The organism is Phaeobacter sp. B1627, from assembly GCF_006265095.1.
Classification (GTDB): domain Bacteria; phylum Pseudomonadota; class Alphaproteobacteria; order Rhodobacterales; family Rhodobacteraceae; genus Epibacterium.
This window is the reverse complement of record NZ_VCNK01000001.1, coordinates 171,747-228,515: the sequence shown is the minus strand read 5'-3', so window position 1 is coordinate 228,515 and position 56,769 is coordinate 171,747. Positions and strand designations below refer to the sequence as shown.

The 56,769-nt window shown below is 62.5% G+C and carries 51 protein-coding genes (2 of these 51 running past the window's edge); 21 read left to right on the top strand and 30 right to left on the bottom strand.

The window, feature by feature from the left end; translation table 11 throughout:
* The 3 genes from FGE21_RS00995 to FGE21_RS00985 form a co-directional block, all read right to left on the bottom strand.
* Positions 1–425 carry the 5' portion of a TolC family outer membrane protein gene (locus FGE21_RS00995; RefSeq protein ID WP_139660896.1) on the bottom strand. Its footprint begins 997 nt before the window's first position, so the window shows 425 of its 1,422 coding nt (coding positions 1–425); it begins with the start codon at positions 423–425; its stop codon lies off the left edge, out of view.
* 144 nt (positions 426–569) lie between these two features.
* Positions 570–1,223 carry a protein-L-isoaspartate O-methyltransferase gene (locus tag FGE21_RS00990; RefSeq protein WP_139660894.1) on the bottom strand — a complete coding sequence of 218 codons (654 nt, stop codon included), beginning with the start codon at positions 1,221–1,223 and terminating at the stop codon, positions 570–572.
* Between the two features lie 325 nt (positions 1,224–1,548).
* Positions 1,549–1,809: a conjugal transfer protein TraR gene (locus FGE21_RS00985; RefSeq protein ID WP_139660892.1), complete on the bottom strand. Its 261-nt coding sequence runs from the start codon at positions 1,807–1,809 to the stop codon at positions 1,549–1,551.
* 416 nt (positions 1,810–2,225) lie between these two features.
* Between FGE21_RS00985 and FGE21_RS00980 the strand changes: the two genes are divergently transcribed.
* Positions 2,226–2,363: an entericidin A/B family lipoprotein gene (locus FGE21_RS00980; protein ID WP_139660891.1), complete on the top strand. Its 138-nt coding sequence runs from the start codon at positions 2,226–2,228 to the stop codon at positions 2,361–2,363.
* A 632-nt stretch (positions 2,364–2,995) separates the two neighbouring features.
* On the opposite strand, the gene lepA is transcribed toward FGE21_RS00980, so the two are convergent.
* The gene (gene lepA / locus FGE21_RS00975; protein ID WP_139660889.1) at positions 2,996–4,795 is read right to left on the bottom strand and encodes a translation elongation factor 4; all 1,800 of its coding nucleotides are present in this window, start codon (positions 4,793–4,795) and stop codon (positions 2,996–2,998) included.
* A gap of 202 nt (positions 4,796–4,997) precedes the next feature.
* On the opposite strand from lepA, the gene FGE21_RS00970 reads away from it, so the two are divergent.
* Together FGE21_RS00970 and FGE21_RS00965 are read left to right on the top strand one after the other, a co-directional pair.
* Positions 4,998–5,312, top strand: a complete 315-nt coding sequence (locus FGE21_RS00970) for a hypothetical protein (protein ID WP_255731199.1) — start codon at positions 4,998–5,000, stop codon at positions 5,310–5,312.
* 267 nt (positions 5,313–5,579) lie between these two features.
* Positions 5,580–6,545, top strand: coding sequence for a LysR family transcriptional regulator (locus tag FGE21_RS00965; protein WP_139660887.1), 966 nt, complete (start codon positions 5,580–5,582; stop codon positions 6,543–6,545).
* A 279-nt stretch (positions 6,546–6,824) separates the two neighbouring features.
* On the opposite strand, the gene FGE21_RS00960 is transcribed toward FGE21_RS00965, so the two are convergent.
* From FGE21_RS00960 to meaB, 4 genes are all read right to left on the bottom strand, one after another.
* Entirely contained in the window at positions 6,825–7,340 is a 516-nt protein-coding gene (locus tag FGE21_RS00960; RefSeq protein ID WP_139660886.1) for a copper chaperone PCu(A)C, read from the bottom strand.
* Between the two features lie 72 nt (positions 7,341–7,412).
* Positions 7,413–7,757: a hypothetical protein gene (locus FGE21_RS00955; RefSeq protein ID WP_139660884.1), complete on the bottom strand. Its 345-nt coding sequence runs from the start codon at positions 7,755–7,757 to the stop codon at positions 7,413–7,415.
* Between the two features lie 272 nt (positions 7,758–8,029).
* Positions 8,030–8,320 (bottom strand): 50S ribosomal protein L28, encoded by a 291-nt coding sequence (gene rpmB / locus FGE21_RS00950; RefSeq protein ID WP_139660882.1) that lies wholly within the window; start codon positions 8,318–8,320, stop codon positions 8,030–8,032.
* A 315-nt stretch (positions 8,321–8,635) separates the two neighbouring features.
* Positions 8,636–9,610, bottom strand: coding sequence for a methylmalonyl Co-A mutase-associated GTPase MeaB (gene meaB / locus FGE21_RS00945; protein WP_139660881.1), 975 nt, complete (start codon positions 9,608–9,610; stop codon positions 8,636–8,638).
* A 210-nt stretch (positions 9,611–9,820) separates the two neighbouring features.
* Here meaB and hrpB point away from each other — a divergent pair, with 210 nt between their 5' ends.
* The 3 genes from hrpB to FGE21_RS00930 all read left to right on the top strand — a co-directional run bounded on the left by hrpB (position 9,821) and on the right by FGE21_RS00930 (position 14,625).
* Positions 9,821–12,310: an ATP-dependent helicase HrpB gene (gene hrpB, locus FGE21_RS00940; RefSeq protein ID WP_139660880.1), complete on the top strand. Its 2,490-nt coding sequence runs from the start codon at positions 9,821–9,823 to the stop codon at positions 12,308–12,310.
* Between the two features lie 189 nt (positions 12,311–12,499).
* A complete protein-coding gene (locus tag FGE21_RS00935; RefSeq protein ID WP_139660878.1) occupies positions 12,500–13,045 on the top strand; it encodes an NUDIX hydrolase in 546 nt (181 codons plus the stop codon).
* Between the two features lie 101 nt (positions 13,046–13,146).
* A complete protein-coding gene (locus FGE21_RS00930) occupies positions 13,147–14,625 on the top strand; it encodes an inorganic phosphate transporter (protein ID WP_139660876.1) in 1,479 nt (492 codons plus the stop codon).
* Here FGE21_RS00930 and FGE21_RS00925 read toward each other — a convergent pair.
* The 3 genes from FGE21_RS00925 to FGE21_RS00915 form a co-directional block, all read right to left on the bottom strand.
* A complete protein-coding gene (locus FGE21_RS00925; RefSeq protein WP_139660875.1) occupies positions 14,605–15,624 on the bottom strand; it encodes a hypothetical protein in 1,020 nt (339 codons plus the stop codon). The two genes, FGE21_RS00930 and FGE21_RS00925, sit on opposite strands and share 21 nt — an antisense overlap.
* Before the next feature lie 255 nt (positions 15,625–15,879).
* Positions 15,880–16,806, bottom strand: a complete 927-nt coding sequence (argF, locus tag FGE21_RS00920) for an ornithine carbamoyltransferase (protein ID WP_139660873.1) — start codon at positions 16,804–16,806, stop codon at positions 15,880–15,882.
* Between the two features lie 78 nt (positions 16,807–16,884).
* The gene (locus FGE21_RS00915; RefSeq protein ID WP_139660871.1) at positions 16,885–18,072 is read right to left on the bottom strand and encodes an aspartate aminotransferase family protein; all 1,188 of its coding nucleotides are present in this window, start codon (positions 18,070–18,072) and stop codon (positions 16,885–16,887) included.
* A 415-nt stretch (positions 18,073–18,487) separates the two neighbouring features.
* Between FGE21_RS00915 and FGE21_RS00910 the strand changes: the two genes are divergently transcribed.
* Positions 18,488–19,402, top strand: coding sequence for a DMT family transporter (locus FGE21_RS00910; RefSeq protein WP_139660870.1), 915 nt, complete (start codon positions 18,488–18,490; stop codon positions 19,400–19,402).
* 4 nt (positions 19,403–19,406) lie between these two features.
* On the opposite strand, the gene FGE21_RS00905 is transcribed toward FGE21_RS00910, so the two are convergent.
* Entirely contained in the window at positions 19,407–20,231 is an 825-nt protein-coding gene (locus FGE21_RS00905) for an ABC transporter permease (RefSeq protein WP_139660868.1), read from the bottom strand.
* A 190-nt stretch (positions 20,232–20,421) separates the two neighbouring features.
* On the opposite strand from FGE21_RS00905, the gene FGE21_RS00900 reads away from it, so the two are divergent.
* On the top strand, positions 20,422–21,018 hold the full coding sequence (locus FGE21_RS00900; RefSeq protein ID WP_139660866.1) for a GcrA family cell cycle regulator: 597 nt from the start codon (positions 20,422–20,424) through the stop codon (positions 21,016–21,018).
* Positions 21,019–21,148: 130 nt separating this feature from the next.
* Here FGE21_RS00900 and FGE21_RS00895 read toward each other — a convergent pair whose 3' ends face one another.
* The 3 genes from FGE21_RS00895 to FGE21_RS00885 form a co-directional block, all read right to left on the bottom strand.
* Positions 21,149–21,667: a YHS domain-containing (seleno)protein gene (locus FGE21_RS00895; protein ID WP_139661046.1), complete on the bottom strand. Its 519-nt coding sequence runs from the start codon at positions 21,665–21,667 to the stop codon at positions 21,149–21,151.
* Between the two features lie 208 nt (positions 21,668–21,875).
* Positions 21,876–22,262, bottom strand: a complete 387-nt coding sequence (locus FGE21_RS00890) for a DUF4260 domain-containing protein (RefSeq protein ID WP_139660864.1) — start codon at positions 22,260–22,262, stop codon at positions 21,876–21,878.
* On the bottom strand, positions 22,262–23,023 hold the full coding sequence (locus FGE21_RS00885) for an NYN domain-containing protein (protein ID WP_139660863.1): 762 nt from the start codon (positions 23,021–23,023) through the stop codon (positions 22,262–22,264). Before FGE21_RS00885 ends, FGE21_RS00890 begins: the two co-directional genes overlap by 1 nt.
* A gap of 282 nt (positions 23,024–23,305) precedes the next feature.
* On the opposite strand from FGE21_RS00885, the gene yghU reads away from it, so the two are divergent.
* Positions 23,306–24,184 (top strand): glutathione-dependent disulfide-bond oxidoreductase, encoded by an 879-nt coding sequence (gene yghU / locus FGE21_RS00880; RefSeq protein WP_139660861.1) that lies wholly within the window; start codon positions 23,306–23,308, stop codon positions 24,182–24,184.
* 328 nt (positions 24,185–24,512) lie between these two features.
* On the opposite strand, the gene FGE21_RS00875 is transcribed toward yghU, so the two are convergent.
* Both FGE21_RS00875 and FGE21_RS00870 read right to left on the bottom strand, forming a co-directional pair.
* Positions 24,513–25,304, bottom strand: coding sequence for an SseB family protein (locus FGE21_RS00875; protein ID WP_139660859.1), 792 nt, complete (start codon positions 25,302–25,304; stop codon positions 24,513–24,515).
* Entirely contained in the window at positions 25,301–25,894 is a 594-nt protein-coding gene (locus FGE21_RS00870) for a uracil-DNA glycosylase family protein (protein WP_139660857.1), read from the bottom strand. Before FGE21_RS00870 ends, FGE21_RS00875 begins: the two co-directional genes overlap by 4 nt.
* Before the next feature lie 381 nt (positions 25,895–26,275).
* Between FGE21_RS00870 and FGE21_RS00865 the strand changes: the two genes are divergently transcribed.
* From FGE21_RS00865 to FGE21_RS00850, 4 genes are read left to right on the top strand one after another with little or no spacing between them, the layout of a single operon-like run.
* A complete protein-coding gene (locus tag FGE21_RS00865) occupies positions 26,276–26,935 on the top strand; it encodes an ABC transporter ATP-binding protein (protein WP_139660856.1) in 660 nt (219 codons plus the stop codon).
* Positions 26,913–28,670, top strand: a complete 1,758-nt coding sequence (locus tag FGE21_RS00860) for a capsule biosynthesis protein (protein WP_139660854.1) — start codon at positions 26,913–26,915, stop codon at positions 28,668–28,670. Before FGE21_RS00865 ends, FGE21_RS00860 begins: the two co-directional genes overlap by 23 nt.
* A 4-nt stretch (positions 28,671–28,674) precedes the next feature.
* Positions 28,675–29,508, top strand: coding sequence for a 3-deoxy-8-phosphooctulonate synthase (gene kdsA, locus FGE21_RS00855; protein WP_139660852.1), 834 nt, complete (start codon positions 28,675–28,677; stop codon positions 29,506–29,508).
* A 23-nt stretch (positions 29,509–29,531) separates the two neighbouring features.
* Positions 29,532–31,028, top strand: coding sequence for a phosphomannomutase/phosphoglucomutase (locus tag FGE21_RS00850; RefSeq protein ID WP_139660851.1), 1,497 nt, complete (start codon positions 29,532–29,534; stop codon positions 31,026–31,028).
* Positions 31,029–31,309: 281 nt separating this feature from the next.
* Here the strand turns inward: FGE21_RS00850 and FGE21_RS00845 are convergent, their stop codons facing one another.
* The gene (locus FGE21_RS00845; protein WP_139660849.1) at positions 31,310–33,265 is read right to left on the bottom strand and encodes an AsmA family protein; all 1,956 of its coding nucleotides are present in this window, start codon (positions 33,263–33,265) and stop codon (positions 31,310–31,312) included.
* Between the two features lie 370 nt (positions 33,266–33,635).
* On the opposite strand from FGE21_RS00845, the gene rimO reads away from it, so the two are divergent.
* Complete coding sequence (rimO, locus tag FGE21_RS00840) at positions 33,636–35,048, top strand: 30S ribosomal protein S12 methylthiotransferase RimO (protein WP_139660847.1); 1,413 nt, start codon at positions 33,636–33,638, stop codon at positions 35,046–35,048.
* A gap of 195 nt (positions 35,049–35,243) precedes the next feature.
* Here rimO and FGE21_RS00835 read toward each other — a convergent pair whose 3' ends face one another.
* From FGE21_RS00835 to FGE21_RS00825, 3 genes are all read right to left on the bottom strand, one after another.
* Positions 35,244–35,519: a DUF6455 family protein gene (locus tag FGE21_RS00835; RefSeq protein ID WP_139660846.1), complete on the bottom strand. Its 276-nt coding sequence runs from the start codon at positions 35,517–35,519 to the stop codon at positions 35,244–35,246.
* 81 nt (positions 35,520–35,600) lie between these two features.
* Positions 35,601–35,948: a YigZ family protein gene (locus FGE21_RS00830; protein WP_139661044.1), complete on the bottom strand. Its 348-nt coding sequence runs from the start codon at positions 35,946–35,948 to the stop codon at positions 35,601–35,603.
* Between the two features lie 105 nt (positions 35,949–36,053).
* Entirely contained in the window at positions 36,054–36,713 is a 660-nt protein-coding gene (locus FGE21_RS00825; RefSeq protein ID WP_139660844.1) for a M48 family metalloprotease, read from the bottom strand.
* A 143-nt stretch (positions 36,714–36,856) separates the two neighbouring features.
* On the opposite strand from FGE21_RS00825, the gene FGE21_RS00820 reads away from it, so the two are divergent.
* Entirely contained in the window at positions 36,857–37,099 is a 243-nt protein-coding gene (locus FGE21_RS00820) for a hypothetical protein (RefSeq protein ID WP_139660843.1), read from the top strand.
* A gap of 90 nt (positions 37,100–37,189) precedes the next feature.
* On the opposite strand, the gene FGE21_RS00815 is transcribed toward FGE21_RS00820, so the two are convergent.
* Entirely contained in the window at positions 37,190–37,462 is a 273-nt protein-coding gene (locus tag FGE21_RS00815; protein WP_139660841.1) for a DUF167 domain-containing protein, read from the bottom strand.
* Positions 37,463–37,749: 287 nt separating this feature from the next.
* Here FGE21_RS00815 and FGE21_RS00810 point away from each other — a divergent pair, with 287 nt between their 5' ends.
* Both FGE21_RS00810 and FGE21_RS00805 read left to right on the top strand, forming a co-directional pair.
* Complete coding sequence (locus FGE21_RS00810) at positions 37,750–38,328, top strand: nitroreductase family protein (RefSeq protein WP_139660840.1); 579 nt, start codon at positions 37,750–37,752, stop codon at positions 38,326–38,328.
* Positions 38,325–39,017, top strand: a complete 693-nt coding sequence (locus FGE21_RS00805; protein ID WP_139660838.1) for an EI24 domain-containing protein — start codon at positions 38,325–38,327, stop codon at positions 39,015–39,017. The genes FGE21_RS00810 and FGE21_RS00805 overlap by 4 nt, the downstream gene beginning before the upstream one ends.
* 271 nt (positions 39,018–39,288) lie before the next feature.
* On the opposite strand, the gene FGE21_RS00800 is transcribed toward FGE21_RS00805, so the two are convergent.
* The gene (locus FGE21_RS00800) at positions 39,289–39,564 is read right to left on the bottom strand and encodes a DUF1467 family protein (protein ID WP_139660837.1); all 276 of its coding nucleotides are present in this window, start codon (positions 39,562–39,564) and stop codon (positions 39,289–39,291) included.
* 67 nt (positions 39,565–39,631) lie between these two features.
* Positions 39,632–40,036 (bottom strand): methylmalonyl-CoA epimerase, encoded by a 405-nt coding sequence (gene mce / locus FGE21_RS00795; RefSeq protein WP_139660835.1) that lies wholly within the window; start codon positions 40,034–40,036, stop codon positions 39,632–39,634.
* Between the two features lie 186 nt (positions 40,037–40,222).
* Here mce and FGE21_RS00790 point away from each other — a divergent pair, with 186 nt between their 5' ends.
* Entirely contained in the window at positions 40,223–40,942 is a 720-nt protein-coding gene (locus FGE21_RS00790; RefSeq protein ID WP_139660833.1) for a response regulator, read from the top strand.
* Between the two features lie 748 nt (positions 40,943–41,690).
* On the opposite strand, the gene aspS is transcribed toward FGE21_RS00790, so the two are convergent.
* Positions 41,691–43,475, bottom strand: coding sequence for an aspartate--tRNA ligase (gene aspS, locus FGE21_RS00785; protein ID WP_139660831.1), 1,785 nt, complete (start codon positions 43,473–43,475; stop codon positions 41,691–41,693).
* A 355-nt stretch (positions 43,476–43,830) separates the two neighbouring features.
* On the opposite strand from aspS, the gene carB reads away from it, so the two are divergent.
* The gene (gene carB, locus FGE21_RS00780) at positions 43,831–47,208 is read left to right on the top strand and encodes a carbamoyl-phosphate synthase large subunit (RefSeq protein WP_139660829.1); all 3,378 of its coding nucleotides are present in this window, start codon (positions 43,831–43,833) and stop codon (positions 47,206–47,208) included.
* An 846-nt stretch (positions 47,209–48,054) separates the two neighbouring features.
* Here carB and FGE21_RS00775 read toward each other — a convergent pair.
* From FGE21_RS00775 to FGE21_RS00765, 3 genes are read right to left on the bottom strand one after another with little or no spacing between them, the layout of a single operon-like run.
* A complete protein-coding gene (locus FGE21_RS00775; RefSeq protein ID WP_139660828.1) occupies positions 48,055–51,105 on the bottom strand; it encodes an efflux RND transporter permease subunit in 3,051 nt (1,016 codons plus the stop codon).
* An 11-nt stretch (positions 51,106–51,116) separates the two neighbouring features.
* On the bottom strand, positions 51,117–52,172 hold the full coding sequence (locus tag FGE21_RS00770; RefSeq protein ID WP_139660826.1) for an efflux RND transporter periplasmic adaptor subunit: 1,056 nt from the start codon (positions 52,170–52,172) through the stop codon (positions 51,117–51,119).
* Positions 52,169–52,651 (bottom strand): MarR family winged helix-turn-helix transcriptional regulator, encoded by a 483-nt coding sequence (locus FGE21_RS00765; RefSeq protein ID WP_139660824.1) that lies wholly within the window; start codon positions 52,649–52,651, stop codon positions 52,169–52,171. Before FGE21_RS00765 ends, FGE21_RS00770 begins: the two co-directional genes overlap by 4 nt.
* Positions 52,652–52,806: 155 nt before the next feature.
* Here FGE21_RS00765 and FGE21_RS00760 point away from each other — a divergent pair, with 155 nt between their 5' ends.
* The gene (locus tag FGE21_RS00760) at positions 52,807–53,931 is read left to right on the top strand and encodes a beta-ketoacyl-ACP synthase III (protein WP_139660822.1); all 1,125 of its coding nucleotides are present in this window, start codon (positions 52,807–52,809) and stop codon (positions 53,929–53,931) included.
* A gap of 204 nt (positions 53,932–54,135) precedes the next feature.
* Here FGE21_RS00760 and FGE21_RS00755 read toward each other — a convergent pair whose 3' ends face one another.
* Entirely contained in the window at positions 54,136–54,594 is a 459-nt protein-coding gene (locus FGE21_RS00755; RefSeq protein ID WP_139660821.1) for a hypothetical protein, read from the bottom strand.
* A 524-nt stretch (positions 54,595–55,118) separates the two neighbouring features.
* Between FGE21_RS00755 and FGE21_RS00750 the strand changes: the two genes are divergently transcribed.
* On the top strand, positions 55,119–55,715 hold the full coding sequence (locus FGE21_RS00750; RefSeq protein WP_139660819.1) for a thymidine kinase: 597 nt from the start codon (positions 55,119–55,121) through the stop codon (positions 55,713–55,715).
* A gap of 410 nt (positions 55,716–56,125) precedes the next feature.
* On the opposite strand, the gene FGE21_RS00745 is transcribed toward FGE21_RS00750, so the two are convergent.
* Positions 56,126–56,769: the 3' portion of a D-glycerate dehydrogenase gene (locus FGE21_RS00745; protein ID WP_139660817.1), read on the bottom strand. Its footprint extends 325 nt past the window's final position; 644 of the gene's 969 nt are visible here — the last part of the coding sequence; the start codon falls outside the window, past its right edge — the gene reads right to left on this strand; the stop codon is at positions 56,126–56,128.

Genomic DNA, 56,769 nt, shown 5'->3' with positions numbered 1-56,769 from the left:
ACCTGCTGCTCCACATCGAGCAGGGTCTGGCGGGTGGCCAGAACGGTCTCCTGTGCCGCCTTGGTATCCAGTTGAGTTGCCCCGTTGTCAAACAGGAGCCAGTTGAGGCTGAGGCTGACAGAAGCACCGGTACTATGGCTGGATCGTGCACCGGCGGCATCTAGGCCAGTCCGGTTGTAGTCCCGCGCAATCGACAGGGCGGTCGAGACAACAGGCCGCAACCCCGCCACGGAAACCGCGACTCCCTCGTCCGCCACCCGCAGCAGCGCCCGGTTCTGTTCCAGCAGCCCGCTTGAATTATACGCCCCGATCATCGCGTCGGTCACATTATCGGCCCGAACCAAGGACGCGTTAACCGCAGCAGCGGTCAGAACGCCAAGCGCCGCAAAAGCCTTGATCCGTTTCGAAATTAGTTGTCCTCGCATACTGTCGCCTCAGTCTGTTTGGGGTCTTCGGACCCATTTTACGGTGTCATTGCGACTGACATATGTGAATGTCACATGAAGTTGAAAAGGGGCAGCCTTGAATTACCACTCAAAAACACGGGCACACGACACTTTCGGAGGCAGCTAGAGCGCGAATTCAGCCGCTTTGGCAAAACCAGGCAACACCGGCGCGCCTGCATTGAATTCAAAACGCCAGGAGATTCGATCACCGCTCTTGTAGCCGATCCTGACCTCTCCCAATGCGCCGGACATGAACAACGCCGCGATCCGGCCGCCGTCCTTGAGCTGCGCCAGAAGGCCCTCAGGCACAACTTCAACTGCCCCTTCGATGATGATCACATCATATGGGCCGTGCTCGGCCGCCCCGTCCACCAGCGGCCCCTGATGCACGATGGCATTGTCGGCATTGCTGTCGGACAGCGACTGCTGTGCATCTGATGCGAATGTCTCGTCCTCTTCGACGCCGATCACCATCTGCGCCAGTCGCGCAATGACCGAGGTCGAGTAGCCCAGACCGCAGGCCACGTCCAGCACCAGCTCGTCCGCGCGGACATCCAGCGCATCCAGCATCTTGGCCAGCGTGCGCGGCTCGGGCACAACCCGATCCTGCCCCAACGAGACGCATTGATCGGCATATGCCACTTCGGCCTGAGAGTCGGGCACGAAATTCTCGCGCGGGACAGCCAGAAGCGCTTCGATAATCGGGTATTTGGTCACATCAGCCGGTCGGATCTGGGTGTCTACCATCATTCGGCGGCGCTCGGAGAAATCAGTCATCTGCTAAACTCTATATGTTCAGGCATTTGCACGCGGTTCTGCCACATTGTGCCCGGCACGGCAACGCCCCCTTTGATGCAATGCCACGCAATGTGCCCCTGGCGCACCTGTGAAATGCCGCTCTCCCTGCAGCCACCGTCGATTTATCGCTGGGATATCGCCACCTCTGCTGCGCCGGGCGGCACATGGTCACGCTGCCTCACCCGGAGACGCGCTGAGCCGCCCGATCGCTTGGACTCCCTGGTCTCGCCCACCCTGAACTTGGGCTCCCTGGACCCGGGCTATCTGAACTTGCCCCCGACCTCACGCTGTCAGGCAGAGCCTGTCATCCAAAGCAGGATTCGCAGAACGGGGTCTCCGGATGGGCAATCAGATGATCGGCGGAAATATCCGCTCCACAGATCCGGCAATAGCTATATTCGCCTGTCTCCAGCCGGTCGAGCGCCGTCAGGATCGCGCCGAGACGTGTCCCCCGGTTGGTCGCAGACCCCTCCGTCAATGCTGCAATCCCCTGCCCGGCAAGGACCCCTGCGGACAGCGCGCTGAGACGTGTCTCAAGACGTTCCCTTTGAAGGACATAATCCATGTGCAACCTCCCGTAGCACTCCAGTAGCATTCCAATCGTCGTGTGGGTGTTTTCCCGGGCATTCTGCCCTGCGACGCGGGTCTGTTTCCAGGGCCCCGACCCGGGCCCTATATGGCCCGGCTTTTCGGCCAGCATGTCGCCCGGCTTTTCGGCCTCTGGCGTGCTGGTACAACGCCCTGACCTTTCACTCCTGTCTTTCGCGACCAACCGGTCCCGCGCCACCAACCCACATAAATGCTACCTCACTCATACAACCTTTGGGCGATAAAGCATCGCCAAAACGTCGCTGCGACCGCGAAATCACACCAGGGGATCTGTACTGATCCCGCTTGCCATTTTCCGGCCAATCAGAGATTTATGCGAACACGGAGCAGCTTCGGGTGCCCGACCGATCCCATAACGGAGAAACACCGCCCATGATCCGCCCGCTTCTTTTTGGATTAATGATCCTGAGTCTCGCAGCCTGTGAAACCACCAAGGGGGCGGGTCGCGACCTGCAACAGGCCGGACAAGCAATCTCCAACACGGCGCAGAACGTTCAGAACTCTCTCTGATCAAGGCTCCGCAGCAAGCGCCTCCCCCCCATTTCCCGCGAGAGATGACGCACAGGTGGGGTTTTCCGAATATTGGCAGCGCGGCGCGGGATGGCGGATTTTGTCCCCCGCCGAACCGCCCGGGCTATTCAAAGTCGCAAGGAGGACGGGGCCGGTCCTGTGAGCCTCTTTGCCAAAACGACAGCGGCCGCCTTACATTTCAAAACGCCAGATGTGGAGCGCGGCCCCCGCTCCGCCAGCGCGCGCGATTGTTCACCCCGCATTTTTTCTCAAATCCGCAGACCACCGGTGAGACCAGTTAAAAGATAGAAAAGCCGCCCGGCCACTCCGAATGCCTCACCGGACCCACCCAGGATCGTATTACCGCGTAGAATCCCCCCGCAGGACCGAATTGATGCGGACGCCCGCTCATTTCCGGTCAATTCGCGTCAAATCCCACTCATGCTCAATCTCATTCAGGGCCGATCTGATTCAGGGCCGATCTGATTCAGGCATGATCCCGCGAGCGGAGGAGAATTTCACTCCTGCTGCTCTCGACACGCCGCATCCCGACAATTCGACTCCCGAGGAAACGAAATAATCGTTTTTTTGATCAGATGATAAAACGAAGCCCGCTGATGCGGGCCTCCTACTTAATCATCCATTTTCAACGCCGAGATAAAGGCTTCTTGCGGGATCTCGACCCGGCCGAATTGGCGCATCTTCTTTTTACCCGCTTTCTGCTTGTCCAGCAGCTTGCGCTTTCGGGTTGCATCGCCACCGTAGCATTTGGCGGTCACATCCTTGCGCAATGCCGACAGCGTTTCCCGTGCGATCACCTTGCCACCAATGGCGGCCTGGATCGGGATCTTGAACATATGGCGCGGGATCAGATCCTTGAGCTTTTCGCACATCGCCCGGCCGCGCTGCTCTGCCCGGTCCCGGTGTACCATGGTCGAAAGCGCATCCACCGGTTCATCGTTCACCAGAACCGACATCTTGACCAGATTGTCCTCGCGGTAGCCAATCATCTGATAGTCAAAAGACGCATAGCCCTTGGTGACCGACTTCAACCGGTCATAAAAGTCAAAAACCACCTCGTTCAGCGGCAGATCGTACACAACCATGGCGCGAGACCCGGCATAGGACAGGTCCATCTGAATACCGCGGCGGTCCTGGCACAGCTTCAGCACATCGCCCAGATAGTCGTCCGGAACCAGGATGGTCGCCTTGATCCGAGGCTCTTCGAGGTGATCCACCTTTGACAGATCCGGCATGTCGGCCGGGTTGTGCAATTCCAGCATCTCCCCGTCTTTCATGAAGAGGTGATACACCACCGACGGGGCCGTCGTAATCAGGTCGATATTATATTCGCGCTCGATCCGGTCGCGGATCACTTCGAGATGCAAGAGCCCGAGGAAGCCGCAGCGGAAACCGAACCCCAGCGCCGCCGACGTCTCCATCTCGTAGGAGAAAGACGCATCGTTCAGGGCCAGTTTCTCGATCGCATCCCGCAGGTCCTCGAACTCGGAACTGTCGACCGGGAAGAGGCCACAGAAGACCACCGGCACAGAGGGCTTGAAGCCCGGCAGGGCTGTTTCGGCGCCTTTGCGTTCGTGGGTGATCGTGTCCCCCACCTTGGTGTCGCGCACCTGCTTGATCGACGCGGTGATGAAGCCGATTTCGCCCGGCCCCAATTCGTCGACCACCTGCATCGCGGGGCGAAACACGCCGATACGGTCGACACCGTAGCGCGCACCGGTCTGCATCATCTTGATTTGATCGTTCTTTTTCAGAACGCCGTCCATAATCCGCACCAGCACGATCACACCGAGATAGGCGTCATACCAGCTATCGACCAGCATCGCCCGAAGCGGGGCATCGCGTTCGCCGGTCGGCGCAGGCAGGCGTGTGACAATCGCTTCGAGCGTTTCCTTGATGCCGATGCCGGTCTTTGCCGAGACCCGGATCGCATCCGACGCATCGATGCCAATGACATCTTCGATCTGCTCGGCCACCCGGTCGCATTCCGATGCTGGCAGGTCGATCTTGTTCAGGACAGGAACGATTTCATGATCGGCGTCGATGGCCTGATACACGTTGGCCAGGGTCTGCGCCTCCACACCCTGCGTCGAGTCGACCACCAGCAGGGAGCCCTCAACCGCACGCATGGACCGCGACACCTCATAGGCAAAGTCGACGTGACCGGGCGTATCGATGAGGTTCAGCACATAGTGCTCACCATCGTCGGCTTCGTAGTCGATACGGACGGTGTTCGCCTTGATGGTGATGCCCCGCTCCCTCTCGATATCCATCGCGTCGAGCAATTGCTCTTTCATGTCGCGATCCTGCACCGTCCCTGTCGACTGGATCAGGCGGTCAGCAAGCGTGGATTTACCGTGGTCGATGTGAGCGACGATGGAGAAATTGCGGATCTTTGAGAGCTCTGTCATGCAAGCGCATATGATTGGGATTTTGCCTTTGGTCAAGGTGGATCATGCGCTTCGTGCTCTACAAAAGGCATCCCGGTGGTGACCCTGCGGCACAGCAGGGCCGACACCGGCCCCGAGCATTGAATTCACCCTTCGAAATATGGAATATGGGCGCCAAATCCGGCGCGGTTGCGCGTCTTGCAATATGGAGAGTGTTGGTCCCGTGTTTCGTTCATCTCGTGTTCTGTGCATCTGCGCCTGCCTCACCGCCGCGCTGACCTCCTCCATCGCCGAAGCCGGCACGATCGAGCGCGCCTGTCTCAGCTCCTCGCGCGGCGCGGCTCAGACGCGCCTCTGCCACTGTATCGGACAGGTTGCCGAGCAACGGCTGACCCGCTCGGAACAGCGCACAGTAGCCTCCTGGTTTGAAGATCCCCACCGCGCCCAGGAGGCCCGCCAGTCTGTCAGAAACCGGGACGAAGCGCTGTGGCGAAAATATCAGGTATTCGGCACCGATGCGGAGCGTATTTGCGGCTGAAATTGCGGCTGAAATTGCGGTGGGACCCGACCGAATCTAAATAGTTAATTTTTCGGGCATTCGCATAATTCCATTTTGGAAAGCCAAATTTGGCAGCCAAATTTTCCAGAATACGAATTTTCTCTTTTCAAACCAATAAAATAAAAATAAAGATCAAGTATTATTGTATGTTTGTGGGGAAACCCACATGGTTCCGAGTGCAACAACTCACCCCGGCATAAGTTTCATGTGACGGAGTTTGCAATTATAATTTTTTGGAGCCTATACATGCTTATGAAAGGCGTCACACTTCGGGGGCTCGAAGTATTTGAAGCATTGGCGAAATCCGGATCTGTCGCGCAGGCGGCATATATCACTGGCCTCAGCCAGCCTGCTGTAAGTCAACAACTTCGAAATCTTGAAAAAGCGCTCGGGTCTGATCTAGTCGATCACGGTCGCAGACCGATGGTTCTGACGGCTGCAGGGCGCAATTTTCTGACACGGACACAAGCGGTGCTGAGCGAACTGCGCTTGGCCCAGAGCGAATTGACGGTCATGGACCTGTCGCACCTCCCGGCCCTGTCTCTGGGGCTGATCGATGATTTCGACAACGATCTGACCCCCCGGCTGGCCACCATTCTTGCCGATAGCCTCACCAAATGCCGCTTCAAAATGGTCACCGCCTCCAGCCACGACATTTACCGGGGGATGGAAAATAAAGAGCTGCATATCGGAATTGCCGCCTCGACTGGCGAGTTGCGCAACACGGTGACCGAATATCCGCTGGTCGAGGATCCCTTCATACTTGTCGCGCCGCGCGGCTGCATTACCGATCCGGACGATATGGGCAACCAGCTGAACCACCTGCCGCTGCTGCGCTACGCCCGGGATCAACTGATCTCGCAACAGATCGAATCTCACCTCAACCGCAACAAGGTCGATTTTGACGACCGGTTTGAAATCGGGTCACATCTTGCCCTGATGGCAATGGTCGCGCGCCGGATCGGTTGGGCCATCACCACACCGCTCGGCTATATGCGGGCGCTGCGTTTCCATGATGATATCGACGTCTTTGCGCTGCCGTTCACCGGTTTCTCGCGGCGGATATCGCTTTTTTCCCAATCCGACTGGCCCGATACAGTCCCCGTAGAAGTCGCCGGAACCATGCGGCGTCTGGTGCAAAGTCAGATGATCACACCGGCCATCAACCGGCTGCCCTGGCTTGCCGGAGAATTGTGCGTGATCGACAGCTGACAGCCGGAATCTCGCGCCCCGAATCTCGCGCCAATTCATCTCGCAGCCAGTTTACGGTGCAGCCCCCCCCCGCGGCAGCCTCCAGCCCGTCGAGACAGCCATCAAAGTCCCATGTCTTGCAAGTCCTCCGTGCCCGGCCTTTGCGCATAGGAGGGGCCTCCGATATGATATTCCGACCTCCCGGCGCTGTCGGTCCTGAGGTCGGTCGACACAGAGGCCGCCAAAGCAAACAGCCCCACGATCCCGCAGGGCTGTGCAGTATTGAATTCCGTGGTCCCGTCAGTTGGAATGGCTGCTGTGATCCTCATGACCGTCGTGGGCGTCATGAGAGCCGTGGCCACCATGCGCCGCATCCGGTTGACGCTCCATATCGACGGGGATCTGAACGGCAACCTCTCCCGCTTTGTCAAAGACCAGCGTCACATTGACCATGTCGCCGTCCTTCAGTTCGCGGGTGAGGCCCATGAACATCACGTGATCGCCGCCCCGCTGCAGGAGGTGCGTTTCACCGGCCGCAATGGCAAAGCCCGCCTCCACATGCATCATCTTCATCACCCCATTGGCGTCTTCCTTGTGGGTGTGGAGCTGAACACGCTTGGCCACGTCGGACCGGACGTCGATCAGGCGGTCATCGACGCCTGTGTGGTTGATAATTTCCATGAAAGCCGCGCCCGCCATCTTGTTTGATGCGCGCGCATAGGCGTCCGCGACCATCATATGTGCCATTTCGGCCGAGGCGGACGTGGCAAGAGCAAGAGTGGTCACAGCGGACAGAACGAAGGATTTGAAAGACATCGGATGTCTCCTTGAGAAATGGGGAGTGTTGACCCGGCACAGAGGTGCCGTTCAGATCGAAAACCTGTGGGATCAAACCTGCGGCGGCGCGCGCGCGCGGGCCGAGCGCTCAGACGCGACGCACCACTGCGCGCGCGGAGCCGGGTATATCGCCTGCCGCAGGGCGCCACAGGGGGCTGGCGCTGCGGTTCGATCCTGAACCAGGTCAAGGAGATGGGTGATACAGTCCGGGCAGAAATGCGGTGGCCCCGTGGGGTTGCCGTCTTCGTCGACACGGACGCTGACCGGGCCACTGCCCGTGCACAGGACAACCTGCCCGGTTGCGTCCCGCGCAAACCGGCCGGCCAGGGCGCTGTGACCGGTGACCAGAATCGCTGCCGCAAGAATGAGGCCGATATAGCGTCGAAACAGGATCATCGCCGCCAGATATCACAGGAAGCGGCTCAGGCCTCAAGTCCCAAGCGATGGGGCCGGGGCAAAGTGTCGCTCTGTTTTCGTGAGGCCGGTTTCCTGAGGCCAGTTTCGCGCGGCTGGTTTCTTGAGGCTGGGCTTTGAACACGGACGGGTTTTATCTGGGGCCGAACCTAGGGCGTGGCCGACCTAGACAAAAGCTCAGCACGCAGACGCAAAGACCGCCAGGCGTTACACGCACGGCGGTCCAAAAGATCTTCAGGCAGGGCCGAAAGAGATCAGGCCTGTACGGCCTGCGCCTTGGCGATCTCTTTTTTGATTTTCAGAGCGCTGTCAGACAGTTCGTCGTCTTTGGCTTTCGCCAGGAAAGCATCCAGACCGCCACGGTGATCCACCGAACGCAGAGCCGCTGCGGAAATGCGCAGCTTCACGCCACGACCGAGTGTCTCGGACTGCAGGGTGACATCGTTCAGGTTCGGCAAAAACCGCCGTCTGGTTCTGTTTTTAGCGTGGCTGACATTGTTGCCAGTCATCGGGCCTTTTCCGGTCAGTTCGCAACGGCGCGACATGGTGTTATCCTTCGTATCTGCGGCGTCCCGATCCTCGCGGGGCCTGCCTGGCCCACTCGAATCAGTCGCCAAATTACAAGGGCGCTGCCATTGGCTGCGCCCGAAAACTGGTTGGATGCGTTTAGGAGGAATCATCGGGATGGTCAAGCCATATGCGACGCTTTTGTGGCGCGCTCGCCCATATTCCCATGACATCCCAGACCCATCTTCCACCGGCTGGCCCTGTCATACAGGATTTCCGTGCCGCAACCACAGGTTTTCCAAGCCCCCCATGGTCGCCAGTCACCGCCGAAGGGTCGGAACCTCAGCCGGCTTTCAGACCCCCAAACCGGCCAACAGGTCCCGGGCGGCGGCCTGCGGCGTCTGGCGCCCATCGGCCACAGCCGACGACAGTTCGGCCATCCGGGACCTGGCCCACGGGGTTTCCAACCGCGCCAGCAAGGCCTGACGCACCTCCTCGGCAAACCAATATTGCGCCTGCGCTGCCCGGTTGCGGTCCCAATGGCCACTCTCGCGCCGCCAGTTGGCGAGCGCCTGGATCTCCTCCCAACTCTGCTCCAGCCCGGCCTCCTCCAGCGCCGAAACAGTCAGCGCCTTGGGAAAGCCCTCGGGATCCTGCGGGCGCTTGCGCAACAGCCGCAGCGCCCCTGCGTAATCGGCGCAGGTCCGGGTCGCTGTCGCCTTCAGATCGCCATCGGCCTTGTTCACAAGAATCAGGTCCGCGATCTCCATGATGCCGCGCTTCACCCCCTGCAATTCATCCCCACCGGCAGGCGCCAGAAGCAACAGGAACAGGTCCGACAGCTCCGAGACCACGGTTTCCGACTGCCCCACCCCCACCGTCTCGATCAGAACCACGTCAAACCCCGCCGCCTCACAGAGCGCCACGGCATCCCGGGTTCGTCGTGCGACCCCCCCGAGATGGCTCTGGCTCGGGCTGGGCCGGATGAAGGCGCTGCGCTCCCGGCTCAGCCGCTCCATTCGTGTCTTGTCACCCAGAATGGAGCCGCCGGAGCGTGCGGAGCTTGGATCCACGGCCAGCACCGCCACCCGCAACCCTTTGGCAATCAGCATCATTCCGAAGGCCTCGATGAATGTGGACTTGCCGACGCCCGGTGTCCCGGACAGACCGATCCGCAGCGACTGACGGCCGCTGGCGGCAAGCCGGGACAACAGATCATCCGCCGCCACACGGTGATCGGCGCGCGCACTTTCCACGAGGGTGATCGCCCGCGCCAGCGCCCGACGGTCCGCGTTCAAGATCCGGTCACTCAGATGTGCAATGTCCATAGCGCGCCTTTTGTCCTGCTTGCGTCTTGATGGCGCAGGCAAGGCGCTTTTGTCCAGAGGCGCGGGTCGGAAACTCCGGCGCCATGGGTTCTGACCCCCCGCGTGACCAGTCCGATCTGCCCAGTCCGCTACGCCGAGGCCGGTATTGCCCGCGCGCGGCAGCCGCAGTTGCTCTGGACGCCGACGCCCCGATTGGCGATAAGCTCCGCCATGACACGGCTCCCCATTGATGACGCGCTTCCTGACCTGATCAACGCCCTCAGAGGCCATGGCCGCGCCGTGCTGCAGGCCCCGCCGGGCGCGGGCAAAACCACACGTGTGCCGCTGGCCATGCTGGACGCCGGCCTGACCACGGGCCGGATCCTGATGCTGGAGCCGCGCCGCCTCGCGGCCCGGACTGCCGCCGAGCGAATGGCCTCGACGCTGAACGAAAACGTCGGTCAGACCGTCGGCTACCGGGTGCGGGGCGAGGCCAAGACCTCTGAGGCGACCCGCATCGAAGTGGTCACCGAGGGCATCCTGACCCGGATGCTGCAGTCCGCGCCTGACCTGCCCAGCATTGGCGCTGTCATCTTCGATGAATTTCACGAACGCTCGCTGAATGGCGACCTCGGCCTTGCCTTTTGCCTCGAGGTCGTGGGCGCCCTGCGCGAGGATCTGATCCTGCTGGCCATGTCCGCCACGCTTGATGCCGGACCGGTCGCCGAATTGATGCAGGCGCCGATCATCACCTCCGAGGGCCGGAGCTTTGAGGTCGAGACCCGCTGGCTCGATAGGCCTCTGGGCCCCGGGGCACGGCGTCTGGATGCGCTGGTGGATCTGGTCACTCAGGCCGAGGCGGAAACCCGCGAGGACGGCGGCGGGCTGTTGGTGTTCCTGCCCGGCGAAGGCGAAATCCGGCGCGCGGCCGCCGCGCTGGAACGGAGACTGCCCGCCCATTGCCACATCCGGCCGTTGTTCGGAGCCCTGCCCTTTTCCGAACAACGCGCCGCCATCCGCCCGGAGCCCGATGGCCGCAAGGTCGTATTGGCCACAGCCATCGCCGAGACCTCTCTGACCATCGAGGACATTCGCGTCGTCGTCGACATGGGACAGGCCCGGCGCGCGCGCTTTGATCCCGGATCGGGAATGTCGCGGCTGGTCACCGAACGCGTCACCCGCGCCGAAGCGACCCAACGCCGGGGTCGGGCGGGACGCGTGTCCACCGGCACATGCTACCGGCTCTGGTCGCGTGGGGAAGAAGGTGCCCTGGCCGCCTTTCCCCCCGCCGAAATCGAGGCCGCCGACCTCACCGGGCTGGCGCTTGAGCTTGCGCTCTGGGGGGCAGAGCCTGCGGATCTGCCGCTGCTGACACCGCCACCGTCCGGTAGTTTCGCCGAGGCCCGCGCATTGCTGCAGATGCTGGGGGCGCTGGATCCGGGCGGGCGGATCACCGATCACGGCCGCACCCTGGCGCGCCTGCCCTTGCACCCGCGATTGGCGCATATGCTGGCCATTGCCGGCCCCCGCAGTGCGACGCTGGCGGCGCTGATGGCGGACCGCGATCCCTTGCGCGGCGCCCCCGTCGATCTTGGCCTGCGCCTCGAAGCCCTGCGCGATCTGTCTGCCTTTCGCGCCCGCCGGCCCTATCAGGTCGCACAGCCCGCCATTCACACCATCACGGCAGAAGCCAAACGCCTCCGTGCGCAGCGCGGCGGGCCCACAACAGATGCCCGGAGCGCCAACGCCCGCCCCGCCGCCACCGCCGCCGACCTCTCGCCCGCCGCCATGGCCGCTCTGGCCTACCCGGACCGGGTCGCTCAACGGCGCAAGGGCGATGATGCCCGCTACGTCCTGGCCGGCGGCAAAGGGGCGGTGCTCGACAACGGAGACCCGCTTGCAGGCGCGCCCTACCTTGTGGTCACCGACAGCGACGGCAACCCCCGCGAGGCCAGAATTCGTCTGGCGGCGCAGATCACCCTGGCGGAAATCCGCAGCCTCTTTTCCGATCAGATCAGCTGGCGCAGCCTGTGCGAATGGTCCAAACGGGATCGTCGGGTGCTGGCCCGGCAACAGGAATGTTTCGGCGCGCTCGTGCTCGACGACCGGATCTGGCGCGACGTCCCGGCAGAGGATGTGGCCGTCGCCATGCTGGACGGGGTTCGCGATCTCGGACTGCGCCTCACTGGCGCTGCGGCGCGGCTGGCGGCCCGGGTCGAGCTGCTGCGCGCCGATGGCCATGACCTGCCCGATTTCTCACCAGAAGGTCTGCTGGCCCATCTCGACGAGTGGCTGCTGCCGATGATCTCCGGGGTGCGCAGCGCCGAGGCCTGGAAATCCTTTGATCTGCTGCCCGCGCTGCGGGCCGCCCTGAGCTGGCACCAGACGGAGCTTTTGGATCGCGAAGTCCCCGCCCATTTCATCACCCCGCTCGGGCGCCGGATCGCGATCGACTACGATGGCGAGATCCCGGGGATCGAAGTCCGCCTGCAGGAGCTGTTCGGCGTCACCCGCCATCCGACCGTCGCGGGGGTGGCGCTCAAGGTGACCTTGCTGTCTCCCGCCCGCCGCCCGATCCAGATCACCCGCGATCTGCCGGGGTTCTGGGCCGGATCCTATGCGGATGTGCGCAAGGACATGCGCGCGCAATATCCCAAACATCCCTGGCCCGAAGACCCCACCCAGGCCGAAGCAACCCTGCGCGCACGCCCAAGACGCTGACGCCCTGCAGTCCAACGGGCTGATAACGCACATTTTCACACACAGGCGTCCGAATATCGGGCAGTTTCCGTCGCCCAGCATACAAAAACGTTGCAAATGTGGGGGTTTTTCCATATTTCCCGTGCTTCAATCGAGCACACTCTCCCAAAGAAGGAAAATCGGCCCCGCAAGGGCCGAACGCCACCCGCCATGCAACAGGTCCTGCACAAGATTTGGTCCCATACGATCCAGCCCATGCTGTCGCGCCCGCGCCGGCTGCAAGTTGCCGCGCTGTGTTATCGCCAGACACAGGATGGCCAAACACAGCACAGCCAAACACCGCACAGTCAGAAACAGGACGGCCAGTCACAGGACGGCCAGTCACAAGACCGACCGGCAGGCGAGCGCGAAGTGCTGCTGATCACCAGCCGCGACACCGGTCGCTGGGTGCTGCCCAAGGGCTGGCCAATGGCCGGAAAGACCAGCGCCGAAAGCGCCGCGCAGGAAGCCTGGGAAGAAGCAGGCGTGCGCCGAGGCCGGTTCGAGGATATGCCCCTTGGCCGCTACCAATATGACAAACGGCTGGACAACGGCACTCTGGAACCTCTTGAAACCCTGGTCTACGGGCTCGAGGTCATTGAAATTCTCGATGAGTTTCCGGAAATGCACCAACGCACCCGCCGCTGGATGCCGGCGAAAGAGGCCGCAGGCCTGGTGGACGAGCCGCAGCTTCGCGACCTGCTGAGCCGGTTCTGACGCCTTTGGTCTGCGTGTCACATCCTTGGGCGATACTGTTCGGACACCGGGGGCCTGCACCCTTTGGTCCCTCAGGTCTCTGAACGCCGGGAGTCTCTCACATGTCCGACAGAGCAAACTGGCGGTCCCTTGACAAGGATCTCGCCCGCCTCAGCCAGACAGAGCGGGTCGCGGGCTATGTGGTGCGCCCGCTCTGCGGCATTGGGGTCGCACTGGCGTTCATGTTCCTTGCGGGGCTTGCTGCCGCATGGGCCCTCGGTGCCGCGCCCACCACGGTCATGGCGACTGCAGCTGCGGTCTTTGGCGCCTATCTCGCCCTGAACATCGGTGCCAATGATGTGGCCAACAATATGGGCCCGGCCGTCGGCGCCAAAGCGCTGCCGATGGGGGCTGCGCTGATTGCCGCCGCTCTTGCCGAGACCGCCGGCGCGATGCTCGGTGGCAGCGAGGTGGTCGCGACCGTATCGCGCCGCCTGATCGACCCCGCCAGCGTCAGCGCGCCTGATGTGATCATTCAGGCCATGATGGCGGCGATGGCGGCCTCTGCGCTCTGGGTCAACCTTGCCACCTGGATGGGTGCTCCGGTCTCGACCACGCAGAGCATTATCGGTGCGATCATTGGCGCAACGACCGCCGCCGCAGGCTTTGCCGCCGTGGACTGGCTGACCTTCGGGGGAATTGCCCTCAGCTGGACGATAACGCCGCTGATCGGCGCGGCCTTGGCAATGGGGTTGCTCGCCCTGATCCAGCGTTTGATCAGCGATCAGCCGGACAAGCTGACGGCCGCTCGTCATTGGGTTCCGGTGTTTCTGGGGGTGATGGGCGGCGCATTCGGCATGTTCTTCACCCTGAAGCTGCCGGACACGCTCTACTCGGCAACGCCGCGCGTGGCCCTCGCCATCGGTGTGATTTCTGGCGCGCTGTCGTTTGCCGTCGCCCGCCCCGTGATCCACCGCAGAGCCGCAGAGCTTGCGCAGCAGAAGGGCGCGATCAAGGCGCTGTTCCGCCTGCCGCTGGTGATCGCGGCCATTCTGATGTCCTTTGCCCATGGGGCCAACGATGTGGCCAATGCCATCGGCCCGCTGGCCACCATCGTGCAGGTCCTCGGCCAGAGCCACTCGGATGTGATGCCCTTTGTGGCGGTCGCGGTGCCGTTCTGGGTGTTGCTGATCGGCGCGCTTGGCATGGCGATGGGGGTGCTTCTGTTCGGTCCGCGGCTGATCAAGCTGGTAGGCAGCCAAATTACCAAACTCAACCCTGTGCGGGCCTATTGCGTGTCCACTGCGGCGGCGATGACGGTCATTGTCGCCAGCTGGCTCGGCCTGCCGGTCTCCTCGACCCATGTGGCGGTCGGAGCGGTCTTTGGCGTCGGCTTCTTCCGCGAGCATCTGGCCGCCCAGGCCCAGCGGAGCGGTCAAAAGCCCATCCGTCCCGGCCAGCCAAAAGAGGACCGCCGCCGCCGCCGTCTGGTGCGCCGGAGCCATGTTTTGACCATTCTCGCAGCCTGGCTGATCACCGTGCCCCTCTCCGCTGCGGTATCGGCGGGACTTTACGTCCTGCTACGGGCGATCACCGGGTAAAGCGGCAGGATTGTCGCCCTCCAGTTGAACAGCGGGCAGCGATGCCGCCTGTGCGGCCATGGCCTTATGGATAGGCATCGAAACGCCAAGGCGCCGCCCGAGGTCCAGAAGAGGGCGCAGCAACTCGTCCCAGCCAGACGCCATCGCCGTCTGCGCGATGGCAGGGCCTGCGGTCCGGTCTGTCCAAACTCCCAGACGCCAAACCAGATCGTCGGGCACAAATCGCATCCGCAGGATCCGCAGGCGCATCCATAGCGGCAGACCAGAGGGTGGCACCGGCCGGATGCCTGCCTGATGCAGCACCATCAGAGCCTCCTGCAGCTGGTCCGCCACAAGCCCCCGCCACTGTGGGTCCCGCTGCCCGCCGGTCGGGGCGGGACTTGTCTCGGGTGGCGGCAGCTGCGCCAGATCCGTCAGGATGCGCCCCCAGATCCGGCCGGAGACATCCGCCTGCTCCGTCACCTCGAGGCAGGGCACATCCAGCCCCTGCGACAGCGCAGAGTGACCTCCGGCGGCAACCACAACCGGCCCGGAGCCGTGGCGCCTGAACCGCAGGGCCCTGTCTGCGCGGACATATCCGGCGTCGGCATGCACCTCCCAGGGGATCAGGCCCGGGCGTAGCGACCATCCCCCCAGGCCGCCCGCCAACGGGTCGTCCACACAAGGACGCGACCGCAGGCTGAGAACCGGGACCTGCGGCCGGCAGTGACGTGACAGCAGCGCTGCCATGTCCGGGCAATCGGCGGGAGGACAGTCACAGAGGATGACCATGTCAGCCTGTCCGAGGGTTGTGGGCTCTGCCGGACAGCACAACACATCCGGTCCGACCCGTGCATCCAGCCCATTGGCATCAATCAGCTCCAGACCGTGATGCAGGAATTGGTGGCGCAGGGGCGCGGGCGCATGCCAGCTCACGTGATGCCCGGCCACCGCCCACAGGCCCGCACAGAAGCCCGCAGTGGCGGGGTCTCCCAGAACACTGATCCGCCCATCCCCCATGACACCCCCATCCTCTGACGTTTCTTTGCGCGCAAGGTGCCAGAGCAGGCAGCGGCTGACCAGCCCCCCCGCTCCTACTCCCCTGCCCCGGCTGGTGCCAGGCGGATAGCCCTTGGCCGGGTCAAGGCTCAGGTGGTCAAATGCTCACCCGGCCCCCTCCCCGCCGGTTCAGATCTCTCTGGCGGCGCAGAAAAGCGGCATCGTGATAGAGGCGCCGGGAAACACCGGCCAGCGCGTCACTCCGCAGGCGGCAGGCTAGACGCCAAGACACCAGCGCATCACCGCCTTTTGCGCATGCAGCCGGTTTTCCGCCTCATCAAAGATCACGGATTGCGGACCGTCCATCACCGCCGAGGTGACCTCTTCCTCGCGGTGGGCCGGCAGGCAATGCATGAACAGGGCGTCTGGTTTGGCATGGGCCATCAAGGCGTCATTGACCTGATAGGGCCGCAGCATGTTATGGCGACGCTCCTTCGAGGACTGGCTGTCATGCATCGACACCCAGGTATCCGCGACGACGAGATCCGCATCCGCGACGGCTTTTGCAGCATCCCGCTCAATGGTGATGGTTGAGCCGGCCTTGCGCGCCAAACCGACGAATTCCTCCTCCGGATCAAGCTGGGCCGGGCCTGTGAAGGTGAGGTCAAAGCCGAATTGCCCGGCCGCGTGCAGAAAGGATGAGCAGACATTGTTGCCATCGCCGGTCCAGACCACCTTTTTGCCCTTTATGGGGCCGCGGTGTTCCTCGTAGGTCAGGATGTCGGCCATGATCTGGCAGGGATGGGTGCGGTCCGTCAGCCCATTGATCACCGGCACATCGGAATATTCCGACATTTCCGTCAGCACCGTCTCGTCAAAGGTCCGGATCATGATCAGATCGACATAGCGCGACATGACCCGGGCGGTGTCCGCGATGGTTTCACCATGGCCGAGTTGCATGTCCTTGCCGGAGAGCACCAGGGTCTCTCCCCCCATCTGACGCACGCCCACATCGAAGGACACCCGGGTCCGGGTCGATGGTTTTTCAAAGATCAGGGCCACCATGCGCCCCGCCAGCGGCTGCGTGTCATCGGGGGCGCCCTTTGGCCTTCCTGTCCGGGCGGCTTTCATTTGCGCGGCCTGATCTATGATCTGGCGCAGGTCGGAGGGATCGGTTTTGTGGATGTCGAGAAAATGGGTCATGATGTCAGTTGCTTTCTGGGAGTCTGCGTCGCGGGGGCCAGCCCCCGCACCCCCGAGGTATTGAAGAAAAGATGAAGTTCAGGCGGGTGCGGATGCCGTTTCCACCGAAGTGGCGGCAGCGTCGATCCGGCTGCAGGCTTCCTCGATCTCGGCCTCTGAAATGGTCAGTGCGGGCAGGAGACGGATCACATTGTCGGCGGCCGGGACCATCGCGATTTCGGCGTCATAGCCGGCCTTGACCACATCCGTATTCAGCGCCTTGCATTTCAGGCCCAGCATCAGCCCCGCGCCGCGGACCTCTTCGAATACCTCCGGATGCGAGGCGACCACGCCTTCGAGCTTTTGCCGCAGGAGACCGGCTTTGCGGTTCACGTCGTCGAGGAAATCCGGTCCGGTCACGATCTCCATCACCGCATTGCCAACGGCGCAGCCCAGCGGGTTGCCACCATAGGTCGACCCATGGGTGCCCGCCGTCATCCCCGAGGCGGCCCGTTCCGTTGCAAGCACCGCCCCCAGCGGAAACCCGCCGCCGATGCCCTTGGCCACCATCATGATATCCGGCGTGATGCCCGCCCATTCATGGGCAAAAAGGCGCCCCGTCCGGCCCACACCACATTGAACCTCGTCCAGGATCAACAGGATCCCATGGGCATCACACAGCGCCCGCAGCTCCTTGAGGTTCTGGTCCGGCATTGGCCGGATACCACCTTCGCCCTGCACCGGTTCGACCAGAATCGCGGCGGTTTTCTCGTCGATGGCGGCTTCGACCGCATCGAGATCATTCCACGGCAGATGCACAAACCCCGGCAACAAGGGGCCAAATCCCTTGGTCATTTTCTCCGATCCTGCCGCTGCTATCCCTGCCGACGAGCGACCGTGAAAGGAGCCCTCGAAGGTGAGGATTTCGATCCGGTCGGGATGGCCTGCCTCATAGTGGTATTTGCGCGCCATCTTGACGGCCAGTTCACAGGCCTCGGTTCCGGAGTTGGTGAAAAAGACCGTGTCAGCGAAGGTTTCCGCCACCAGCTTGTCCGCGAGCGCCTGTTGCTGCGGGATTTCATAGAGGTTTGACACATGCCAGAGGTTTTGGGCCTGAGAGGTCAGTGCCTCGATCAGGGCGGGATGGGCATGACCGAGAGAATTCACCGCGATACCGGAGCCCAGGTCCAGGAACCGTCGGCCATCCGCCTCGATCAGCCAGGACCCCTCGCCTTTGACGAAATTCAGGGGCGCACGCGTGTAAGTCGGCAGAATGGAAGAGATCATCGGGATCATCCTTTGCAGGGTCTTTGCGGAAGGTCAGAACCAAATCTGTGCCCCACTGCGGGGCTTTGGTCAACAATCGCACAACAGAGACGGGAAGTGAGGTTGGAAGGATACGCCGCGCCTGTCTGGGATCAAGGGATGTCAGGAGCGGGCGGGCAGGATCAAAAGCACTGCGTCAATGGCACTGCGTTCAGCAGTGGTTCAGGCACATTGGCGTCGGCGTCGCGCAGACATGAGAGATGCGTGTTTGATCATAGTGAGCGTCCATAACGGAGGAATCGGGCGGTGAAAACCCCCTTTGGCACATCCGACCACTCAAAAAGGCGCATCTGCATCTGATACTGCCTGAAAACTCCGGCACGCGGCGCGGTGTTTGGCCTTGCCTTTGCGGCCCTGCTGTCGCACCGCTGCTGTCATGACGCATGAGACCCAACAGAATCCTCCCTTGGCCGCAGCGCTGATCCTGCTGGCTACGGTATTCATTGCCGCCACCACATTGCTGGCAAAATCGCTCGGGACCGATACTCTGGGGCCGCCCTTGCATGCGCTGCAGATCAGCCAGGGCCGGTTTGTGTTTGCCTTCATCGGGATTTCCATGGCCGTTGCGGCCCGGCGGCAGCAGATCCGCGCGCCCAACCTGCCGCTCCATATCGGCAGATCCACCTTCGGCTGGGGTGGCGTGACGCTGATGTTTGCCTCTGTTGCCTTCATTCCACTGGCGGATGCGACGGCGATTTCCTTTCTCAACCCGGTGATCGGTATGATGCTGGCGATCCCGCTCCTGGGGGAAAAGGTCGGCCCCTGGCGCTGGCTGGCGGCGGTCATTGCGCTGGGCGGAGCGATGGTCCTGCTGCGCCCCACCCCGGAGAGCTTTCAACCCGCGGCGCTGCTGGCCCTAGGGGCTGCGCTGGCGATGGGGGCGGAGCTGATTTTCATCAAGAAACTTGCCGGGCGCGAGCCGCCGCTGCAGGTGCTCTGGGTGAACAACCTGATCGGCATGATCATCGCCAGCCTGGCCGCCCTCGCAGTCTGGCAGATGCCGACTTTGCCACAATGGGGTGCCCTGGCGGCGCTCGGGGCGTTCATGGCCTGCGCGCAGGCCTGCTTCATCAATGGAATGGCGCGGGCCGATGCGTCCTATGTCGCGCCTTTTTCCTATGCCACACTGGTGTTTGCAGCCCTGTACGATGCGGCGATCTTTGCGGTGATCCCGGATGTGATCACCCTGTTGGGCGCGGGTATCATTCTGTCCGGAGCCGGGCTTTTGGCCTGGCGCGAGACGGTGAATGGCAAACGACCAACCGTCACCCAACGCCGCCCGGCGCCCTGAGCGGTCAGTCCTTCAACCGATATCCAGTACGCAGCATCTGCCAGGCGACGGCTGCAACCGAAACCGTGGCCGCCACGCAAATCAGCGCGCCCACGGCCGGGTTGCTGTCAGACACGCCGATCATGCCATAGCGCACCCCGTCGATCAGATAGAACACCGGGTTCACGTGCGAAATCGCATGCAGGACCGGTGGCAACGCCTCGACCGAATAGAACGTGCCTGACAAGAACGCGAGCGGTGTCACGATGAAGTTGGTGATTGCCGCCATCTGGTCGAATTTTTCCGCAAAAACCCCCGCCACAATGCCCACCCCGCCGAGGAAGGCCGCGCCCAGAACGATGAAACCCAGCGCGATCAGCGGATGGGCAGGCACCAGACCGAGAAACAGGACCAGACCCAGCCCGATTCCCAAGGCAACCAGCGTGCCCCGCACCACGGCACCCGCCAGATACCCAAGGAGAATTTCCAGCCCGGACAAGGGCGGCATGAGCGTATCGACAATATTGCCCTGCACCTTTGAAATCACGATCGAGGACGAACTGTTGGCGAATGCATTCTGGATCACCGTCATCATCATGATCCCCGGCGCCAGAAAGGACATGAAGCTTACGCCCATCACATCGCCCCGCTGCGGGCCGATCGCGATGTTGAAGATGAGCAGAAACAACGCGGCCGTGACCATCGGCGCCAGCAAGGTCTGCGTATAGACCACCAGGAAGCGCGTCACCTCGCGCCCCGCCAGCGTCCTGAGACCCAGCCAGTTCACGCGACCGAACCGACGCTCCCCAACTGCAATGTGAAAGCTCGCCTCTGTGCTGTTGTCGGACATGCCACCCTCTTTTTTAATATATTGCATGCATATAGGCTGAACAGTCGGATGCAAGCTGCTGATCTTCCCCAACAGCACCCGCGTTCATGACTTGTATCTCGCCCGCCAGTAATTAATATAGGGCGAGAACTTGGAATTCGATGGCGGCCACAGGTTTCTTGAGGCCGCTATTAGCTTTGAAAGGCACCTAATGTCCTGGACAGACGAGCGCGTCGAACTGCTCAAGAAAATGTGGGGCGAAGGCCAGTCGGCCAGTCAGATCGCAAAAGAACTCGGTGGCGTGACCCGCAATGCGGTCATCGGCAAGGTCCATCGTCTCGGTCTGTCCAACCGCACCACCGGCAGCGCAAAAGCGGCAGCCGAGCCGAAGGAAAAGCCCGCGCCGAAGCCCGCGCCAAAACCAAAGGCGCAGCCGAAGACGGAACCGGCACGCCCCCCGACCCCGGAGCCTGCGGCGACCGCTCCCTCCGCAACAGCCGCCGAAGCCAAACCTTCGGTGCCTGCGCGCAAGCAGATCATTCCGGCAGGCCAACCGCTCCCGCCGCAGCCCTCGGCCAATGAAATCAGCCCCGAGGCACTTGCCAAGGTCAATGAGATCGAGAAGAAGGCCAAACGCCTGACCTTGATGGAATTGACAGAGCGCACGTGCAAATGGCCGGTCGGCGATCCCGCGACAGAGGATTTCTGGTTCTGTGGTCTGCCGGTGCAGCAGGGCAAACCCTATTGCGATGCCCATGTCGGCGTGGCGTTCCAGCCAATGAGCTCGCGGCGCGAACGCAAACGCTGAGCCGTGTTGGCCGGGCAGCCCGCCCCGCTCGTCTCTTGACCAAAAGACCCCGGACCAGCGATTGGCCCGGGGCTTTTTATTTTTGAACCTGCAAGCCCCGTCCCTGTCATGAAGAGACACAGGCCTCTGCTCAGCCTTTTTCAGGGGCCGGGGATGAAAAATCCGGAATGGTCCTTGTCGACGCGGGTTGCGGATCGAGGCTCGGCCAGTTGCCCTGAGACAGGTTCAGGTTGCCGGGAATATCCTCCTCCCAGAACCCCACCACGTTCTTGGTGATATTCAGATAGAGCTTGTCATCGACAATGCGCCACAGGTTCGGATTGCCCGGCACCTTGCCGCCCTTGGCCACACCATAGGCGCAATGCCCATCGTATTGCGGCAGATAATAGTCCGGATCTTCCAGGAAGGCGGCGCGGTTTTCCTCGCTTGCGAAGGCAAAGGTCGCTCCGTTGTGGGTCGCGGTGATATCCGCCTGCCCCGGAACGGCCGCCGGCTGCGCATGACCGACCGGCGCCTGCGGCAGCGCGCGATAGGCCACCACGTCGTAACCCGATACGGCAAAACCGGTTTCATCGACATACTGCTCGCCCGCAAGGGCCGCCCCGCCGAAGGACAAAGCCATCACCGCAGCCAAAGCAAAGTGTTTCATCGGAAAATCCTCTCGTTGCGTGCCCATGGGACCCCCTTGGTGCGCCGCACGTCATCTACTGAAGGGCCCTGCGCCAACCGCAGGAGCCGGGGATGAAGATACCGGCCCCGGGCGATTTGCGAACCGGCTCTCACGGCTCTGTGTTGCGGGCGGAGCCTGCGTGACCGCAGTGTGAGGTGGCGGATTGTGGGGGCCCGGCGCGCGGGCATCAGGCGTCCCGGTTGCGCCCAACCCGGCCAAGATGCGTAAATTCAAAGCCTTGCGGTGACTTGAGCCCATATCCCAGCATGCGGTCGACACCCGAATGCGCCAGCCAGAGGGCCCCGAGTTCCCACAGCAGCGGCACATCCTGCAGATGCCCGATCGCCAGCGCCAACGCGCCAAACGCATAGAGATGGACCAGATTGTAACAAAAGGCGCCGACTCGGCGGCCCGCCACATAGGCGAGAAAGCTCAGATCGGGCGCGAGGAACACCAATATCGCCGCCCAGAGCGGCAGGACGGCCTCCGCCCCGGAAAAAAGCCAGATCCCGACCGCACACAACACAGCCCCTTCGGCCTTTTGCCACAGCACCAATGCCCTCGCACGCTCCATCAGTCGAGCCTTCGCACAACGATCTGATTGCCTTCGCCGCGTTTGGTTTCGAGGATTTTCATGGTCGCGATCAGGTCAGACAGTTTTTGCTTGCCGTAACTGCGGGTGTCGAAATCCGGAGAGGCTGCGGTGATATACTGCCCGATTTGCCCGAGCGAGAACCATTCGTCTTCCTGACTGATCGTGTCCATCGCCCGCAGCACCAGTTTCTGCGGATCTTCCAGTTCAGCCGGAGCCTGATCGTCCTGCGGAGCAGCGGTCTGCTCTGTCACCTTGGGTTTCGCAGCGCCGCGCGGTTTGGCAGGGGCGGCCTCTTTGAGCAGGTTTTCCACATAGATGAACCGCTTGCAGGCCCGCACAAAGGCCGCCGGAGTCTTGCGCATCCCCATGCCGTATACATCCAGCCCCTGTTCCCGGATGCGGCTCGCCAGTCGGGTAAAATCGCTGTCCGACGAAATCAGGACGAAGCCGTCGAACCGGCCGGAATGCAGAATGTCCATCGCGTCGATGACCAGCGCAATATCCGACGCGTTCTTGCCGGTGGTATTTGCGAATTGCTGATGCGGAACGATCGCCAGGGCTGCCAGGCGATCCTTGCTCCAGCCCTGCGGTCCGCCGCCGGAGAAATCACCGTAGATGCGCCGGATGCTGGCCTCACCGAGCGAGGCGATCTCCTCGAACATGGCCTCGCCGTATTTGGCCGAGATATTGTCCGCGTCGATCAGAACCGCCAGAAGGGGGGGCTTGTCGCTGTTGGGCATGTGGGATCCAGTCAGGTTTGAGGGGTCTCCCCCATACATAACGGCCCCTGCGGAAATGAAAACCACACAAGCCAGCGTGTCGCCAAAGCCGGGGCGGTCAGGGCGTGTTTTCGCGTGTTTTCTGCCAGTGCGGCGCCCTGCGCGCGCCGCGAGCAGGAAAATTTACCCGACAGACCTTCCAGTCATTGGAATTTTGGCTATCGTCCCTACCTGAAAAGGACGCGCCGTTTCCAAAATGGCAGCATCACAGAATTCTGACACGGAAAGAAGAAGAGGCCCCCCATGAGCGATACGACCTATACACCTCCGAAGGTCTGGACCTGGGAGCAGGACAGCGGCGGCCGGTTCGCCGCCATCAACCGCCCCATTGCCGGCGCCACCCAGGACAAGGAGCTGCCCGTCGGAGAGCATCCGCTCCAACTCTACTCCCTGGCGACCCCCAACGGCGTCAAGGTCACCGTGATGCTGGAGGAGCTTCTGGCCCTCGGCGTCAAGGAAGCCGAGTATGATGCCTGGCTCATCAATATTGGAGAGGGCGATCAGTTCGGCTCTGGTTTTGTCGGAATCAACCCGAATTCAAAGATCCCCGCGCTGCAGGACCGCTCCGGCGACGCCCCGGTGCGGGTGTTTGAGAGCGCCTCCATTCTGATGCATCTTGCAGAGAAATTTGGCCACTTTCTGCCCAAGGACGGTCCTGCCCGCACTGAGGTGCTGAACTGGGTGTTCTGGCAAATGGGCTCTGCGCCCTACCTCGGCGGCGGCTTTGGCCATTTCTATGCCTATGCGCCGGAGAAGTTCGAATATGCGATCAACCGGTTCTCGATGGAGGCCAAGCGTCAGCTGGATGTTCTGAACCGGGAGCTGGCGGAAAAAACCTATATCGCGGGCGAAGACTACTCCATCGCCGATATGGCGATCTGGCCCTGGTATGGCCAGTTGGTTCTTGGTCGTCTTTACGACGCCGCAGAGTTCCTGGATGTCGAAAGCTACGAGCATGTGATGCGTTGGGCCAAAGCCATCGATGCGCGCCCGGCTGTACAGCGCGGTCGCATGGTGAACCGCTCCTTCGGCGAACTGTCCGCACAGCTGCGCGAGCGCCACGCGGCCTCTGACTTTGACACCCGCACCCAGGACAAACTGGAACCAGTGGAAGCAGAATAGCTCCCTCCGGGAATGCGCCCCAGGTTTGCGCCGTGACTATCCGGCGCGATTCTCGGCGGATAAGGCCCACGGATCAGACTCAGACAACGGGAGAGCTCCCGCGCCCGCAGGTGCATCGCCTTGCGGCGATCCCCCTTGGCGGCCTTGGGCCGGGCATCCTGCCCCCTCGCGGGGGCAGGATGCGGCGCCGGGCCTTTCCAAGGCCCGGCGCCATGCCCAACCGGCCCCTGAGCGCTTCGCAGAAGCGGTCAGAGGGACGGGCGGGAGCGCTTCGGCCAGCGAAACGGGAGAGACTTTAACGGCAGAAACCGCAACAGAAGAGGTCGATCTATTTCAGGCGTGGCGGCTTGTCGGGATCGGATCCCGGCGCCTGCGGTGCGTAGACCTGCCCGGCCTGCCTCTGCGGCAGATCAAAGCGTAGTCCCACCCGTGCGAGCCGTGCAGCCATCCTGTCGGATGTGGCGAAAAAACCGACATCCAGGGCACCAGCCTCGATGCCGGAAAAGGTCAGCGCCTCCCCCACCGCTTTTGCCAAAGCGGCCCGCGCCCCATCTTCCGCGCCGATGAAGGCCAAAAGATGCCCCTGGCCGCCGCTCTCATAGATCACCGCCACCAGATAGGCGCTCTGAGCGAGCCCTGCCGCAGTCGCCAGCTTGGCGTCCAGAGCCGTGAGAAGCGCTTCCGGCAACCCGTTTGGCGGTCGCAATTCGGCAATTCCGGTCTCAACCTCATCCGGAGCATGCGCCAGCGTTTCCGCGAGCCACCCCAACGCCGTATCCGGGATCAGGATCGACGAGGGGGCGACCTCCAGGTTCACCCCGAGGCCGATGCCCTGCCCCGCCAGCATCTGCGCAACCCCCCGCCCGGAGAGCGCCGCATAGGGCACGATACGACCGGCGAACTCCGCCAGCCGTTCCTCCCGGTCAAAGACCAGCACATATTGCCCGTCACCGGTGTCAAAAACCTCCGGGCTGATCCGGTCCCCCTCAGGCTCCTTGTCCAGAAGAAGGAACAGCTCACTGTCCGCCAGCCGCTCGAAGAAGCGCAGGCGCAGCGCATCGTCGGCAGGGGCAGCCTCCATGGCCGCATGGGCCTGATCCAGGACAGTCAGTTCGGTCATTTCATCACCTCTTTCACCCGGGCGCGCAGTTCCGGCAACAGGTCCGCCTCGAACCAGGGGTTGCGTTTCAACCAAGCCGTATTGCGCCAGGACGGATGAGGCAAGGCAAAGACCTCCGGCGCCCGCACCCGCCATCCGGCGACGGTCTCGGTCACCCCGCTGCGGGTACCAAGATGATAGCGATGCGCATGGCCCCCCACCACGATCCGCAGGCGCACAGCTTTGAGCATCGTCATGACCCGGTCATGCCACAGACGCCCGCAATCGCGCGGCGGCGGCAAATCCGCGCCCTTGGCGTCGTAGCCGGGAAAACAAAACGCCATCGGCACGATCGCCACACGCCCGGTATCATAGAAGTCCGCCTCGCTCATCCCCAGCCAGGCACGCAGCCGGGCGCCGGAGGGATCGGTGAACGGTTTACCACTTTTATACACCCTTTGCCCCGGCGCCTGCCCGGCAATCAACACCCGCGCCCCAGCTTCGAACCAGACAACCGGACGCGGCTCATGCGCGGTTTGCGTCGAGCCAAACCGCTCCGCGCAGTGGCGGCAAGCAACAATCTGTTGTTTTAATTCCGAGATCTCGCCCATTGTCGTTTCCGCTCAAACCGCCTATTCTTGTCCCGTGATCCCGTTGGAGGATATCTGCCCTCCTCCACGCTTGCCCGGATCCGCACAGATTTGCTCAAATTCGACATATTTGCGCCCAAATCAACGCGTAAGTCGTTAACGATCCCGTGTTAGCCCTCGCAATGCGGGCACCACGCGACGACGGCCCCGTCTGACCAGACCCGCGGCGCAAAAGACAGGTGTGATACAAATACCTCTGATCGGGCAGATATAGTTTTTCAGTCCTGAGTGGGGCAAAGCAGAGAATGCGGGCGAACATGCCGGGGAATGGGCTCGCTGTATTCTCCCCCGGGACGATAAGACACGGCAAGAGACAGCAAGAGACAGTAAACCGATAAGGCGATGTTGGAATTCGTAAACGTCAGCAAATCATTTTGGACCGGGACCCAGCGCAAGGTGATCCTGGATCAGGTCTCCTTCAGGGTGGACCTGGGGACGTCGCTTGGCATCCTTGCGCCCAATGGCACCGGCAAGACAACGCTGATCAATATGATGGCCGGCCTTGAACAACCGGATGAGGGAACAATTCACCGGGAGTGCAAGATCTCCTTTCCGCTGGGGTTCATGGGCGGGGTCGTCGGACGACTGTCGGCGATGGAGAACAGCCGTTATATTGCCCGCCTCTACGGTCTCGATCCGGATTATGTCGAATCCTATTGCCGGTGGCTTTGTGGATTGGGCGAGTATTTTGACCAACCGCTCGGCACCTATTCCTCGGGCATGAAGTCGCGGTTTTCCTTTGCGCTGATGCTGGCGCTCGATTTTGACATTTATCTGATTGACGAGGGCATGCCGAGTTCCACCGATGTGGAGTTCAACCGAAAAGCAGGCACCATCCTGCAGGAGCGCCTGGCCACCACCACGATCGTCATCGTCTCGCACCAGCCGCGCACGCTGGAAAAATTTGCCAATGCCGCTGCTGTCCTGATGGGCGGTCAGCTCCATATGTTTGAAACCTTGGAAGAAGCGAAGCAGCTCTATGACTACGAAACCCAAGGCTAAGAAATTCCGCATACGCCGCAGCCCGACCGCCGCGGGCGAGCCTGCCGCGGCACGCCCGGTGCCCCCCCCTGAGACGTCTCAGGACTCATCCCAGGGATCATCGGCGGCAGGCACCATGCAGCCACCCGCGCAAGCGGCCCCGCAAGCCCCGTCAGCCGCCGCCAGACGGGCCGAGATGACGCAGGCTCCGCGACCTTCCGGCGGCAAGGCAGCGACTGCGCGCGCTGGTCAGGTCACCCCTGCCTCCGAACTTACGGCGGCCGAGGAAATAGAGGCCATCAAACGCGAGGGGCTGACGGGGCGCCAACTGCGTCTGGCCCGCCGGGTTGCCCAGACCAATGACTTGCCCGCCACCTCGGATTTTGACGCCGTGCGCCTGCTGCGCCACCGCGGCATTGACCCGTTCAAACGGGCCAACATGCTCGAGCTGGTCGTTCCGCAGGGACAAAAGGCGACCGTCGCCTCCACCCCCGTGAAGGATCGCGCACAGGTTCCCGCCGCGCAGTCGGCCCCGCAAACCCTGCCGCAGACTGTTCCCTCCGGCAAACAGAGCCTGACCGTTGCAGATCCCCTCAGCCCGGCCGAGCGCCGCAACCGCGAAATCCGGTCGATCCAGCTCGATATTGCCCGCCGTCGCCGTCGCAAGATGGCCCTGTTGGGCGCGCGTTTGGGCGCGTTCGTGCTGATCCCCTCGATCATTGCCGGCTATTACTACTATTCCGTCGCGACGCCGATGTATTCATCGCAGTCCGAATTTCTGGTTCTCAAAGCCGACAGCTCCGGCGCCTCCGGGTTTGGCGGCCTGCTGAGCGGAACCCAGTTTGCCACCAGTCAGGATTCGATCGCGGTTCAGGCCTATCTCCAATCCAAAGAAGCCATGATCCGCCTCGACGACGAGGCAGGGTTTCGCGCGCATTTCACGCAGGACTGGATCGATCCGATCCAACGTCTGGACCCCAGCGCCACCAATGATGACGCCTACTCGATCTACAAACGCAACGTGAAAATCGGCTACGATCCGACCGAAGGCGTCGTCCGCATGGAGGTCTCGGCCGCCGAACCCGACATGGCCGCCGAATTCTCGCGCCGCCTGATTTCCTATGCCCAGGAAAAGGTGAACCACCTCTCGGAGCAGAAACGGGCCGATCAGGTGGGCGATGCAGAAAGCGCGTTGCAACTGGCCGAACAGCAGCGCCGCGATGCCCAGGCGCAGCTCGTCGATCTGCAGCAGCAGGGCACGGTTCTGGACCCCGAGGGCGTCATCGTGTCCCTGCGCTCCCAGATCAACACGTTTGAGCTGCAACTGCAGCAGAAGCGACTGGAGCTGGCGGCCCTGCAGGACAACACCCGTCCCAATCAGGCCAAAGTCGAGGGCACGGCCGCCGATATCAAACGTCTGGAGGCGCTGATCGCTCAGCTGAACGAGCGGATGACCGATGCCTCGCAGGGCGAAAACTCGCTGGCCGCGCTCAGCGTGCAGATCCAGATGGCGCAGGCCGACCTCGCCACCCGCGACATGATGCTGCAATCGGCGCTGCAGCAGGTGGAACAGACCCGGATGGAGGCAAACCGACAGGTGCGCTACCTCACCACCGCGGTGGAGCCGGTTCCCGCCGACACGCCCTCCTACCCGCGCAAATTCGAAAATACGATTTTGGCATTCCTTGTCTTTTCCGGTATCTACCTGTTGTGTGCCCTCACGGCATCCATTCTCCGGGAACAGGTCTCTTCGTAGGTTCATGAAAAAAATCGATATCAACGGTCTCACCATCGGCAATGAGTGTCCCCTGACCCTCATCGCCGGCCCCTGCCAGCTGGAAAGCGCCGATCACGCGCAGATGATCGCAGGCAAACTGAAAGAAGCCTGCGATGCAGCGGGCGCCCAGTTCGTCTTCAAGGCCTCATATGACAAGGCCAATCGCACGTCGCTTTCGGGCAAACGGGGGCTTGGCATTGACCAGGGGCTCGCTGTTCTGGCCGGGGTGCGCGATCTCTTTGGCGTGCCGGTCCTGACTGATGTCCACACCGAGGCCCAGTGCGCCATCGCGGGCGATGTGGTCGACATCCTGCAGATCCCGGCCTTCCTGTGCCGCCAGACCGACATGCTGCTGGCTGCGGGCAACACCGGCAAGGCCGTGAACATCAAGAAGGGTCAGTTCCTCGCCCCGTGGGACATGGACAATGTGGTCGCCAAGGTCGCAAGCACCGGCAACGAGAAGATCCTGCTGACCGAGCGGGGCACGTCCTTCGGGTATAATGCGCTGGTGGCCGATATGCGTGCCCTGCCCCGCATGGCGCAGACCGGCTATCCCGTGGTGATGGATGCGACCCATTCGGTGCAGCAGCCGGGCGGTCAGGGCGGCTCCACCGGCGGGCAGCGCGAATTTGCGCCGGTGATGGCACGGGCAGCCGTGTCCCTCGGGATTGCCGCAGTTTTCATCGAAACCCATCAGGATCCCGACTCCGCGCCCTCTGACGGGCCGAATATGGTTTACCTCGATCAGATGCCGCAATTGATTGATACATTGATGGGGTTTGATGCGCTTGCAAAAGCCAACCCCATCCGGATTTAATTTTCGAAGGACGCGTATTTCTCATGACCAAACCCCTCCCCGAGGTGACCCCCAACACCTGGAGCTTCCTGCGCGATGCGATGATCAAGCCGACAGGCTTTCGCGAATATGATGCACGCTGGAAATATCCCGAGGAAATCAACCTGCCCGGCATGACCGCCCTTGGCCTGGGCCTCGGCACCCAGATGATCAAACGCGGCATTGCGCCGGTGATCGCGGTCGGCAATGACTATCGTGACTATTCGCTCTCCATCAAGAACGCACTGATGCTCGGCCTGATGCAGGCCGGGATCAAGGTGATGGACATCGGCCCGGCGCTGTCTCCCATGGCCTACTTCTCCCAGTTTCACCTCGATGTGCCCGCCGTCGCCATGGTCACCGCCTCGCATAACCCGAACGGCTGGACCGGCGTCAAGATGGGCTTTGACCGGCCGCTGACCCATGGCCCCGACGAAATGAGCGAGCTGCGCGACATCGTGCTGAACGGCGAAGGCGTCAAACGCGACGGCGGATCCTATGAATTCGTCGACGGCGTCAAGGAGGCCTATATCGACGATCTGGTGGGCGATTTCAAAATGTCCCGCCCGCTCAAGGTGGTCTGCGCCACCGGCAATGGCACGGCGGCCGCTTTCGCGCCGGAAATCTTTGAACGAATCGGCGTCGAAGTGGTGCCCAGCCACACGGAACTCGACTACACCTTCCCCCATTACAACCCCAACCCCGAAGCCATGGAAATGCTGCATGACATGGCCGCCAGCGTAAAGGCCTCCGGCGCCGATCTGGCCCTTGGGTTTGACGGCGACGGGGACCGCTGCGGCGTGGTCGATGACGAGGGCGAGGAAATCTTTGCCGACAAGGTTGGCGTCATCATGGCCCGCGACCTGTCCAAGATCTACCCGAACGCCACCTTCGTGGCAGATGTCAAATCCACCGGTCTCTATGCCTCGGATCCCGAGCTGAAGAAAAACGGCGTCAAGGCCGATTACTGGAAGACCGGTCACAGCCACATGAAACGCCGGGTCAAGGAACTCGGCGCATTGGCGGGGTTTGAGAAATCCGGCCACTACTTCCTGGCCGAACCGATCGGCCGCGGCTACGACTGCGGCATGCGCGTCGCGGTCGAGGTCTGCAAGATGCTGGACCGCAACCCCGACATGAAAATGTCCGATCTGCGCAAGGCCCTGCCCAAGACCTGGTCAACGCCCACCATGTCGCCCTACGCGGCCGACACCGAGAAATACGATATTCTCGCCCGGCTCGTCGACAAGCTGGTGCAGAAACACGACGCAGGCGAAACCATCGCCGGTCGCGCCATCAAGGAGGTCGTGACCGTCAACGGCGCCCGCGTCATTCTCGACAATGGCTCATGGGGGCTGGTCCGCGCCTCCTCCAATACGCCGAATTTGGTCGTGGTCTGTGAAAGCTCCGAGAGCGAAGCCGAAATGCGCGCCATTTTCGCCGACATTGATGCCGTGATCCGCACCGAAGCCGGGGTGGGCGACTACGACCAGACCATCTGATCCCATTCTGGCTGACGACGCGCTGGCTGATACCGCTCTGGCGCCAAACCAAAACAGCCGCACCTTTGCTCACAGGTGCGGCTGTTGTCGTTTTCCGGCCCCCTAGGTACCGCTGGGCACCGCGCGCCTATAGGCCTGTCGGCCAGCCTGCTCCACATACCCGTGCCTGCACCAGACACCTGTATTCATCTTTTCAAAAATACCTCGGGGTCCGGGGCAGCGCCCCGGTCCTGCCAGTCCCGCCAGCGCTGCCAGTCCTGCCAGTCCTGCCGCGTCAGATTTCAGTTGCCGCCAAGAAACTTCAGCAACTGCTTGCGCGCCTCTTCCTCAACCCGGCGCTTCAGCGCCTCATTCAGGTCCTCTTCGGTCTCCACCGGCACGCCCAGTTCCTCGCTCAGCTTGTCCCGCACCGCCTGCCTCGCTTTTTCTTCCGCCGCCTCCAGCTCGGGCTCTATCAACTTGCTGAGATCCGGCCGGATCTTGGGATCAAACCAGGATCCGGAGATCCGCACCGGCACCGAAATCCCCGCCGCCTCCGCCGTCGCAAAGGCGGTCGGGGTGAAGGTATAATCCAGATCCTGCGCCCCAAGGCCCACCCGGCCGCTGCCTTCTGCCCGCAGCGAGGGCAAGGTGGCGAGAAAATCCTCGTTCGTCAGGCTGCCCGCAGCCATTGAATAGCTGGCGCTCAGCCCGTCAAAGATCGTAGTGCCCCCGTTGCCACCGTCGGGGTTCATGATCGCCTGCAGATCGAAGCCGGTAAAAAACCCTTTGCCGATCTTCACCGTCCCCTTGCCGCTGAGCGAGCGCATGATCTGGTCGAGCGACGCCCCCGCCCCGAGAAACTCCAGCGTCCCGAGCGCCTCGCCATTGAGCTTGCCATAGCCCGCAAGCTGGCTCAGCGCCTCCTGCATCTGGACCTCCGCAAAGGACAGCTTGCCCGCGACAGACAGCCCATTGCGGTTGTTGGCAACCAGTTCCCCATTCACCACGCCGCCAAAGGCCTCCACGGGCAGAAACGACAACACCGCACGGGCGCGCTCGACGGCCAGCGACAGCTTGCTGGGCCCGATCGACAGGGACGAGGTCTTCACCCCCTGCACATCCAGACCGATCTGCCCGTCAAACAGCCCCAGCGCCGAGGCATCGATCGGCTCTGTCGACCAGCCCGTCGCGCCGCTGCCGGCCGCACCGGAGCCGGACCTGTCAGATGCCGCATCCAGCGCAGTCAGATCCAGAACGCCCGCCGTCAAATTCGCGGTCACCCGCAGCGGCACCGCCCCGGTGTCGAGATCCGCCGCCCCTTGAAATGAATTGTGATCCAGCGACAGGCTCAGGTCGCGCAGCGCGACGCGCCCGTCCGGCGTATAGGTGGTGTCGGCCGCAAACTGCACCGACTGACCAAGACCACGCGGCAGCGCCATTGTGCCGCCGCCCAGCGCCGCCATCACGGCCGCCGTATCCTCGCTCGCGCCGGTCACCCGGCCCTCAAAGGCCCCGCTCAGGTCCGCCCGCCCGTCGAGCCGGGCCTTGCCGCCCCCGGCCGTCACCGACATCCCGACCGACACCACCTCGCCCGACAGGAACTGCATGAAACTGCCGACCTCCCCCACCAAGCGCACCGGTTTTCCCGCCGGGCGCAGCGTCATGTCCAGCGTGGCTGTGCCGGTGGGGTCCGGCCAAAGCAGGCTCAGGTCGACCTGTTTCATTTCGGTCGCGGGCTGCCCGAAGGGTGCATATCGCAGGCTGCCTCCGTTCAGAGCGACCGCCTCGATCGCGAAGGAGGCCGATGTCGCAGGCTCCGCTTCAGCCCCAGGCTCCGCCCCGCCCCCAAGCTCCGCATCAGCAGGCGCGGCGGGTTGGAACACCCAGTTTCCAGTGCCGTCCTCGCGGGTCTCCAGATTCAGATGGGGCACGATTGCGGTCAGCTCGGTGACCCGGATGTGGCCCCGGATCAGATCAGCGGCATCGACACCGATGGTCAGCCGCCCCGCGGTCAGAAACGGCTCCGGCCCCGCCCAATCGGCATTTGCCAGCGCCACGTCATCCGCCTGCAGCCCCAGAACGGGCCAGACCGAGAACCGCACGTCCCCGCCAAAATGAACCTCTCGCCCGGTCTGTTTTTCAATCTGCTGCCCGACCAGGGCCGCCAGTTTCTGCCCGGGCAAAAACGCCAGCACGACAGCCGCAACGATGAAAGTCAGAACAACGGCGGTCAAAATACGAAGGATCAGGCGCATGAGGGGGGCCCCTTTTGGGAATGCTGCAGGTTCTCGGCCCAAAATCAGACCTTTGCCCCAGATTACAAGCCCCGCCCGGGGGATCAATCCATACCGCGCCACAAAACCGCGCGTCAGCAACAGCCCCGACGCCCTCCCGTCCCAGTCCAGCCTCAGTGCGCCCCCTGTCCGGTCCCTGTTCGGTCCCTGTTCGCACGCTGTTCGCACGCTGTCCCGCCCGGACGCATATGGCGCTCCCATCATGCTCCCATCATGCAGGCCTCTCCCCTCCCGCGTGGCGCCTCAGCGGCCCGAGGCCTGATCTCTGTGCATATTTGCCCCGCGAAATCCTCCATTCCCTTGGCGCCTCGCCCGGTCTATAGGACGGGTCATGACCAGCAATCCGCCAGATCTCCGCCCCGACCTTGCACCAAAGCCCACCTTCGCAGAGCCCCCCCGGCCCGATCAGCCGACCCTCGGCATGGTGTCGCTCGGCTGCCCCAAGGCGCTGGTGGACAGTGAACGTATCCTCACCCGCCTGCGGGCCGAAGGCTATGGGATCTCGGCCGACTATTCCGGTGCCGATGCGGTGATCGTGAACACCTGCGGCTTTCTCGACAGTGCCAAGGCCGAAAGCCTCGATGCCATCGGCGAGGCGCTGAAGGAGAACGGCAAGGTCATCGTGACCGGCTGTCTTGGCGCGGAACCCGACTATATCCGCGAACACCACCCGCGCATTCTGGCGGTCACCGGCCCGCATCAATACGAACAGGTGCTGGATGCGGTCCATGCGGCCGTGCCCCCCAGCCCGGATCCTTTCGTGGACCTGCTGCCCGCCGCCGGGGTCAAGCTGACGCCGCGCCATTTCAGCTATCTGAAGATTTCCGAAGGCTGCAATCACAAGTGCAAATTCTGCATCATTCCCGACATGCGGGGCCGTCTGGCCTCCCGTCCCGGCCATGCGGTGCTGCGCGAGGCTGACAAGCTGGTGCAGGCCGGCGTGCGCGAGTTGCTGGTCATCAGCCAGGATACCTCGGCCTATGGGCTGGACCGAAAATATGACGTGAACCCCTGGAAAGACGGCGAAATCCGCAGCCATATCACCGACCTCACCCGCGCCCTGGGGGAACTGGCCCCGGCGGAGGAGCTGTGGGTGCGGCTGCACTATGTCTATCCCTACCCGAGCGTGCGCGAGCTGATCCCGCTGATGGCGGACCCTGAAAACGCCGTGCTGCCCTATCTCGACATTCCGTTCCAGCACGCGCATCCGGATGTGCTGCGGCGCATGGCCCGTCCCGCCGCAGCCGCCAAGACCCTGGACGAGATCCGCGCCTGGCGCGCGACCTGCCCCGAGATCACCCTGCGCTCCACCTTCATCGTCGGCTACCCCGGCGAAACAGAAGCCGAATTCCAGCACCTGCTGGACTGGATGGACGAGGCCCAGCTCGACCGCGTGGGCTGTTTCAAATACGAAAACGTCGCCGGCGCGCGGTCCAACGATCTGCCCGACCATGTGGCAGAAGAGGTCAAACAGGACCGCTGGGAGCGTTTCATGGCAAAGGCGCAGGCCATTTCCGAGGCCAAGCTGCAGGCCAAGGTCGGACAGGTCTGTCAGGTGATCGTCGACGAGATCGACGCCGATGGCATAGCCACCTGCCGCACCAAGGCCGACGCCCCGGAGATCGACGGCAACCTGTTCATCGACGACGGCACCGAGGGCCTGAGCGTTGGCGATCTGGTCACGGTGGAGGTGGATGAGGCCGGGGAATATGATCTGTGGGGCGTGCTCCGCGCGCGTAGATGACCCCTCACGAGCGGCGAGGCTGCTGTGCGCGGGCTCGGAGTGCGGCGCCCTCCGTTGCTGCCTTCACAGTTGCCTTCACCGCTGCCTTCACTGTCGCCCCCACCGCTGCCTTCATCGTCCCTGCCCCAGAGGGCCCCTGCACCAAAGCACCTTCACTGCCCTCGCGCTCCGGCATGTGCCCACAGCGCTAACAGGCTATTGTGCCGCCGCCGCGTTCTCTTCCTTCAGATAGGCCAACAGGTCGGCATTGCGGCAGTAGTCCGGCGTGCGGGTGATCTCGGCCTCCAGTCCGGCCATATAGCGGTCGCAGATCCTGGAACAAGAGCAGCGCGTGCAGCGCAGGACTGCCTCGGCGATCTCCTCAAACCGCAAGGTCCCCTTGACCGCCTCCTCCTCAAGGTCCAGCCCCATCGCCTGCCCCATTCGATCGAACAGACTGGCATGCGTCTTCAGTACCTCTGGATCTGTCATGGCGTGCTCCTGATCATGGCGGCTGAGATCAACCCGCAGGATCACCCTGCCCGAAGGATCGCCGCCGCACCTTGATGCAGGTCAAGTCGCCCGATGCCCCGCTGTCGCGTCGACATAGGCCCGGACCGCATCCTGCACCCGGCGGAACCGGTCGCCTCCGAGCTTTTTGCCGCCATACCAGCGGGTGACGATGATCACGTGGTCCTGCAGCCCTTCCCGCTCCATCATCCGCAAAATCACCATCGCCGCGCCGCTCTCCCCGTCATCGGCCTTCAGACCGCCGGTCGGCAGGATCGCGGCCCAGGTATTATGCGTCGCCCGCGCATAGCTGCGGTCCTCCTTGAGGCGGGCCAATACCGCGTCCACCTCGGCGCGGCTCCGCACCCCGGCACCGGACACCGCATATTTGGAGCCCCGATCCGTCAGCACGACACCCAGCTTGATCAGCCCGGCCTCCTCAGCAGCGCCCCGAACACCCGGAGCACCCAGAACACCTCCAGCATCGGGGCCTTTGTCCTTGCTCATGCGCGCCCCTCAGTTCAGGCCATATTTTCGGATGGTCTCCTGAACCACCAGAATGCGGTCGGGATTGGCCGGGTGGGTGCCCATGAAGGCATCCCCCGGATCGGGGATTTCGTCAAAGAACCGGATCCCGACACTGGGGCGATAGCCCGCCAGATGGGTGATCAGCGTCCCCATTGCATCCGCTTCCAGTTCGAAGGCCTTTGAATAACTGCGCGCGCCCACCACGGCGCCGACATATTGCGCATTGGCCACCTCCTCCGGTGTGCCCCCCTCAAGCGAGACCAGCTCGCCCAGAAACACCGCGCCCTGCACCGCGTTGCGTCTTTGCTGATCCAGATGGCCGAGAATATGATGGGCGACTTCGTGGCTCATGACAAAGGCCATCTCGTCACGGTTGCGAAAACTCGCCAGCATCGCCGCCGTGAAAATCACCACCGGGCGGCCATTGCGGTCCACGGACTGAAACGCATTCGGCGGTGCAGCGGGGTCGAGGTCCAGTTCGATCTGAAAATCGCAACTGCGGTTCGGATCCTGCTTGCGGCATTCCGCTTCGGCCACCGGTTCCACGTCCTGGGCCACCGCGACAAAGGCGCGGAAATTGGGGTCGGTCGGGCCGATTGAGGCACAACCCGCGACACACAGGACAAGGAGAATCAACAAACGGCGCATGGTATTTTCCAATCAGGACAGCGGCAGGCTAGACCGGTTTCTGCAATATGTGCAATCAGCCGACGCCCGATCGCGTCGCCTGTCGCTGCAGATATCGCGATCACCGCTTGCCAGGCCTCCGCCACAGGTGGCAACCTGACGTCATGTTTACAATAGAGCATGAATTCGATTCCACGGTGATCACCCTTGTTGACGAGGGCGAGGCCCCCCTCAATGAGGATGTCATCATCAATGCATTCTCCGAATGCGTCACAGTCGAACAATTCGACGCCCGCACCAATACTGTGCAGCGCCTCACGCTATCGCCGGAACAGGTCCGGGATCTTGCAGCGGCGCTGGATCTGCCCGAAGGCGTCTATCGGCTGGTGCTGGAGCAAAACGGCTGAGGCCAACGCGCCCCTCCGGACGACCACCTCGGGCAGGTCACCCGGTCCCGGAGCCTTGCCGCGCCGCCCGTGCCGCAACGGTGAATGAGGTCAGAGCAATACGAATGTTTTGTCACGGCTCGTCGCGCCCCGACGCAACTGCAGCGCCGAGCCCGGCACCCCCAGAGCCCGCGCCAGCAAGGCCCGCACATCCTCTGTCGCCTTGCCGCCCTCGGGCACTGTCGTCACCAGAACGCGAATGATGTCCCCCTGCCGCTGCACTGCGTTGAAGGCCGCTTTGGGCGTTACCCGGACGGTGATCTCGGCGCCCGTCCGAGCCAGGTCGCTGAGGTCCGCAAGATCGCGCGTTTTGGGTTTGCCCATTCTGTGCCTTTCCTTCCGGTCCCTGCGCGCCGGATCTGCAGCGCGCCTGTACCGCACGTGTGCCGCCCCTCGCCCGCGCCTGCGCGGCGCCAGTGCAGGCCCAGTTCAGGCCCTGTGCGCAACCCCGCATGGACAGTTTCATCAGAGCTGCATACACCTGCGTCAGGCGTTTTCCCAGCCCTGCCCCCCTTGGGCGCGCTTCCAAGCACAAAGCCAGGCGCCTTCCCCTTGAACTCCGCCCTCCGCTGCCCGACATAGGACAGCAAAGATGTAAAGAGGTTTTACATATGCCGATCCGCAATGACGCTGCTCTTGATTTTCTGCTGACACGACGGTCGCGCCCCGCCAAGACCCTTGTGGCCCCGGCGCCTGGTCGTGCCGAGCTGATACCCCTGCTCACCGCCGCCGCGCGAACGCCCGATCATGGCAAGCTGGAACCCTGGCGGTTTATCGTCGTGGAAAAGGCCGCGATGGCACGGCTGGGGGATCTGACCGAGGAAGCCGGGGTTCGGCTGGGGAAATCGGAACAGGATATTGCCAAGGCGCGCGGCCAGTTCGATCTCGGTCAGCTGGCAGTGGTTGTGGTCGAGATACAGCGCGACAGCCCCAAGGTCCCGGCGCTGGAGATGACCTATTCCGCCGGTGCCGTCTGTCTGGCTCTGGTCAATGCCGCTCTGGCCGCCGGCTGGGGCGCAAACTGGCTGTCCGGCTGGATGAGCCACGACCGGGGGTTCTGCGAAGCCGCCTTTGACCTCGCGCCGAACGAGCGCATCGCCGGGTTGATCCATATCGCCACCGAAGGCGCAGTACCGCCGGAGCGTCCGCGCCCGGATATCGACGCGCTGACCACATGGATGGACAGATGATCTTTGCAGCCTTCGCCAGGGCCCTGAACCAGATCACGGACCCGAGATTTCGTCGGGTCCTGCTGTTGGGCGTCGGTCTGACATTCGCGCTTCTGGTTGCGGCCTATGTGGGGCTGCTGATGCTCATCCAGTGGCTTGTCGGCCCGGAGACCACCTTGCCGCTGATTGGCGAGGTGACATGGCTCAACGACGTGCTGTCGGTGGGCTCCTTTCTGTTCATGATGGTCTTGTCGGTGTTTCTGATGGTGCCGGTGGCGTCGGCCATCACCTCAATGTTTCTCGACGAGGTCGCAGAGGCTGTCGAAGCCCGATACTATCCGCATCTGCCGCCGGTTCCCGGGTTGTCGATCTGGGAGGGCGTGAAAGATACCATCAATTTTCTCGGCGTGCTGGTCACGGCCAACCTGCTGGCCTTGCTGCTTTATGTGCTCTTTGCACCTGCTGCATTGTTCATTTTTTGGGGGCTGAACGGGTTTTTGCTGGGACGCGAGTATTTCACCCTTGCCGCCGCCCGGCGGGTAGGGCTCGCAGAGGCAAAACGCTTGCGCCGACACCACATCGCACCCATATGGGCGGCTGGCGTCCTGATGGCGATGCCACTTTCAGTGCCGCTGGTGAATCTCCTGGTCCCGATTCTCGGCGCCGCGACATTCACCCATATCTTTCACGCAGTCTGGCAAGAGCGCTGACTGATATTCCCGGTCCGGTCCCCGCGCAGGCTGGGGCTCCCGCGCCTCTGTGCCACATCACAGATGTGGCACAAAGAGCCTTGGGCATGGCCGCGCGCTGACGCGCGCGGCACGGGTCGCCCTCCCGGCGACCCTCTTTTGATCAGCAGAGCGCCCGCGCCGGGCCGACAGGCCCGGCGCCCGGCCCAACGGGAGCGGATGCAGTAGGCATCCGACGACGGGCGGGAGCACACCGCCGCAATCGCCCTCGTATCGGTTGAGACAAGACCCTTCAGTCCGGATCAGGGATCCGGTCAAACCAGTCGAAATCATTCACACTGACAACACCAGACAGGATGATCGCCGCAAGGATCAACCAGATCACGGCGGCGACCCCGGTCGTAATCCACGCCTTTTGCTTCAGGAAATGTTGCTCCGGCGCGCCCGCATGCGTGCCCGGCACGATCTCTCCCCGATCGCCTTGGGTCTCCAACCGGATCGGGATCACGATGAGAAACGTCAGAAACCAGATGACGGCGTATAAAACCAGTGCGGAGGTGATGCCCATATTCTATTCCTTCTGCTCTGCCCGCCGATCTGCAGGACCTTCCTGATCCATCCGCACAGGCCTGTTGTCAAACCTGTTCCAGCTCGACCAGACAGCCATTGAAATCCTTGGGATGGAGGAACAATACAGGTTTGCCATGTGCCCCGATCTTCGGCTCTCCCGAGCCCAAAACCCGCGCCCCCTGGGCCTGCAGATGATCGCGCGCCGCAAGAATATCATCGACCTCATAACAGACATGATGGATGCCACCCGAGGGGTTTTTGTCGAGAAACCCCTGAATCGGCGAGGTCTCTCCCAATGGATACAGCAATTCGATCTTGGTATTGGGCAATTCGATGAACACCACTGTGACGCCATGATCCGGCTCGTCCTGCGGCGCACCGACCGTCGCCCCCAAGGCATCCCGGTATTGCGCAACAGCAGCGTCGAGATCCGGCACGGCTATGGCCACATGGTTTAGTCGTCCGATCATCGCGGGCTCCTTTTGGGCTTGTAACGAAATTACACCGTAAAGATCAAAACCCTACGTTTCTTGCAAGCCCGACCTCACACGTAAAAGCTGTGTTCCGGCGCGGCTCAACGCCACAGTATGCCGCATTAAGCTATTGTTAGCCCAGAATCCATAGCGTCGTCCCATGTAATCAGTGAGGATCAGAACATGGATGATTCGGATCTTTTTGCCTCCGCAACACGGTTGGGCAATGGTCGACGTCCCCTTTTGGGTTTAACTATCCTGGTGGTGGAGGACAGCCGCTACGCATGCGAAGCGATGCGTCTTCTGTGTCTGCGCAGCGGTGCGCGCATTCGCCGGGCAGACAGTTTGAAATCAGCGCGCCGCCACCTGCAGGTGTACCGCCCCTCGGTGGTCATCATCGATCTGGGCCTGCCGGACGGGTCTGGCGCGGAGCTCATCGCGAGCCTCGCCATGACGACGCCGCGGGTCTCGGTCATTCTGGGGGTTTCAGGTGACGAAAACGCCGAGACGACTGCCCTGGAGGCTGGCGCCGACGGTTTCCTCGCCAAACCGATCACCTCTTTGGCGGCGTTCCAGAATGCCATCTTGTCAAACCTTCCCGCAGATCGCCAACCTCTTGGGCCGCGCTCTCTCACGGATGAGGCGGTTGTGCCGGACATCCTCGCATTTCGCGATGACATGGCCCATGCCGCAGATGTTCTTGGCGAGGCGACAGATGAAAAATCCCTTGATTATCTCGCCCAGTTCCTGGGCGGTGTCGCCCGCAGCGTCGGCGACGCGCCTCTGGCCACAGCTGCCGCACGTCTCGCCAAGACCCGGCAAACCGGGGGACCGATCGCAGTCGACACCGCCCATATTGCCGATCTGGTGCAAGAGCGGCTGGACCGAAAGATCGCGATCTGACCGTGCTCCAAAGTCTTCTGATCACGCTCACAACCCTTGCCCTCGTGCTGGTGGTCCAGGCCCGGATGATGGCTCGCAGACGGCAAGAGGTCCCTGATCCGGCGAACCGGACCCGCCGTTGGTTCAGCTGACGTCGAGAAAGGGCCGCGCGAAGGTGCCGCCCGGCGCCTGAAGCAAGGCGCCCGGCATCGCAGTTCAGAGGCCGAATTGGCGTCTTGTTGATGACCCCAGTGCCAGGGTCTGAAGCGGAATCTGGACAGAAATCGGGTCTGGATCAGGGTCGAGGTCGGCGCCGGGATCAGGGCCAGGATCACGGTCGGACTGCAACAACTGCTGTGGCGGGAAACCTCCGGTCGCTGTGCCATATCCCACCCGCCCCGGAGTGGCCGCGCCGCCCGTATGCCTTGCCTCTGCGTGCCCTGCCTCTGTATGTCTTGCAGTTGGCGCCCTGCCGCTGGCTGCCTTGTCGCTCTGTGCCTTGCGTCTGCTTCTTTGCTCTGCCCTCAGAACCACGGGCTCAGATCCCCGCGCTCCGGATCACCGGCGTCAGGCTCAGCCCGCGGCCGATGCAGGATCGAAAATGGCCCTTTTGGATCCACCAATCATGGCTTCCCCAGGCCCAGAAATCATACCAGAAGCAACCACACAAAAGGCGATCGTCCAAAAGCAGACCATAGAAAAAAGAGCCACCCCAAGGGCGGCCCTTTCAAAGATTTCATAGGCAACAGCCAACGCCGGTCGCGCAGGATCAACCGTCCTGCGGAATGACGCGCAAGCCCAGTTCCATCAACTGTTCTGACAATGGCTCCGACGGCGCGGACATCATCAGATCCTCGGCGCGCTGGTTCATCGGGAACATGATCACCTCACGGATATTCGCCTCATCCGCCAGCAACATCACCATCCGGTCAATCCCGGCGGCGCAGCCCCCGTGCGGCGGGGCGCCATATTGAAACGCGTTGACCATGCCGCCAAAGCGTTTCTCGACCTCATCCTTGCCATAGCCTGCGATCTCGAAGGCCTTGAACATGATCTCCGGTTTGTGGTTTCGGATCGCCCCCGAGACCAGCTCATATCCGTTGCAGGCCAGATCGTACTGAAAGCCACGCACCGCCAGCGGGTCGCCATTCAGCGCCTCCATCCCGCCCTGCGGCATGGAAAACGGGTTGTGTTCAAAATCGATCTTTCCGGTTTCCTCGTCCGCTTCGTAGATCGGGAAATCCACGATCCAGGCAAAGGCAAACCGGTCCTTGTCGGTCAGACCCAGCTCCTCACCGATGACGTTGCGGGCGCGGCCTGCCACGCTCTCAAACGCCTTGGGCTTGCCGCCGAGGAAGAAAGCCGCATCGCCAACACCAAGGCCGAGCTGCTGGCGGATCGCCTCCGTCCGCTCGGGACCGATATTCTTGGCCAGCGGGCCTGCGGCTTCCATGCCATTGCCCTGGTCGCGCCAGAAGATATAGCCCATCCCCGGCAGACCTTCCTTCTGGGCGAAGGCATTCATCCGGTCACAGAACTTGCGGCTGCCGCCTGTCGGCGCGGGAATGGCGCGAATCTCGGTGCCGTCCTGCTCCAGCAGCTTGGCAAAGATCGCAAAGCCGGAGCCACGGAAGTGCTCGGACACCACCTGCATCTTGATCGGGTTGCGCAGGTCCGGCTTGTCGGACCCGTACCAGAGCGCAGCATCCTTGTAGGAAATCTGTGGCCAGTCGGCGGCGGCATCGACCTTGCGCCCTTTGCCGAATTCCTCAAAGACACCGGCCATCACCGGCGCGATGGTGTCAAAGACATCCTGCTGGGTCACAAAAGACATCTCAAGGTCAAGCTGGTAGAAATCGGTCGGCGAGCGATCGGCGCGCGGATCCTCATCGCGGAAACAGGGCGCGATCTGGAAATACTTGTCAAAGCCCGACACCATCATCAGCTGTTTGAACTGCTGCGGCGCCTGCGGCAGCGCGTAGAATTTGCCGGGATGCAGGCGGGACGGCACCAGGAAATCGCGCGCGCCCTCAGGGCTGGAGGCGGTGATGATCGGGGTCTGGTATTCGTTGAACCCCTTGTCCCACATACGTTTGCGGATCGACTGGATCATGTTGGACCGCAGCACCATATTGGCCTGCATCTTGTCACGACGCAGATCGAGATAGCGATAACGCAGCCGCGTCTCTTCCGGGTATTCCTGATCGCCAAAGACCATCAGCGGCAACTCTGCGGAACTGCCGAGCACTTCGATGTCGCGAATGAAGACCTCGATCTCGCCGGTGGGGATCTTGTCGTTCACCAGGTTTTCGTCCCGCGCCTTCACGTTGCCGTCGATGCGGATACACCATTCGCTGCGGACCTTTTCGATCTCGGCAAACACCGGGCTGTCCGGGTCGGCCATGATCTGGGTGACGCCGTAGTGGTCCCGCAGATCGATGAACAATAGTCCGCCATGGTCGCGGACCCGATGGACCCAGCCAGAGAGGCGAACGGTTTCGCCGACGTGGGATTTGTTCAGTTCTGCGCAGGTGTGGCTGCGGTATGCGTGCATGGATCTGGTCTCTTTCGGCTGCGGGTGGCAGACTTCGGGGAGAAGGCGCCGGGCAAAATTCGTCCGCCCCCGTACACAGGGTTAGGACGGTCTTGTCAAGCAAGCCGGGGGCGATGAGGCCCTTTCACCGCTGGTTTTCCACCGCACCGCTCCCCTCCCGCCGCCTCCGCCCCCCTGTCGCGGCGACAGAGCAACAGGCCCGGCGTCGGACAGACCGGAAAACGGCAAATCACGTTGCAGGGCCGATCCCCCTTGCACCTTTCGTCTCGCTGCCTATAACGCAGGACAATTTGGGTGCCCGCATACGCCCGATTCAGACTGCCACGCCCCGCACGCTTTCCAAAGGACCCCTCCCATGCCCAAAAGAACCGATATTCAGTCGATCATGATCATTGGCGCAGGGCCGATCGTCATCGGGCAGGCCTGCGAGTTTGACTACTCCGGCGCTCAGGCCTGCAAGGCTCTGCGGGAAGAGGGCTACCGTGTCATCCTGGTGAACTCCAACCCCGCCACCATCATGACGGACCCCGGGCTGGCGGATGCCACCTATATTGAACCGATCACCCCCGAAGTGGTGGCCAAGATCATTGAGAAGGAACGCCCCGACGCGCTCCTGCCGACGATGGGCGGGCAGACCGGCCTCAATACCTCTCTCGCGCTCGAGGAGATGGGCGTGCTGGAGAAATACGGCGTCGAAATGATCGGAGCCAAGCGCGAAGCCATCGAAATGGCCGAAGACCGCAAACTGTTCCGCGAGGCAATGGACCGGCTCGGGCTGGAAAACCCGCGGGCCACCATTGTCACCGCTCCGAAAAAGGACGACGGCAAGGCGGATCTCGATGCGGGGGTGCAGATCGCCCTCAACGCGCTCGACGACATCGGCCTGCCCGCGATCATCCGCCCCGCCTTCACCCTTGGCGGCACCGGCGGCGGCGTCGCCTACAACCGCGAGGACTACATCCACTATTGCCGCACCGGCATGGATGCCTCGCCGGTGAACCAAATCCTGGTGGACGAGAGCCTGCTGGGCTGGAAAGAATACGAAATGGAAGTGGTCCGCGACAAGGCGGACAATGCGATCATCGTCTGCTCGATCGAAAACGTCGACCCGATGGGCGTACATACCGGCGACTCGATCACCGTCGCCCCTGCCCTGACGCTGACCGACAAGGAATACCAGATGATGCGCACCGCCTCGATTGCGGTTTTGCGCGAAATCGGCGTCGAAACCGGCGGCTCCAACGTGCAATGGGCGGTGAACCCGGTGGACGGCCGCATGGTCGTCATCGAGATGAACCCCCGCGTCAGCCGCTCCTCGGCGCTGGCATCCAAAGCCACCGGCTTCCCGATCGCCAAGATCGCGGCGAAGCTGGCCGTCGGCTACACGCTGGACGAGCTGGACAACGACATCACCAAGGTGACGCCCGCCTCCTTTGAGCCCACCATCGACTATGTGGTCACCAAGATCCCGAAATTCGCCTTCGAGAAATTTCCCGGCTCCGAACCCTATCTGACCACCGCGATGAAATCCGTGGGCGAAGCGATGGCCATCGGCCGCACCATCCACGAATCGATGCAGAAGGCGCTGGCCTCGATGGAATCCGGCCTCACCGGTTTTGACGAGGTGACCATTCCCGGCGTCTCCGCGGGCCATTGGGAGGCGGTCGGCAGCGACGACAAGGCCGCCGTGATCAAGGCCATCAGCCAGCAGACCCCCGACCGGCTGCGCACCATTGCCCAGGCGATGCGTCACGGGCTGTCCGATGACGAGATCTTTGCCGTCACCAAATTCGACCCCTGGTTCCTGGCCCGTGTGCGCGAAATCATCGACGCCGAGCGCGAAGTGCGCAAGAACGGACTGCCGATGCGCGAAGACGGTCTGCGTCAGCTGAAAATGCTCGGCTTCACCGACGCCCGTCTCGGCCTGCTCACCGGCCGCGATGAGGACAACGTGCGCCGCGCCCGTCACAATCTCGGCGTCAAGGCCGTGTTCAAGCGGATCGACACCTGCGCCGCCGAATTCGAAGCCCAGACCCCCTATATGTACTCCACCTACGAGGCCCCGATGATGGGCGAGGTGGACTGCGAGGCCCGTCCCTCCGACCGCAAAAAGGTCGTCATTCTAGGCGGCGGACCCAACCGGATCGGTCAGGGGATCGAGTTCGACTATTGCTGCTGTCACGCCTGTTTCGCCCTCACCGATGCGGGCTATGAAACCATCATGGTCAACTGCAACCCGGAAACGGTCTCGACCGATTATGACACATCGGACCGGCTCTATTTTGAACCGCTGACGATGGAACATGTGATGGAGATCCTCCGGGTCGAGCAGGACAACGGCACGCTGCATGGTGTGATCGTGCAGTTCGGCGGCCAGACGCCGCTGAAACTGGCCCGTGCGCTCGAGGCCGAAGGCATCCCGATCCTCGGCACCACACCCGATGCCATCGACCTGGCCGAGGACCGCGAGCGGTTCCAGGCCCTTGTCACCGAACTCGGCCTGAAGCAGCCCAACAACGGCATTGCCTCCACTGGCGAGCAGGCCCTGAAGATTGCCGAGAAAATCGGCTTTCCGCTGGTGATCCGCCCCTCCTATGTGCTGGGCGGACGGGCGATGGAAATCGTGCGCGACATGGACCAGCTCAAGCGCTACATAGCCGAGGCCGTGGTGGTCTCCGGCGACAGCCCGGTGCTGCTCGACAGCTATCTCTCCGGCGCGGTGGAGCTCGACGTGGATGCAATCTGCGACGGCACCGACGTGCATGTGGCAGGCATCATGCAGCATATCGAAGAGGCCGGCGTGCACTCCGGCGACAGCGCCTGCAGCCTGCCGCCCTATTCGCTGGACAAGGCGGTCATTGATGAGATCAAGGTCCAGACCTATGCCCTCGCCAAGGCGCTGAACGTGGTCGGGCTGATGAACATCCAGTTCGCGGTCAAGGCAGACGCCAGCGGCAAGAGCGAGATCTACCTGATCGAAGTGAACCCGCGGGCGTCGCGCACCGTGCCCTTTGTCGCGAAAGCCACCGACAGCGCCATCGCCTCGATTGCCGCCCGCATCATGGCGGGCGAGCCGCTGTCGAACTTCCCGCGCCGCGCGCCCTATGAACCGGATGCCGGCTATGACGTGAACACGCCGATGGCCGACCCGATGACCCTGGCCGATCCGGACATGCCCTGGTTCTCCGTCAAGGAGGCCGTGCTGCCCTTCGCCCGCTTCCCCGGCGTCGACACCATTCTGGGGCCGGAGATGCGCTCCACCGGCGAAGTCATGGGCTGGGACCGCAGCTTTGCCCGTGCCTTCCTCAAGGCGCAGATGGGCGCCGGGATGGTGCTGCCCCGCAGCGGCCGCGCGTTCATTTCGATCAAGGACGAAGACAAGACCGAAGTAATGCTGGAGACCGCGCGTATCCTGCTCGATCAGGGATTTGAACTGGTCGCCAGCCGGGGGACGCAGAGCTGGTTGTCCGGTCACGATGTCGCCTGCACGGTGGTCAACAAGATCTACGAGGGACGCCCGCATGTGGTCGACATGCTCAAGGATGGCGGCATTCAGCTGTTGATGAACACCACCGAGGGCAGCCAGGCGGTGGAGGATTCCAAGCCGATGCGGACCGTGGCTCTCTATGACAAGATCCCCTATTTCACCACCGCCGCCGGGGCCCATGCGGCTGCGCTGGCAATCCAGGCACAGGCTGAGGGCGAGGTCGAAGTCAAAAGCCTGCAAGGCTAGGCCGCCGCACTAACTTGCGGCGCAGACGCGCCCTGGCCTCTGCTGGAAACGGATCAGCAGCTGGACAGGGAGAGCGCCCCCTTTCAGGGGGCGCTTTTGCCCGTAGGGCAATCGGATCGCAACGCGATCCGACCCGGGCGGCGGGGGCGCAGGCCCATTCGGGCCTGCGCCCCCGCCGCCACCCCCAGCCCGAATGGCCGGGACCTCATCTCGGACTGTCTTTTGTTCAGATCCCCGCAACAAAGCCCTGTCATAAAAGACCTCACATGTGGTCCAGTGTCTTCACCCCGGACCACACGCACCCCTCTGATCGGAGCCTCTTTCATGACACGCCTCTTCTGCCTTTTTGCCCTGCTGACGCTGACTGCCTGCGACATCCCCTTCGTGCCGCTGATCTGAATGCGCATCCCCTCTGGGTCCAGATTTTTTTCGTTGAATTGAAACGGAATTTCACGACGCCCTCACGGGCTCCGAGTTGCGGCGACTCGCGATCTCGGCCACGGTGAAGCCACGACACCCCGCTCAGAAGAGCTGCGGAAGATCATGTTCCCTCCGGCCATATATTGCTCTCTCACCCCCTCGCGATGGCCAATCTTTGATCTCCATTCACGGAAAAGCCCCGCGGGTTTCTCACCCCGGGGCTTTTCTTATGTGCTTGTTCTCATGGCAACCTCACCGGAGGCAAGCAACCTCACCGGCAACGCGAGACTTCACCGGCACCTCAGAACCTCCCGGAGGTGAGAGGTCGGGAACAGCCCAATGTGCTGCCCCCAGTCTCGGCGGGACCGCTACGCCCCGGGTCGCCCCCCGGCCCGAACCCCGGCAGACCAGTCCTGATCAGCCTGATCAGGACTGCGCCGCGGCCATCTCCCGTCGCTCCACTCCCCGAAAGAAGATCAGGTAGAACACTGGTGCGGCCACCAGGGTCAACACCGTTGCAAAGGCCAGCCCCCCCATGATGGTCACCGCCATGGAGACGAAGAACGCATCACTCATCAAAGGCGCCATGCCCAGGATGGTGGTGATCGCCGCAAGCATCACCGGGCGCAGACGCGACACCGAGGCCTTGACGATGCTTTCGCGCAGAGGCAGATCCTCCTCTCGCCGCACGATGTCGATCTCCTCGACCAGAACAATACCGTTCTTGATCAACATCCCCGACAGGCTCAGCAGCCCCAACAGCGCCGTGAAGGTGAAGGGCATTCCCGTGCCCATCAGGCCGATCACCACGCCGTTCACACTCATCGGAACCAGCAACCAGATGATGATCGGCTGCCGGATGGCGTTGAACAGCAACACCGAGATCAGCACCATGATCAGCAGCGACAGCGGCAGCTGTTTGCCCAGGCTCTCGTTGGCATTGGCAGAGTTCTCATGCTCTCCGCCCCACTCCATCTTGTAGCCCACCGGCACCTCGATGGCCTCCACCGCGTCCTTCACCTGGGCAAAGACCGTCGCCGCAGTCACATCAGAGACCACATCGGCCCCCACCGTGATCGTGTAGACCCGGTCGCGGCGATGGACGAGCGTGTTCTGCACCTCATAGTCCACCCCATCCAGCATCTGCTCCAGCGGGATCCAGCTGCCGGCAGTGTCGGAGAACACCACCTGGTTCATCAGGTTATAGGGCTCCTCGGGCGGGCGCCGCATCACGATCGGGATCAACCGCTCGCGCTCGCGGAACACACCGGTCGTGATCCCATTGGTCGAGAACGCCAGCGCACCGGACACCGCATCGCGGGTCACCCCGGCCGTCTGCGCCCGGTCGGTGGCATAGACCGGCTTCAGCACCAGTTCCTGCTCGCGCCAGTCATGGCGGACATCGCGCGTCAGGTCAGAGGCGGTGGCAAGCACATTCTTGGCCCGCTCTGCCAGTCCCCGCAGGACCGCCGGATCAGCGCCGGAAAAGCGCACCGCGATGGGGGCACCGCCCCCGGGACCGAACACCAGCCGTTCGGTGCGGAACTCACCTTCGGGGAACTGCGCCTTGCCAAAGGCCTCAAGCTCCGCCTGCAGGGGCGGGATCTGCTCCAGGTTCTCGGTGCGGATGATCAGGTGACCGTAGCTCGGGTTTGCTTTCTCCGAGGAGTAGGTCAACAGGAACCGGGTCGCCCCCTGGCCGACAAAGGTCGCAACGGAAACCACATCCTCGCGCTCCGCCAGCCAGTCTTCGACCAGGGTCAGATGCGCCGATGTCGTCTCGATCGCGGTGCCCTGCGGCAGCTTGTAGTGGACATAGAACAACGGCGTGTTGGAGTTCGGAAAGAACTGTTGCTTCAACATGCCAAAGCCCATGAAACACACCACCGTGATCGCGACGAGCCCCAGCACAACCAGCCAGCGCAGCTTCAGCGCCAGACGCAGGATCGCACCGTAGCCGCGGAACAGCAGGCCGCCGTAGCTGTCCAGATCGTCACCGGTGCCGCGCTTGAAGAAGTAATGCGCCAGCAGCGGTGTCGCCGTCAAAGCCAGAACCCAGCTCAGCAACAGCGAAATCCCGATCACCGCGAACAGCGAGAACATGAATTCCCCGGTCGCATCCGGGCTGAGACCGATGCCTGCAAAGGCCATGATGCCGATGATCGTTGCCCCCAATAGCGGGATCTGCGTCTTGGCCGCCGCCTCATATGCGGCATCGCGCGAGGATTTGCCCCGCTGCATGGAAATCTGCATCCCCTCGGCCACAACGATGGCATTGTCCACCAGCATGCCCATGGCAATGATCAGCGCCCCGAGCGAGATCCGTTCCATCTCGATCGAGAAGAGCGCCATGAAGAACAGCGTTCCCACCACCGTCAGCAACAGGGTCGCCCCCACAACGATAGAGGCGCGCCAGCCCATGAACACGGCCAGCACCACGATCACGATGGCCACCGACATGGCAAGGTTCACCAGAAAGTCGTTGGAGGCCGTCTCCACCACCACATGTTGCTGGTAGATCGGGTGCAGTTCGACCCCGAACGGGATGGCGCTGTCGAGCTCCGCGAGCTTGGCGTCCACGCGGTGGCCGACATCGACGATGTTCTCATTGGCGACCCCGGAAACGCCAAGGGTGAAGGCCTCGGTCCCGTTGAACCGGATCAGCTGAGTCGGGTCGATTTCGCGGCCGCGCCAGACATCGGCAATATCGATGATGTTGATCGTCTCGCCGCCGACGCCGACCGTCAGCCCCGCGATTTCGCTCACCGAATCAGAGCCTTCCGGCGTTTCCAACAATGTGTTCACCGTGCCCGCCTTGATCTCGCCCGACGAGGTGACCGAGTTCGAGGTGGCAATCGCATTGGCAATCGCATCGACCGAAATGCCGAGGTTGGTGGCAATCGGCATATCGGGTTCGACATAGATGGTTTCGTTGCGCAGCCCGGAGACATCGACGTCCGCCACCCCTTCGACGGTCAGCAGTTCCCGCCGCAGATAGGTCGACAGCTCGTATTTCTCCTTATCGGAGTAGCCCTCGGCCGTCACCGCGTAGAAGATACCGAACACATCGCCAAAGCTGTCATTGACCATAGGCTCGCTGACACCCTCGGGCAGACCCCGCGCCGCATCGCGCACCCGGGCGCGCAGTTTGGTCCAGATTTCCGGCAGCTCGGTGCCGTCATAGGTATCCTGCATCTCCACTTCGATCACCGACACGCCCGGCCGGTTCATCGAGGTGATGGTATCCACCTCTTCCATTTTCTGGATGGCAGATTCCAGCGGCTCGGAGACCTCAAGGGCGACCCGCTCGGCGCTGGCCCCCGCATAGGTGGTCTGAATCACCGCTTGTTTGATGGTAAAGGACGGATCTTCCAGCCGTCCCAGATTGAGAAATCCCCAAATGCCCCCGAACAGGGCAAAGAGCATGATCAGCCACGTATAAAGAGGCCGAAGGATTGATCCACGTGCAATATCCATGAGCTGCGGCCTTAATTGCTGAAGCCGGTGAACCGGCGAACGGGCTGACCGTCCTCCAGCGCCGCGCCTCCGGTCAGGACCACTTCATCGCCATCATTGATGCCCGAAATCACATCGAACGTGCCGAACTGGTTCGGTTCCAGCTCGACCGGGGTCCAGCGGACCGCGCCCTTGCTGGCGCCTGTCGGCGTGAAGACCATGACCCCCGTCGCCCCGGACGGATCGGTGACGATCGCGGTCGCAGGCAGCGAGATCCGGCGCAGGCCGGTCTGGACGCTGACTTTCACCGTGGTCGAGGCACCCGGCAGGATCTGACGGTCTTGCGGCGGCTCCATCCGCAGCGTCACCCGATAGGTCTGACCCACCGCAGAGGCCTCGGCCGTATATTCCAATATTTCAGCGGGATAGGCGGTATCCGAGCCGGGAAAGGTGGCGGTGATGGTGAACTGGTCGCTTTCGCTCGCACGCTGGAACAGCAGTTCCGGCACATCGATTTCCACATGCAGTTCCGACATGTCATGCAGCCGCACAATCGGCGTCCCCGCCGCAACCGTGGAAAACAGCGCCACTTCGCGCCGCGCCACCAGCGCATCAAAGGGCGCATACAGCGTCGCATGTCCCAGATCGGTCTGCGCCGTGCGCACCGCAACTTCGGCCAGGCCGGCAGCGGTTTCCGCATCCTCGATGGCCACCTGGCTGACGGTTCCGGCCAGACGTGAGGCCCGTTCCTTGTTCCGGTCCGCCTGCTTCTTGTTCAGTTGCGCCTGCTCCAGCTGCAGCTGGAACTGCACCAGATCCAGCTGGCTGATCAGCGCGCCCTTGGGGATCAGATCGCCCTCGGTGACCGGCAGCTCCAGCACCTGGCCGCCGACCTGAAACGCCAGATCAACCGTTTCCTTGGCAGCAACCTGGCCAAAGAACTGCCGCTCCATCGGGACCGACCCGCCATCCGCGATCATCAGCTTGACCGGTTTCAGAAGGGGTTCGTCCGGAGACTGTGCCTGTGCCAGACCGGGCCCTGCCAGCACCGCGCCCAGCAGCACAGCCCGAAGTGTCGTCAATGTCATGTTTTATCTCCTTCACAGGGTCCCACAGCGCCCGACTGTACGGCCTTGGTGTGAATTTTTTGGGCCAGACCCGCGAGGATTTTCGCCTCGGCAGGGCTCAGCCCGGATGTTTCGTAAAATAACTCGGATGCAGAGGCGACAAGCTCGTCCCGCCGCTCCCGCCCCGCAGCCGTCAATTCCAACAGCCAGGCCCGTCCGTCGCGCGTGTCCCGCACGCGACAGACCAGCCCCAACCCCTCAAGCGTTGCCGCAGCCGCAGTGACTGCAGACGGCGCTTTCAGGGTCAACCGCGCCAGTTCGCCCATCCGGCGTGGCTCTGCGAGAATCAGCAAAAGCTGACACTCCGGGCGGCCCAACTGTCCCTCAAGACCGATTTCGTTCAGACGTTGCTCCAGTTGCCAGTGCAGTGCAAAGACCCCCATCATGGCCTGCACCTCCGGCGTATAGAGGTCCCAATTTTCGGAAGTGTCTGAAGTCATGTGCCTGTCCGTTCTCCTGATGGCCAAATAGTTCAGTTGGTGAAGTATTTAAAGGGGAGAGTTTCGCTTTCCGCGAGGGCATGGCCGCCGCTCCCCTTGACCTCGCCCCGCGAAAGGCGCCCTATATACGGCAGTTCGAGACCTGGGATGTTAAAATGTACACACCTGCCATCACCGGCACCGGGGTTTTCACCCCGGCCGAGCGCATCACCAACGCAGAGCTTGTAGCGGCCTTCAACGCCTATGTGGACCTGCAGAATGCGCGCAACGCCGATGCGATTGCCGCCGGTGAACAGGCGCCGTTGCAGTATTCGTCAGAGGAGTTCATCGAAAAGGCCTCCGGCATCGAAAGCCGCTTTGTGATGGACAAGGCAGGCATCCTGAACCCGGAGATCATGTTCCCCCAACTGCGCCAGCGCAGCGATGACGAACCGGGCATCATGGCCGAGATGGCCGTCGATGCCGCGCGCAAGGCACTGGCCAAGGCGGGAAAGACCGCCGCCGATGTCGATGCGGTGATCTGTGCGGCATCCAATATGGAACGCGCCTATCCGGCGGTTGCCATCGAAATCCAGCAGATCCTCGGCATCAAAGGGTTCGCCTTTGACATGAACGTCGCCTGCTCCTCGGCCACATTCGGCATTCAGGTGGCGGCGGACATGGTGCGCTCGGGCTCAATCCGCGCCGCCTTGGTGGTCAATCCCGAAATCTGTTCCGGCCACCTGGAATGGCGCGACCGGGACTGCCATTTCATCTTTGGCGATGTCGCCACCGCCACCTTGGTCGAGCGCCAGGAGGACGCGAGCGGCCCCCATTTCGAAGTGCTCTCCACCCGCTGCGCCACCGAGTTTTCCAATAATATCCGCAACAACAACGGCTTCCTGCGCCGCTCCCGCCCGGACGGGGTGGCCGATCGCCGCGACATGCAGTTCATGCAAAACGGCCGCAAGGTGTTCAAGGAAGTGCTGCCGATGGTCAGCCAGCACATCGCCGACCACATGGATGCAGAGGGTGTCGCAGCCAGCGATCTGAAACGCCTCTGGCTGCATCAGGCGAACAAATCGATGAACGATTTCATCGGCAAGAAGGTTCTTGGCCGCACCCCGGATGCGGGCGAACAGCCCAATATCCTGCAGGATTACGCCAACACCTCCTCCGCCGGTTCCATCATCGCCTTTTCGCAATATTGCGATGATCTGTCCGAAGGCGACACCGGTCTGATCTGTTCCTTCGGCGCGGGCTATTCGGTCGGGTCGGTCATCCTGCGCCGCCACGGTTGATCCGCCGCCACGGTTGATCCGAAGGGCGCCTCCTCAGCCCGCCTGAGCAGGCAAGCGCAAGCAAGTGCAGACGAGCACAGGCAAATGCAGGCATACCCAGACACGAACAGGCAAGCACAGAGACGGGCGCGGCGGCGAAACCCGCCCCGATTTCAGGATCGGGACCTCCCGCCCCCCCCGGCCCCCGAGGACCCGCAGCCCAGTTCAGGCCGTTCCTTCTTCCAGATGCAACTTCATATCCAGCAGAACCTGCTGCAGCAGAACCGTCTCCCGCAGCAGCCGTTTGGCCTCGTTCACAGTGATGATACCATCCGCGATTGCGTCCTGATATTCGCTCATCAACTGGGCAAAGCGACGGCTCAGTGCGATCACATCCGCATTGACCCCACCGGGGCGCGAGACATCCCCATCCTTTTCCGAATAGGACAGGGTGATATTCTTCAGATCGGCCAGGGCTGAGGTCACATGCGGAAAGGAGGCCACCGCTTCCAGCCGGGCCACCGAATCCACCGGAATGAACCGGTCGGTATGTTCTGAATTGTCCGAGTAGTAGCGGCCCAAAGTGGCCTTGGATTTGCCGGTGATCTTGCAGGCCGCTTCGATCCCTACGTCTTTTACCAATGCTTCGGTATGCTTTTTCAGATAGGTTCCGATTTCCGCCATAGTGCTCTTTCACCCAACCCCGTCACGCCTGATTTTCACGATCAGGGGAACCTTGCGTTCAATTTCCCATTAAGATTGCTTAGCCGAAGTGGCATTCCTTTGCCATACCCACCGTGACGACTTAAGTTTTTAAGAGTGACATGCGTACAGATTTTCGTCGCGGTGGGAGCCGATGCTCTGCTGTTTGAGCGAGGCACCAGCCTTCTGTGCGGTAATTTGTCTGCCCCAAGTGGTGCCCCCGTGGAATACGATTTCCCCTCGGACCGGACATACTCCGCGCTCTGAAGGCGAGGTCGGGTCAACAGGGGCATCCTTCTTTTGTCGCGAGTCCCGGTTGTCCCCTCACCCTTTTGCGAGGGTCCATATTGCGACAAGCCTCTCAGCCCCGCTATTCCCTCTCCCTCTGCCCGCCGGGCTGCCCGCAAAGCAAGCCTGGACGAGGGTCGCAGATCCACTAACCCTACGGCGAACTATGGCGCAATTTCCGTCTTTTCTCACCCGGCCGAAGCGGATAGATCAGCGCCATGGCAAAGCTCTACTTCCACTACTCCACCATGAACGCCGGCAAATCGACCGTATTGCTGCAGGCATCCTACAACTACCGCGAAAACAATATGCAGACCTATCTGCTGACTGCCAGAATCGACGATCGGGCAGGCAGAGGACGGATTGCCTCGCGGATCGGAATCGGCGCCGAGGCGGATATGTTCCTGCCCGGTGATGACCTGTTTGATCGGATCACAGACCGGATTTCAAAGGGCCCGGTTGCCGCGATCTTTGTGGATGAGGCGCAGTTTCTCACCCGGGATCAGGTCTGGCAACTGGCGCGGGTGGTGGATGACCTCAATGTGCCGGTGCTGGCCTATGGTCTTCGCGTGGATTTTCAGGGCAATCTGTTTCCGGGCTCCGCGACCCTTCTCGCACTTGCCGATGAAATGCGGGAGGTGCGGACGATCTGCCATTGCGGCAAGAAGGCCACGATGGTGATACGTCAGGATGAACAGGGCAAGGTCCTCACCGTGGGGGATCAGGTGCAGATCGGCGGCAATGAAACCTATGTCTCGCTCTGCCGCCGACACTGGCGGGCTGCCATGGGTGATGTCGCAACCGGCCGCGACTGATCGCTCGGGCGACACAGTTCGCCGCTTGTCACAAGCCTCCCGTTTAAAAAGCTCCGGTTTCTCAACGCCCCAGCCCCGGACATCCGGTATTGCCTTGGGCCAGGGTGCGCGCCCCAGAAGGCCAGTCCTCCCGCCCACCCCGGCTGCGCTCACGCGCCTCCGGTTCGGTTGGGCATGGCGCCTTGCGGGCCTTCGGCCCGCAAGGCGCCGCAGCCAGCCCGCAGGGCTGGCTGCCCGGCCCAAGGCCGCCAGGGTGTTTTGCCCCACTAGGGCAAGACACCCGCGGGCGCGGGAGCAGCCCCCAGGATATCCGAATGAAGGTTCCAACGTCACAACATCAGGCTTCACAACATCAGGCGCCGCAACACCAAGCACCCGCTGACAACAGTCCCCGCCCCGACAGGCTCCTGTCAGACCGGATTGGGCAGAGCCTCCCCCGCCAGACAGGCCGCCACATTGTCGAGCGCAATATGACCCATGGCGCTGCGGACCTCCTCGGTTGCGGTCCCCAGATGCGGCAGCAGGGTCACCTGATCCAGCGCCCGCAAGTCCTCGGGCACCTCGGGTTCGAACTCATAGACATCCAGCCCCGCCCCGCCGATCCGTCCGGACTGCAGCGCTGCGATCAATGCTGCCTGATCCACCACCTCGCCCCGCGCAATATTGATCAGATGCGCATGGGGCTGCATCGCGGCCAGAACCTCGGAATTGATCAGATGATGGGTCCCGGCACCGCCAGGCACCGCGATCACCAGAATATCCACCCCGGCCGCCATCGTCAGCAGATCCGGCGCCCGCGCGGCAGGGTAGTCGGTCGTCTTGTCGCTGCGCGCCACATAGGTGATCTCCATACCGAACCCGAAATGCGCCCGCCGCGCAATCGCATCGCCGATCCGCCCCAAGCCGACGACACCCAGTTTCTTGCCGCTCAGATGCAGGCCCAGCATCTGCGTCGGGTGCCAGCCCTGCCAGCCGCCGGAGCGCACCAGCCGTTCGCCTTCGCCCGCCCGCCGCGCACTCATCAACATCAATGTCAGCGCGATATCAGCGGTAG

What these genes read in the sequence shown, in the direction of transcription:
- FGE21_RS00990 (WP_139660894.1), bottom strand. Translation starts at nt 1,223, where the DNA reads ATGACTGATTTCTCCGAGCGCCGCCGAATGATGGTAGACACCCAGATC.
- FGE21_RS00985 (WP_139660892.1), bottom strand. Translation starts at nt 1,809, where the DNA reads ATGGATTATGTCCTTCAAAGGGAACGTCTTGAGACACGTCTCAGCGCG.
- FGE21_RS00980 (WP_139660891.1), top strand. Translation starts at nt 2,226, where the DNA reads ATGATCCGCCCGCTTCTTTTTGGATTAATGATCCTGAGTCTCGCAGCC.
- lepA (WP_139660889.1), bottom strand. Translation starts at nt 4,795, where the DNA reads ATGACAGAGCTCTCAAAGATCCGCAATTTCTCCATCGTCGCTCACATC.
- FGE21_RS00965 (WP_139660887.1), top strand. Translation starts at nt 5,580, where the DNA reads ATGCTTATGAAAGGCGTCACACTTCGGGGGCTCGAAGTATTTGAAGCA.
- FGE21_RS00960 (WP_139660886.1), bottom strand. Translation starts at nt 7,340, where the DNA reads ATGTCTTTCAAATCCTTCGTTCTGTCCGCTGTGACCACTCTTGCTCTT.
- FGE21_RS00955 (WP_139660884.1), bottom strand. Translation starts at nt 7,757, where the DNA reads ATGATCCTGTTTCGACGCTATATCGGCCTCATTCTTGCGGCAGCGATT.
- rpmB (WP_139660882.1), bottom strand. Translation starts at nt 8,320, where the DNA reads ATGTCGCGCCGTTGCGAACTGACCGGAAAAGGCCCGATGACTGGCAAC.
- meaB (WP_139660881.1), bottom strand. Translation starts at nt 9,610, where the DNA reads ATGGACATTGCACATCTGAGTGACCGGATCTTGAACGCGGACCGTCGG.
- hrpB (WP_139660880.1), top strand. Translation starts at nt 9,821, where the DNA reads ATGACACGGCTCCCCATTGATGACGCGCTTCCTGACCTGATCAACGCC.
- FGE21_RS00935 (WP_139660878.1), top strand. Translation starts at nt 12,500, where the DNA reads ATGCAACAGGTCCTGCACAAGATTTGGTCCCATACGATCCAGCCCATG.
- FGE21_RS00930 (WP_139660876.1), top strand. Translation starts at nt 13,147, where the DNA reads ATGTCCGACAGAGCAAACTGGCGGTCCCTTGACAAGGATCTCGCCCGC.
- FGE21_RS00925 (WP_139660875.1), bottom strand. Translation starts at nt 15,624, where the DNA reads ATGGGGGATGGGCGGATCAGTGTTCTGGGAGACCCCGCCACTGCGGGC.
- argF (WP_139660873.1), bottom strand. Translation starts at nt 16,806, where the DNA reads ATGACCCATTTTCTCGACATCCACAAAACCGATCCCTCCGACCTGCGC.
- FGE21_RS00915 (WP_139660871.1), bottom strand. Translation starts at nt 18,072, where the DNA reads ATGATCTCTTCCATTCTGCCGACTTACACGCGTGCGCCCCTGAATTTC.
- FGE21_RS00910 (WP_139660870.1), top strand. Translation starts at nt 18,488, where the DNA reads ATGACGCATGAGACCCAACAGAATCCTCCCTTGGCCGCAGCGCTGATC.
- FGE21_RS00905 (WP_139660868.1), bottom strand. Translation starts at nt 20,231, where the DNA reads ATGTCCGACAACAGCACAGAGGCGAGCTTTCACATTGCAGTTGGGGAG.
- FGE21_RS00900 (WP_139660866.1), top strand. Translation starts at nt 20,422, where the DNA reads ATGTCCTGGACAGACGAGCGCGTCGAACTGCTCAAGAAAATGTGGGGC.
- FGE21_RS00895 (WP_139661046.1), bottom strand. Translation starts at nt 21,667, where the DNA reads ATGAAACACTTTGCTTTGGCTGCGGTGATGGCTTTGTCCTTCGGCGGG.
- FGE21_RS00890 (WP_139660864.1), bottom strand. Translation starts at nt 22,262, where the DNA reads ATGGAGCGTGCGAGGGCATTGGTGCTGTGGCAAAAGGCCGAAGGGGCT.
- FGE21_RS00885 (WP_139660863.1), bottom strand. Translation starts at nt 23,023, where the DNA reads ATGCCCAACAGCGACAAGCCCCCCCTTCTGGCGGTTCTGATCGACGCG.
- yghU (WP_139660861.1), top strand. Translation starts at nt 23,306, where the DNA reads ATGAGCGATACGACCTATACACCTCCGAAGGTCTGGACCTGGGAGCAG.
- FGE21_RS00875 (WP_139660859.1), bottom strand. Translation starts at nt 25,304, where the DNA reads ATGACCGAACTGACTGTCCTGGATCAGGCCCATGCGGCCATGGAGGCT.
- FGE21_RS00870 (WP_139660857.1), bottom strand. Translation starts at nt 25,894, where the DNA reads ATGGGCGAGATCTCGGAATTAAAACAACAGATTGTTGCTTGCCGCCAC.
- FGE21_RS00865 (WP_139660856.1), top strand. Translation starts at nt 26,276, where the DNA reads ATGTTGGAATTCGTAAACGTCAGCAAATCATTTTGGACCGGGACCCAG.
- FGE21_RS00860 (WP_139660854.1), top strand. Translation starts at nt 26,913, where the DNA reads ATGACTACGAAACCCAAGGCTAAGAAATTCCGCATACGCCGCAGCCCG.
- kdsA (WP_139660852.1), top strand. Translation starts at nt 28,675, where the DNA reads ATGAAAAAAATCGATATCAACGGTCTCACCATCGGCAATGAGTGTCCC.
- FGE21_RS00850 (WP_139660851.1), top strand. Translation starts at nt 29,532, where the DNA reads ATGACCAAACCCCTCCCCGAGGTGACCCCCAACACCTGGAGCTTCCTG.
- FGE21_RS00845 (WP_139660849.1), bottom strand. Translation starts at nt 33,265, where the DNA reads ATGCGCCTGATCCTTCGTATTTTGACCGCCGTTGTTCTGACTTTCATC.
- rimO (WP_139660847.1), top strand. Translation starts at nt 33,636, where the DNA reads ATGACCAGCAATCCGCCAGATCTCCGCCCCGACCTTGCACCAAAGCCC.
- FGE21_RS00835 (WP_139660846.1), bottom strand. Translation starts at nt 35,519, where the DNA reads ATGACAGATCCAGAGGTACTGAAGACGCATGCCAGTCTGTTCGATCGA.
- FGE21_RS00825 (WP_139660844.1), bottom strand. Translation starts at nt 36,713, where the DNA reads ATGCGCCGTTTGTTGATTCTCCTTGTCCTGTGTGTCGCGGGTTGTGCC.
- FGE21_RS00820 (WP_139660843.1), top strand. Translation starts at nt 36,857, where the DNA reads ATGTTTACAATAGAGCATGAATTCGATTCCACGGTGATCACCCTTGTT.
- FGE21_RS00815 (WP_139660841.1), bottom strand. Translation starts at nt 37,462, where the DNA reads ATGGGCAAACCCAAAACGCGCGATCTTGCGGACCTCAGCGACCTGGCT.
- FGE21_RS00810 (WP_139660840.1), top strand. Translation starts at nt 37,750, where the DNA reads ATGCCGATCCGCAATGACGCTGCTCTTGATTTTCTGCTGACACGACGG.
- FGE21_RS00805 (WP_139660838.1), top strand. Translation starts at nt 38,325, where the DNA reads ATGATCTTTGCAGCCTTCGCCAGGGCCCTGAACCAGATCACGGACCCG.
- FGE21_RS00800 (WP_139660837.1), bottom strand. Translation starts at nt 39,564, where the DNA reads ATGGGCATCACCTCCGCACTGGTTTTATACGCCGTCATCTGGTTTCTG.
- mce (WP_139660835.1), bottom strand. Translation starts at nt 40,036, where the DNA reads ATGATCGGACGACTAAACCATGTGGCCATAGCCGTGCCGGATCTCGAC.
- FGE21_RS00790 (WP_139660833.1), top strand. Translation starts at nt 40,223, where the DNA reads ATGGATGATTCGGATCTTTTTGCCTCCGCAACACGGTTGGGCAATGGT.
- aspS (WP_139660831.1), bottom strand. Translation starts at nt 43,475, where the DNA reads ATGCACGCATACCGCAGCCACACCTGCGCAGAACTGAACAAATCCCAC.
- carB (WP_139660829.1), top strand. Translation starts at nt 43,831, where the DNA reads ATGCCCAAAAGAACCGATATTCAGTCGATCATGATCATTGGCGCAGGG.
- FGE21_RS00775 (WP_139660828.1), bottom strand. Translation starts at nt 51,105, where the DNA reads ATGGATATTGCACGTGGATCAATCCTTCGGCCTCTTTATACGTGGCTG.
- FGE21_RS00770 (WP_139660826.1), bottom strand. Translation starts at nt 52,172, where the DNA reads ATGACATTGACGACACTTCGGGCTGTGCTGCTGGGCGCGGTGCTGGCA.
- FGE21_RS00765 (WP_139660824.1), bottom strand. Translation starts at nt 52,651, where the DNA reads ATGACTTCAGACACTTCCGAAAATTGGGACCTCTATACGCCGGAGGTG.
- FGE21_RS00760 (WP_139660822.1), top strand. Translation starts at nt 52,807, where the DNA reads ATGTACACACCTGCCATCACCGGCACCGGGGTTTTCACCCCGGCCGAG.
- FGE21_RS00755 (WP_139660821.1), bottom strand. Translation starts at nt 54,594, where the DNA reads ATGGCGGAAATCGGAACCTATCTGAAAAAGCATACCGAAGCATTGGTA.
- FGE21_RS00750 (WP_139660819.1), top strand. Translation starts at nt 55,119, where the DNA reads ATGGCAAAGCTCTACTTCCACTACTCCACCATGAACGCCGGCAAATCG.